The following is a 44,710-nucleotide window of genomic DNA, read 5'->3' as shown; positions in this document are numbered from 1 at the left end:
ACTCAATCCTGATTTACTCCGTTATTAAGTCTCTCATGGATGAAAATCTTATCTTGTTTTTAGGTTTGCTAATTACTCCAAATGGCTTGTTCTCTCCCACAAGGTCATTGGATAAAAAACTACTTAATTATCTTTTTTTGGAAAATAAAATTCTTAAGTACAAACCAATTTATGATCTTGTTTGTCATGATGAATCAGAGCTGTTCCAATATGCTGGATCTGTAAATATCTCATTACCATATGAAGTAGAAAGCTATAGCGAGTACGCTATTTTGCTTAGTCATAAAATATCTTCATTCAATCTTAAAAATAACAGTGGCTCCTTACTAAATATATTGGTAGATATTTCGGTGCATGAATGTTTACGATATTTGGAGTTGTCTTCTGATAAATATAATATAGATATTTATACTGGTAAAAAGACTGAGCTCATTATAAAAGAAGCATTTTTGTATTATAATACAGGGCAAGTGATCAGCCTTCTTTGGTCAAGTATTAAAATCATATTGGCACGTATAAGAGTTGGCAATTATAAAGGAAGAGTTTATCGTAACGCGGTCATTGAATGTTTTGAGCATCTTCTATTTAGTGCGAAGAGTGAAGGCTGGACTGTTGCACGATACAAAAGGTCATTTAATATCCCGCAATGCAGAATAAGCCGGGTACTTTTTGAAGATGTCTTGAATGTAGACGACGATGGGTACGGGTTCTCGTTGGGCTGGTATGAGCAGCAAATTTGTGAAAAATCTCTAAAAGTGTGAAATTATGGAAATATCAATTGAATCAATCAATTACAATTTTTCACAATTTGGTACTTGTAATAGTAATGAAGAAGGCCAGCTGCTGGTGGATGAGGTGATCGACTTTCTCAAGGTGTCGGCCACCAAGCGGGCGCAGGTGCAGCGTTGTCTGATTTCGGACCTGAACCCCGAGGCGGTAAAGCGCGCAATCGCACGCTTGAGGCCCAATCAGGAGTTTGTACCCCTGTCGGTATCCGCACTGGCACACTCCCGCGCCGACTGGCTGTTCGGTATCAACATGACCCGGGCGCTGACCATCAAGGGGCGCAACGCGGGGTATGATGGCGTCCTTTCGGTAGGACGGGTGCAGACCCCGATTCTGGGGCTGGTGGTACAGCGCGATGCCGAGATTGCCGCCTTTGTGCCCAAGCCCTATTACGAAGTGGATGCCCATCTACTCACGGAGCGGGGCGAACGCTTCACCGCCCGCTGGCAGCCGAGCGAAGCCTGTGCCCGTTTTCAGGACGAGGAGGGGCGGGTGTTGTCGAAACCGCTGGCCGAGAACGTGGTGCAGCGGATCAGCGGCCAGCCGGGTGTGGTTACCAAAGACGAGCGCAAGACCGGCCAGCAGGCAGTGCCGCTGCCCTATAACCTGTCATCGCTGCAGATCGACTGCGCCAAGCGCTTCGGGTTGAATGCCCAGCAGGTGCTGGATACGGCTCAGGCGCTGTATGAAAAGCACCAGTTGATCACCTATCCGCGTTCCGATTGTCGCTACCTGCCTGCCGAACATTTTTCCGAGGCGGCCCGCGTCACTCAGGCGGTCGCGCGTACCCAGCCGGAGCTTGCGGGTGCGGTACAGAAGGCCGATTTGAGCCTCAAGTCCAAGGCCTGGAACGACAAAAAGGTGGAGGCGCACCATGCGATCATCCCCACCAGCAAGGCGGCTCCGGGCCGTTTGAGCCGCACCGAGCTGCAGGTGTACAGCCAGATCGCTCGTCAGTATCTGATACAGTTTTACCCGCCCTGTCGTTATGCCGATCGGCGTGTTGAGGTGGAGATTGCCGGTGGCCTGTTTGTGGCCAAGGTGCGCCAGATCATCGATCCGGGCTGGAAGGCGCTGATGGGCAAGGAAGCGCAGGAGGAGGATGAGGGCCAGTTGCCGCCATTGACAGTGGGGGAGCAACTGCAGTGCGAGCGCGGTGAGCTGCTGGAAAAGATGACCCAGCCACCCAAGGCGTTCACCGATGCCAGCCTGCTGGCAGCCATGACCGGCATTGCTCGTTTTGTGCAGGATGCCGAGCTGCGCAAGGTGTTGCGTGACACGGACGGTCTGGGTACGGAAGCCACCCGCGCCGGGATTATTGAGCTATTGTTCAAACGTGGTTTTCTGCAGCGTCAGGGCAGGCAGATTCACGCCACCGAGGCGGGCAAGGCGCTGATCGCGGCACTTCCGGATGAACTGAGCCGCCCGGATATGACCGCACACTGGGAATCGCAGCTGGATGCGATCAGCCGAAAGGCATTCAGCTATCAGGGGTTCATGCAGCCGCTGGAGCAGGCGTTGCCGCAGCTGATCGAGCAGATCCGGCCCCAGGCAATGAATGGCATCAAGGCACCGGCTGGACGAAAGGGTGGTGCAAGCCGAGGCAAACGAAGCGGCAGCACGCGCAGGAAAGGATCACCCACCGCTCGGCGCAAGATGGCAAAAGCCGGTTGAGATTGAGTGGCCAGACCGTGATTTTGTGTGCGTGAGCCGCTACCCTTAACAGATTAAGTATCAGTCACGTGATAACAAGAGAGACACAGAACATGCTGGAAAAACGCGATTTCTATATCAACGGCCAGTGGGTGGCGCCGACTCAGGCCAATGATCTTGAAGTGATTGATCCCTCCACTGAAAACGTCTGTGCCATCATCTCCCTGGGCAGTCAGGTCGATACCGATACCGCTGTCGCCGCGGCCCGTACCGCATTTGAAAGCTGGAGTCAGACCACCAAAGAGGAGCGACTGGCGCTGCTGGAAAAGCTGTACAGCCGCTATAAGGCACGCTCTCAGGAGATGGCAGAGGCGATCTCGCTGGAGATGGGTGCCCCCATTGCGCTGGCGCAGAGTGCTCAGTGGGGCGCGGGTGCCGGTCATCTGAAAAATTTCATTCGTGTGCTGCGCGAGTATGAGTTTGAAACCCCGTTGGGCGAGCATGCACCGGGCAACCAGATTCTGCGTGAGCCGATCGGCGTGTGTGGCCTGATTACGCCCTGGAACTGGCCGATGAACCAGGTCACGCTGAAAGTGGCAGCGGCACTGGCAGCGGGTTGTACCATGGTGCTCAAGCCGTCCGAGATTGCGCCGCTTTCGGCCATGCTGTTTGCCGAGATGATCGACGAAGCAGGCTTCCCGGCCGGTGTGTTCAATCTGGTGAACGGCGATGGTGTAGGTGTAGGCACCCAGCTGTCCGGTCACCCCGATATCGATATGATCTCGTTCACCGGCTCTACCCGTGCCGGTATCGCCATCTCCAAAAATGCGGCTGACACGGTCAAGCGAGTCAGTCTGGAGCTGGGTGGCAAGGGGGCCAACATTGTCTTTGCCGATGCGGACGAGAAAGCGGTGGTGCGCGGCGTTCGCCACTGCTTCATGAACTCCGGCCAGTCCTGTAATGCGCCGACACGGATGCTGGTGGAGCGCCCCCTCTATGAACAGGCCATACAGACTGCGATCGAGGTGGCAGCCAAAACCGAGGTCAATCAGGCATCACTGGAAGGCAAGCATATCGGACCGGTGGTCTCCAAAGCCCAGTTCGACAAGATTCAGGGACTGATTCAGCAGGGTATCGATGAGGGTGCACGGCTGGTGGCGGGAGGCACCGGCAAGCCTGACGGGATAAGTGAGGGCTACTTTGTGCGCCCAACCGTATTTGCCGATGTGACCAACGAGATGACCATCGCCCGTGAGGAGATCTTTGGCCCGGTGCTGTCGATCATCCCGTTCGACAGCGAGGAAGAGGCGCTGCGCATCGCCAATGACAGCCCTTACGGCTTGACCCACTATGTGCAAACGCAGGACGCCGACACGGCCCGACGGGTGGCGCGCAAGCTGCGTTCGGGCATGGTACAGATGAACGGCGAGGCGCTCGGTGGTGGTGCGCCCTTTGGTGGCTACAAGCAGTCGGGGAATGGCCGCGAGGGTGGCCCCTGGGGGCTGGAGGAATACCTGGAGGTTAAAGTGGTAACCGGCTGGAGCTGATCCCGTCCGGTGCTGTTTTGCAGACAGCAGCCCCGCGCCGGCATCGCCGTGCGGGGCTGTGTATGTCAGCCGTCCAGATGGACCAGTCGGTTCTGTACCCAGGGGTGATCACGCAAACGCTCTGACATGTGGTCGAGAAAGGCGCGTACCCGGGGGTTCAGGTTGCGGCGGCTGGCATAGAGGGCATTGATTTCCAGCGGGTCCAGGGTGAACTCCTCCAGAACCCGTACAATGCGACCTGTCTTGACCAGCTCGCCACAGAACACTTCCGGCAGACGCCCGACCCCCATGCCCTGCAGAATCATTTCCCGTACGAAACTCATGCTGTTGGTGCGCAGGCGGCCCCCCATGGTGACCGGCTCACTGTCGTTCCAGTTACTGAAACGCAGGTGGTCAAAGGGCTTCAGCAGGCTGATGCACTGGTGATGTGCCAGGTCGTCCGGTGTTTTCGGCATACCGTGCTGTTCAAGGTATTCAGGTGTCGCGAACAGACCCCGGTGCAGCCCTGCGATGTGGCGCGCAATCAGGCTTGAGTTGGGCAGGGGGCCCAGCCGCAGCGCCAAATCGACCCCTTCCTCGATCAGGTCCACGGTACGCGTGCTCAGCTCCACATCGACCTCCAGCCTTGGGTAGGTCTGCATGAAACTGGTGATCACCTCGTTCATCATGAACACGCCGATCTCGGTGGGCATGGTCAGACGCAGGCGGCCACGCAGCTCGGTGCGTGACGCGCTGATATCATCCTGCACCGCTTCAAGATCATCCACCAGTGGCTGAGCGCGACTGAACAGCTCTTCACCTTCCGGAGTGAGTTTGAGTTTGCGGGTGGTACGCTGGATCAGCCTGATGCCCAGCGTGTCTTCCAGCTGCGCAATACGGCGGCTGATGGTGGACTTCTGTACGTTGAGGCTTTCGGCAGCTGCAGTGAAACTGCCGGTCTCGACAACACGGATAAACAGGCTGAGGTCATTCAGATTCATCAAACACTCCAGAACAGAAACAGGGGTTCGGATCTAGCTGCGCGGGTCGCGAGCAAAGGCCTCGATGGCCCGGATAATGGCCATTACCCCGTTACCCTTGGACGGGCTAAGGTGGCGGCGGATATCCAGTTGATCCAGAACAGCGCCGAGGTCGGTACTCAGCAGCTCGGCCGGTGTAAGACCGTTGATATGATTGAGCAGCAGTGCCAGCAGGGCTCGCAGTATGCGGGCATCGGCGTCGGCCTGACAGGCCAGACGACCGGTGTCATCCAGCGCCGGTACCAGCCATACGCGCGATTCGCAGCCATGCAGACGGTAGCAGTCCTGCTTGAAGGCATCGGGCAGGCCGGGAAGGCTCTGGCCGAGCTGCATCAGGGCCTGATAGCGCGTGCTCCAGTCTGTTGCAGAGTATACCGCTTCCAAGCGTTTTTGGGAGCTGTTTTGTTCGATAAATGCAACATTGGCCGAGGTGTTCTGGCTCTGAATCAACCGATCCAGGCAGCTGGCGAGCTGTTCGGCTTCATCCAGTCGGTTGTAAAAGGCAAAGGATGCGCGCAGTGAGCCTGGCAGTCCCAGCGACTGCATCAGCGGCATGGCGCAGTGGTGACCGGCACGGACGGCAATACCGTGACGATCAAGCCAGTGGGCCACATCCTGTTGGTGGAAACCTTCAAGTTCAAACGACAGCAGACTGACTCGATCACTGCCAAAAGGCAGCTCACGGAAGCCTTTAAGTTGCGAGCAGCAGTCTCGTGCGTGCTGTAGAAGTGTCTGTTCATGCCGTTCCATAGCCGTACGATCCTGCTGCTGCAGATATTCAATTGCGGCGGCCAGCCCTATGGCGCCCTCGATATTGGGCGTACCGGCTTCAAGGCAAAACGGCAGGTCGGCATAGCTTGTTCCGCTGAAGCTTACTTCATGAATCATTTCGCCGCCACCTTGCCAGGGTGGCATGTCCTCGAGCAACTCACGTCGCCCCCAGAGTGCACCGATGCCGCTGGGACCAAACAGCTTGTGGCCCGAGAACGCATAGAAATCACAGCCGAGCCTGCTCAGGTTGACATCAAAATGGGGCAGCGCCTGAGCGCCGTCCACCAGTGTGGTTGCGCCGGCCTCTCGGCCCAGACGACACAGCTGCTCAATCGGATAGCGGGTGCCCAGTGCGTTGGAAACATGACTCAGGGCGATCAGTTTGGGCTGTTTCTGCAGCAACAGCCGGTAGGCGTCAAGATCGAGATCACCGTCGGGCTGCAGTGGAATCACCTCGATACGGGCACCCGCCGCTTCAGCCAGCATCTGCCAGGGTACGATATTGGCGTGATGGGCGCTCTGCATCAGCAGGATCAGATCACCTGCACGCAGCCGGCTACGGCCCCAGCTCTGCGCGACCAGGTTGATCGCTTCAGTGGTGCCGCGGGTCCAGATCAGGCAGGCGGGATCGCTGACACCCAGCCAGTGTGCCAGCGTGCTGCGGGCATCTTCAAATGCGGTTGTGGCCTGCGCCGACAGCGCATGACTGCCGCGATGTACATTGGCGTTGGCCGTCTTGTAAAAGCGACTGATGGCATCGATGACGACACGAGGCTTTTGGGTCGTGGCCGCATTATCGAGGTAGATCAGTGGCTGGCCATGCACTCGCTGCGACAGCAACGGGAAATCCCGCCGCCAGCGCACAGGGTCGGAATGGCTGGAGTTGCTCAAGCCGTTGCCTCGGCTGCCTGAAAGCGGTCAAGCTGACTGCGCCAGCGCGCATACAGCATGGCAGCGTTAAACAGTGTCACCAGCAGTACGCAGTCGATGATGCCGAGCCAGCGCGTGGGTGGCACCAGTGCGGCAATCACGGCTTCAAGGAAGTAAAGCAGCAGCACAAAGCAGAGCCAGGCATGACCGCGTGGCTTGCCGGTGATGACAACCGGAGCAAAGGCTGCAAGCGGCAGGACGTGTACCAGCCAGATCACCCAGGGATTGTCACCCTGTGAAGGTGATAGCCAGAGGTACCAGAGAGTAAACAGCAGCAGCAGGCCAGAGTAGCTCAAGAGAACCAGGGTGCGACTGATGCGGGTTTTAAGTTCCAGAGTGCTCATCAGATCTCCCGATGCAGTTTGAGGGCCAGCTGAGCCAGGCGTCGGCCCTGCTTGATCGCCAGCGCTTTTTCATGTTCATCCAGTTCAGAGCGGTCGCCCTGACCACTGACGTGGGTTGCCCCGTAGGGTGTGCCGCCGGTCTGAGTTTCCAGCAGTTCGGTTGCACTGTAGGGCAGTCCCGCCAGCACCATGCCATGATGCAGCAGGGGCAGCATCATGCTCAGAAGGGTGGTTTCCTGGCCGCCGTGAAGGCTGGCGCTGGAGCTGAACACACAGGCGGGCTTGTCGATCAGAGCGCCAGACAGCCAGAGGCTGCTGGTGGAGTCGATAAAGTATTTCAGCGGGGCTGCCATATTGCCAAAGCGGGTAGGGCTGCCAAGTGCCAGACCGGTGCACTGGGCCAGGTCGGACTCGGTACAGTAGATGTCACCACTGTCGGGTACTTCAGGCTGGACCGCTTCGCACACCGCCGATACCGGAGGGACGGTGCGAAGCCGTGCCTCTAACCCCTCGGCCTCGACCCCGCGCGCAATCTGGTGCGCCAGTGCGCGGGTGGCACCGGTACGGCTGTAGTACAGCACCAGTACATAGGGCTGGCTCACGCGATAATCTCCAGTACCGCTTCCGGCGGGCGACCGATGCGGGCGCGATCGCCGTTGATGACGATCGGGCGCTCAATCAGCTTGGGATACTGGGTCATCGCCTTGATAATGGCGGCATCATCCAGCTCCGGGTTGTCCAGACCGGCTTCCTTGTACTCGACTTCTTTTACGCGCAGCAGCTCGCGCGGGCTTATGTTCAATGCTGCCAGCACTTGCTTCAATTCGTCAGCCGTTGGGACATCCTTCAAATATTCGCGCACCTCAGGCTCGATACCCTGTTCCTGCAGGAGTTGAAGGGTCTGGCGTGACTTGGAACAGCGTGGATTGTGATAGATGCTAATCGACATAAGGGCTCCGTTTCGGGCTTTCAATACAGTCTCTGGGGCCCTATTGTATAGGGCAGAACCTTGTTTAGTTAAGAGAGAGTGTATGCAGAAGGGATCCCTGCCGGCCGTAATGGTGTTTATTCGTTCACTGGCGCGTCAGTTTCAGGCCAATCAGGGCATACTGAATGCGGCGGCACTGACCTATACCACGCTGTTTGCCGTTGTGCCCTTGATGACGGTGTCCTACTCGATGCTGGCCGCAGTGCCAAACTTCAAGGGTGTGGGTGAGCAGGTGCAAGTCTGGATATTCCAGAACTTTGTGCCTGCTACCGGTGAGGTGGTTCGGGACTATCTGGGTACATTTGCCTCTCAGGCACAAAGCCTGACGGTAATCGGTATCGTGTTCCTGGTCATCACCTCGATCATGATGATGAAAAACATCGAGGCGGCCTTCAATCGAATCTGGCGTGTGGCTGAGCCACGCAAGGGGCTGTCCAGTTTTCTGCTCTACTGGGCCGTGCTGAGCCTTGGACCCATCCTGATTGGTCTGGGGTTGCTGCTGACTTCGTATATTGCCAGCCTGTCGTTCATCACCAGTGCCACCGAAATGGTGGGGCGTGCCCGACTGTTGTCAGTGTTGCCGCCGTTCTTTTCGGCGCTGGCCTTTATGCTTCTGTATGCCGCGGTGCCAAACTGCCGGGTGCCGCTGCGAAATGCCGCTATTGGTGGTCTTTTCGCAGCGATCCTGTTTGAAATCGCCAAGCGTGGTTTTGTTCAGTTTGTCACGCTGTCGCCGTCCTACCAGCTTATTTATGGCGCCTTTGCGGCAGTGCCCCTGTTTCTGGTCTGGATCTATATCAGTTGGGGAATCATTCTGCTGGGGGCTGAGTTGACACGCTTGCTGACGGTGAGTCAGGTCAGCAAGTACCGAACAAATGAACCTCACCTGTATACTGTTTTGGCAGTGCTGCAGCGCCTCTGGCGGGCACAGCAGGAGGGAGAGCCCGTACCTGACCGGGTGTTGCTGAAAGAGATTCCCGGGCTTGATCAGGGGCGCTGGGATGACTATGTACAGCTGCTCAGTGGTGCTGGACTGATTCGGCGTACAGAAGGTGGGCAGTATCTGCTCAGTCGTGACCTGAGCAGCTATACCCTGTTGCAGTTGCAGCAGGAGCTGCCCTGGCCACTGCCGGACCCGTTACCTGAAGAGGATGAGCACTGGCAGCGAGAACTTCAGGTAAGATTGCGTCAGTTGCAGGCGCAGCGAGGCGAAGCCCTTAATCTTAGCCTGCAGTCACTGTTCCGTGACGATGATACGCAACACAAAGTGGAAGCACAGGAGTAACAATGGCAAAAATCTGTGTGCATGCCCGGGTAACCGGCCGGGTACAGGGTGTCTGGTTTCGTCATTTTACCCGCGAACAGGCGGAGGCAAACGGTCTGACCGGTTGGGTCCGCAATTTGCCGGACGGATGTGTCGAAGCGCTGTTGTGTGGTGAAGAGAAGGCTGTACGCCATGTAGAGGCCTGGCTCAGTACAGGGCCAGAATTGGCCAACGTGGCGGATGTCAGCTCTGATGATCAGCCTTTCGATGACAGCCTGCAGGGGTTTGACATTATCGACTGAGCGCTGTCTTGAGCCATTGTGCCAGCTGGAGAGCCCGTGGCGATGCGGTCTCGCCCGGTAGCCACAGACTGAGCCTGGCATCGGTCTCAAGAAACCCCCATGGGGCTGCCAGCCGGCCGGTACGCAGATCCTCTTCCACCAGATATTCCGGCGCAATCGCAACGCCCAGCCCCACCAGTGCCGCTTCCAGCATGTAATTGAGATGCTCGAATGACTGTCCTATGGTCAACTCAGTTATGGCCAGATTCTGCGCACTGCACCAGAGCGGCCACGCCTGTGGGCGCGACAGGGTTTGCAACAGCGGCAGCTGCAGCAGGGCGGCCGGGTCCGGCTCCGGGACCGGTGGTACCAGTTTGGGGTGCATCACCGGGCCGATCCGCTCCGGAGCCAGATCAATCACCAACTGATCGGACGGCCAGGGCGGGCTGGCGAATCTCAGTGCGGCATCCACCCCGGGCCTCATGGCCTGCTCTTCTTCACTGGCGGTCAGGTGCAGCTCAAGCTCAGGGCAATCCTGTTTCAGCTGATCAAGGCGTGGGATGAACCAGCGGGCGAGAAAACTCCCGCTGCAGCTGAGTACCAGTGGAGCGCCGGCCGCCTCGCGTTGCAGGGCGTTGCAGGTGCGTTCAAGCTGTGAAAATGACTCCTGTGTTGTACGGTAGAGGCGGCGTCCGCTGTCGGTCAGTTCAATGCCGCGGCCAACACGCCGAAACAGCTGTACACCGAGTTGCTCTTCAAGTTGCCGGATTTGACGGCTGACCGCACCATGGGTGACGTGCAGGCACTCAGCGGCGCGTGTGATGCTCAACTCGCGCGCAGCCGCATCGAAGGCACGCAAGGCGTTGAGCGAAGGCAGGGAATGCAGGGCTCGTGTCATTTAATCTGTTACTTTTTCTCACAAATATGTGTGATCTTATCGTTTTTTAATCGTCATTGCATGTACTAGACTTGCCGTCAAATCCAGGCTTTTCGGAGTAACACACATGAGCACAGACAACACTCTCAGACAGGGTCCCGACGCCAGCGGTTTTTTTGGCCGTTTCGGTGGTCGTTTTGTAGCCGAAACCCTGATGCCGCTGATACTCGAATTGCAGGCGGAGTATGAACGTGCCAAGCAGGATCCGGCTTTCCATGCCGAGCTGGAGAATCTTCAGAAGGATTATGTCGGTCGCGAAAGCCCGCTCTACCTGGCCGAGCGCCTGACCGAAGCGCTGGGTGGCGCCAAGATCTACCTCAAGCGTGAAGACCTGAACCATACCGGTGCGCACAAGATCAACAACTGCCTGGGGCAGATTCTGCTCGCCCGCCGCATGGGCAAGAAGCGCATCATCGCCGAGACCGGTGCCGGCATGCATGGTGTGGCCACCGCAACCGTCGCGGCACGTTTCGGTATGGAATGTGTGATCTATATGGGCAGCACCGACATTCATCGTCAGCAGCCCAACGTGCAGCGCATGAAGTTGCTGGGTGCCAAGGTGATCCCGGTGACCAGTGGTACCGGCACGCTGAAGGATGCCATGAACGAGGCGCTGCGTGACTGGGTCACCAATGTCGATAGCACCTTTTACATCATCGGCACCGTGGCCGGCCCGCACCCTTACCCTGCCATGGTGCGTGACTTCCAGGCTGTCATCGGTGAAGAAACCCGGCGTCAGGTCATGGAAAAGGAAGGGCGCCTGCCGGATATCCTGATCGCCTGTATCGGTGGCGGCTCCAACGCCATGGGACTGTTTCACCCATTCCTGGATGACAAGTCGGTCAAGATGATTGGCGTGGAAGCTGGTGGTGAAGGGCTGGACAAGCGTCATGCGGCCAGCCTGAAGGGCGGTGAGCCGGGTGTGTTGCACGGCAACCGTACTTTCCTGCTGCAGTCCGAAGACGGTCAGATTCAGGATGCACACTCAATCTCGGCCGGTCTGGATTACCCGGGCATCGGTCCCGAGCACGCCTGGTTGCATGACATCAAGCGGGTTGAATATGTGGCGATTACCGACCAGGAAGCGCTGGAAGGGTTCAAGGCACTGTGCAAGTACGAGGGCATCATCCCGGCGCTGGAGTCATCCCATGCCATCGCCTATGTCACCAAACTGGCACCAACGCTGCCGAAGGACCATATCATCGTTATCAATCTCAGTGGCCGTGGTGACAAGGACATGGCAACCGTAACCGAACATCTGGCAGCCGAGCTGGCGCAGTAAGGGGTACAGAATGACAGCAAGCAATACCGCCAGTCGCATGGAGCGCCGCTTTGCCGCGCTGAAACAGGAAAACCGTGCTGCACTGGTCACCTTTGTTACCGGTGGTGACCCGGACTATGACAACAGCCTCAAAACGTTGCTGGGGCTGCCACATGCTGGCGCTGATGTGATCGAGCTGGGGATGCCGTTCACGGACCCGATGGCCGATGGTGCCGCCATTCAGCTGGGCAGTCAGCGAGCACTGTCCAACGGCCAGAATATGGTCAAGACGCTGCAGATGGTCCGCGAACTGCGCAAGCAGGATCAGGATACGCCGGTGGTGCTGATGGGCTACTACAACCCGGTCTACCGCTACGGTGTGGAAAAATTCCTGCAGGAGGCGGCTGAAGCCGGTGTGGATGGACTGATCGTGGTCGATCTGCCGCCGGAGCATGACGACGAGCTTTGTCTGCCTGCGCGTGAAGTGGGTATCCATTTCATTCGTCTGGCAACGCCAACCACCGATGCCAAGCGGCTGCCGGGTGTGCTGAACAATACCTCCGGCTTCCTGTACTACGTTTCCAGTACCGGCGTGACCGGTGCAGCGGCACCCACCCCGGATAAGGTGCAGAAGGAAGTTGACGCGATCAAGGCACACACCGAAATTCCGGTAGCCGTGGGCTTCGGTATCCGTACCCCTGAGCAGGCTGCGCGGATTGCGGGCTTTGCTGATGGCGTAGTGGTGGGGTCGGCACTGGTTGACTGCATCGCGCAGGCCGAAACGCCGGAAGCCGGCACAGCGGCGGTGCTGAAGCTTACCTCCGAGCTGGCACAGGCGGTGCGTGTGGCGCGTCACTAGACCGACCGGTTGCTGTATACATAAAAAAGGCGGAGCGCCATGAACGCTCCGCCTTTTTTATTGCGCTGGAAATGCTCAGCTCATCTGGCCGAGCAGGAATTCCAGTGCGGTTTCGGCGGCAATATCCTGCGATTCGGCGTCACGGCGACCCTTGTACTCAAGCGTTCCGTTTTTCAGGCCGCGATCTGAAATGACGAGGCGGTGCGGCAAGCCCATCAGTTCCATGTCGGCAAATTTCACCCCGGGGCGCTCTTTACGGTCATCCAGCAGAACCTCAACCCCCGCCTTGCGCAGGGCATCGTAGAGTTCGTCCGACTTGGCACGCACCTCTTCGGATTTGTCATAGTTTAACGGAACCAATGCGACGCTGAACGGCGCCAAGGCCTCTGGCCAGATAATGCCGTTGTCATCATGGTTCTGTTCGATGGCGGCGGCAACCACACGGGTTACACCGATGCCGTAGCAGCCCATGTCCATCACCGTGGCCTTGCCGTTTTCATCCAGTACGGTCGCGCTCATCGCTTCAGAATACTTGCGACCCAGCTGGAAGATGTGGCCCACTTCGATACCGCGCCGGATCTGGATGCGGCCCTGGCCACAGGGACTGGGGTCACCTTCGACCACGTTGCGGATGTCAGCCACCTGCGGGGTGGGCAGGTCACGTTCCCAGTTGATGCCGAAATAGTGCTTGTCATCAACGTTGGCACCGGCACCAAAGTCAGACAGGGTCTCGACGCTGCGGTCGATGATGCAGGGGATCGGCAGATTGATCGGGCCAAGTGAGCCGGGCCCGGCGCCAATGACGCCACGTATCTCGTCATCTGTGGCGAAACGCAGGGGGGCTTCAACGCCGTGCAGTTTCTCGGCTTTCACTTCGTTCAGCTCGTGATCGCCTCGTACCAGCAGCGCGACAAAGTCGGCATCGATCTCATCGCTTGCCGCTACGATCAGTGTCTTGACCGTTTTCTCAATCGGCAGATTGAACTGTTCCACCAGCTGGGCAATGGTTTTGGCGTTGGGTGTGTCGACCAGCTGCATCTCTTGCGCCGGGGTCTGACGTTCGCCCAGTGCCAGTGCTTCAGCCATCTCGATGTTGGCGGCATAATCACTGCTGTCGGAGAAGGCGATGTCGTCTTCGCCTGACTGTGCAAGAACGTGGAACTCATGTGAAGAGTTGCCGCCGATGGAACCGTTGTCGGCCAGCACAGGGCGGAAGTCCAGGCCCAGACGAGTAAAGATGTTGGTGTAGGCCTGATGCATGCGCTCATAGGTCGCCTGCAGTGACTCGGCGCTGGAATGGAAGGAATACGCGTCCTTCATGATGAACTCACGCGAGCGCATAACACCGAAGCGAGGGCGGATTTCATCACGGAATTTGGTCTGGATCTGATAGAAGTTGGCCGGCAGCTGTTTGTAGCTCTTGATTTCGCGGCGAATCAGGTCGGTAATTACCTCTTCGTGTGTCGGGCCGACACAGAACTCGCGGTCATGACGGTCACGCAGACGCAGCAGCTCGGGACCATACTGCTCCCAGCGGCCTGATTCCTGCCACAACTCGGCGGGCTGAATGGCGGGCATCAGCACTTCCTGAGCACCGGCAGCATCCATCTCTTCACGCACAATGCGTTCCACCTTGCGCAGGGTACGCAGGCCCAGCGGCAGCCAGCTGTAAAGGCCAGAGGCGACCTTGCGAATCAGCCCGGCGCGCAGCATCAGCTGGTGGCTGATCACCTCGGCGTCAGAGGGAGTCTCTTTCAGGGTTGCAATCAGGTATTGGCTAGCTCGCATCGATATGCAGTCCGTTTCAGAATGAAAATGGCCCCCATTTTAGGGGGCCGGACGCAGGCTAACAAGTGTTCCGGTGTCAGGCTGCCTGACAGTGTTGTTCGACAAACTGGATAAGTGCGTCAAGCTGGTGTTCGTTAAACACCGGCAAGCCGTTGCGAATCAGCTCATCGGCCGCCACACCGGGGGCGTTTGTGAGCGTGCCCGTGAAGCTGCCATCGTAAATTTCCTGGTTGCCGCAGGACGGACTGCGGGCTTTCATCAAGGCGCAGCAGCAGTCATATTTGTGTGCCAGCTCAAGGGTTTTCTCGGCCCCGTTGAGGAACTCGGGGGTGACATCGTCCCCGGTGCTGGTTGTAATCAGGATGGGAAAGCGGGTCTGGGTTTCAGCCGGAGGCCGGGGAGTGGGCAGACCGCCAAGGGTTTCAGGGCAGACGGTCACCAGTTTTCCCTGCTGCTGCCAGCGTTTGATGACCGGGTGGTCGAGCAGATTGTCGCGGCCGTCATAGCGCACCTTGGCCCCGAGCAGGCAGGCGCTGATCAAAACTTTACTCATAAATACTCTGCGAAATCATGTTTATTGTTATTTTATCGCGCGTATTTTACCGCTCTGTTGCAGTCAGGGCCAATACCACCAAAGTCAGGACTGCATGATGCAGTCCACCAGGTAGCGCTGACGTTCCGCAAGCCTGACCGCATCATTGTTCAGTTTCAGTGTGAGAGCTGCGTCAGCCACCGTGCGCTGAGCGCCTTCACTAATAAGCTCGATCTGCTGGCTGACCTCGCGCACAACACTGCTTTGCTCCTCACTGGCGCCGGCGATACGAGTGGCCATGTCGCTGATCAACTCTATCGCCCCAAGAATTTTTGCCAATACAGCACCGGCCCCCTCGATCTGTTCAACGCTCTGCTCCGACAGTGCGCGCTTTGTGTCCATAGCGGAAACAATGGCACCTGTCTGTTGCTGCAGGGCGCCAATCATTTTCTGAATTTCGCCAGTCGCCTGCTGAGTGCGTTGTGCCAGCTGACGAACTTCATCGGCCACGACGGCAAAGCCACGGCCGTTTTCACCGGCGCGTGCGGCCTCAATTGCGGCGTTGAGAGCCAGCAGATTGGTCTGTTCGGCAATATCACGAATCACATTGATGATAGAGCCGATCCCCTGGCTCTGTTGCTGCAGTGCCGCTACAGAATGGGTTGTGTCCGCAATCGAGTCAGCCAGGCTGCGGATGCCGGAGACCGCTGCATCCACAACCTGCTGTCCCTGGCGGGCGCTGGACTGTGCTGCCTGGGTCTGGTCGGCGGTGTTGGCGGTGCTGGTGGTCATCTCCTGAATCGTGGAGCTGATCTGATTCATGGCGGTCGCCAGTTGAATCAGTGAAGATTGCTGTTCTTCGATTTCACTGCAGGTGCGGCTCATCACATCAATGCTTTGATGCGCTCCGCTGAGAACCTCACCCGACGCGTTCTGCATCCGCATCAATACCGAGTCCAGCTGAGACTGCAGCATCTGCAGGCTCAGGCCCAGCTGACCAATATCGTCATGGGTACCGGTATAGATCAGCTGCTTGATGGGGTGGTTGACCAGTGAACGGCTTTCTTGAACCAGGGCACGCAGGGGTCTGCATAACCAGGTTGTGCTGATAAAGAGCAACAGCAGGGTAGCAACGACAGCAGCCCAGTAAAGAGGATCAGACATGAAATGCCAAGCTCCGACCAGCAGCATGGGCAACAGGCAGAGGCTTTGTGCAATCCAAAGCCGCCCGCGCAGATCCGGCATGGGCCAGCGCAGTGGAAGTGGCATTTTGCCCTGGCGGCGCAGGCGATAGATGGTGGCAGCCCGTTCGGTCGCGATTCTGGGCGGAATACGGAAAATGCATTGGCACTCGATAATGCGCCCCTGCTCGATGACCGGGATGACATAGGCGTCGAGCCAGAGAGGGGAACCATCACGGCGGGCCAGTTGCAGCATCCCCATCCAGGGCTTGCCTTTGCCAACGGTACTCCAGAGGTCCTTGATCGGTCCCTCGGGCATTTCACTGTGGCGCAGGGATTGCAGCATCTGCCCTGTTAATGACGGGCGCTCATAGCCACTGTATTCGATAAAGGCGTGGCTGGCTTCACGAATTTCACCCTCGGGGCCGGTGACGAGAATCAGGTTGCTGTCCTGGGGCTGGGTCTTATTATTCTGTTCCATGTTGATCCGCTGTTGACTGGTCGGTTGGGGTACGGACCCTGCAAATTACAGGCCACCCTAAAGATCGATTTTGACCCTCGATCACAACGAAAAATAGCCATTCAGTGCAGCATTTGGTCACTTCATGCAATTGCACAGTGATGATTTGATCAATTTGGTCAGGAAGGTTTACGTCAACGACAAGCAGTTATATATTCGGGATATCCCTTAAGGGAAACTGCTGCTTCCCGGCTCCGATAATAAAGATAAAAAGAGGGGAATACCCATGAGTAACCAGGCTTACAAGCCATTCTATGACCAGTTTGATGCCCAACAGCTGGCCGCCCGGGTTCTTCAGGGCGACCTGAGCCAGGGGATCAATGTCTGTGTCGAAATCTGCGACAAATGGGCGTCTGATCCCGACCGTATTGCACTTAACTACCAGGGTGTAGAGCGCCCGCCTGAAAGCTGGAGCTTTGCCCGACTGAAGGCGGAGTCGGCCCGTTTTGCCAACCTGTTGTCGCAACAGGGCGTTGGCAAGGGCGATCGAGTTGCTGCGCTGTTGCCGCGTACGCCGGAACTGCTGGTGGTGATTCTGGGCACGCTCAAGGCAGGAGCGGTGTATCAGCCGCTGTTTACAGCTTTTGGCCCCGGCGCCATCGAATACCGTCTGGACAAGGCCTCAACCCGTCTGGTTGTGACCGATGACCAGAACCGCTTCAAGCTGGATGACGTCAAAAACTGTCCGCCCATTGTTCGCGTAACAACCGCCGGTCCTGACAGTCATCAGGATATCGACTATCACACCAGCCTGGTGGCTCAGTCTGAGCGGTTTGAGCCCGTGCTGGTGGGCGCTGACGAACCGATGCTGCAGATGTTTACTTCCGGTACGGTTGGCAAGTCCAAGGGGGTTGCCGTGCCGGCGCGAGCACTGCTGTCATTTCATGTCTACATGACCTGGGCGATTGATCTGAAGCCTGAAGATCATTACTGGAACGTGGCCGATCCGGGCTGGGCCTATGGACTTTACTACGCGGTAATCGGCCCGCTGCTGCTGGGTGCGACCACGCACTTCAATGAAAATGGCTTCACCCCCGAAACGACCTATCGCATGATCCGTGAGTACGGCATCACCAACCTGGCGGCTGCCCCGACCGCCTACCGCATGCTGATGGCGAACGATCATGTACTGGCCGAAGGTGAGCAGCTGGGGCTCAGGGTGGCCAGCAGTGCGGGCGAGCCACTTAACCCCGAAGTGATCAGCTGGGTGGGGCGGCGCCTGGGCTGTCCTGTGATGGACCACTATGGTCAGACCGAAACCGGTATGACCTGCTGCAACCATCATGCACTGGAGCACCCGGTGCGGGTGGGGTCCATGGGCTATTCATTGGCCGGCCATCGCGTGGTTGCACTCAACGGTGAGTATGAAGAGGTGGGGCAGGATGAAACCGGTCAGCTGGCCGTTGATGTTGAGAACTCCCCGCTGTTTTTCTTCCAGGGCTACACCTGGGGCGAGAAGGACCCTTTCCATGGTCGTTACTATCTGACCGGTGATGTGGTGATCAGCCACGGCGATGGCAGTTACTCCTTTACCGGGCGTGACGATGACATCATTACCACGGCGGGCTACCGTGTGGGGCCGGCGGATGTGGAGAGTACCTTGCTGGAACACCCGGCGGTCGCTGAGTCCGGCGTGGTTGGCAAGCCAGACAGTTCTCGCGGGTCTGTGATCAAGGCCTATGTGGTGATCAAGCCGCAGTACGACCCCGATGAAACACTGGCGGATGAGCTCAAGGAGCTGGTGCGTAACCGGCTTTCGACCCATGCCTTTCCGCGCGAGATAGAGTTTGTGCAGGAGCTGCCGAAAACGCCCAGTGGCAAAATACAGCGCTTTATCCTGCGCAATCAGGCGCGGGAAGAGGCTGATCAATAAGAGTATGACAAGGAGTGACCCTATGCAGGTCATGGGTTTTGATGAGATGCAGCTGTTCCTGCGTGACCATTTTCCGCAGGGGGAACAGTATGGTCAGCTGGATTCTCTGGGCGATGGCTGGGCCGAAATGAGGCTGGCGGTGGGCGATGATCATTTGCGACCCGGCGGCACGGTTTCAGGCCCGACCATGATGGGGCTGGCGGATGTGGCGCTGTATGCGGCACTGCTCAGCCGAATTGGCCCGGTCGCGCTGGCGGTGACCATTAATCTCAATATCAATTTTCTGCGCAAGCCCAAAGCCAATGTGGATCTGTTGGCCCGTGCCGAGATGCTCAAGGTTGGCAAGCGGCTGGGGGTGGGGGAGGTGTATATCCGTTCCGCCGGTGAAGATGACCCGGTGGCCCACGCGACCATCACCTACTCGATACCGGAGGGGCCATGAGTTCAATTCAATGGCACGATGAACAGGTCGAGCTGAGTGAAGGGGTGAAGCTGCAGCTGCGCTGGGGACGCCAGCCATCAGGCAAGGGGCGACCGGTGCTTGTGCTGCTGCATGAGGCGCTGGGCTGTATCGACATGTGGAAGCGGTTTCCACAGCAGCTGGCTGAAGCGACCGGGCTGGATCTGTTGCTGTTTGAGCGCCGGGGGTATGGCCGCTCGACACCCATTACATTACCGCGCCCAGATGATTACCTGCTGCAGGAAGGGCAGATATGGCTGCCGCAGTTGCTGGACCGGCTCGGGCTTGATGAGGTGGTGCTGTTTGGTCACAGTGATGGCGGCTCCATTGCCATGATCGGTGCGGCCAGCTGTCCTGAGCAGGTAAAGGCAGTGGTCACGCTGGCGGCTCATATCTATGTGGATCACCTGACGCTGGCCGGAATAGAAGAAGCGGTGAAGCGTTACCACGGCACCGATCTGCCGGAGCGTCTGGCTCGTTATCACGGTGATCGGACAGACCTTATCTTCCGCGCATGGTGCGAAACCTGGCAACGCCCGTCCTGTTATCAGGCCCTGAATTTGCGACCGCAGCTGGCCGAAATTCGTTGCCCGTCACTGATCATGCAGGGGGACCGGGATGAATATGGTGTGCCGGCGCAGGTTACCGACAGCTGTGCCGCCATTGGCCCGCAGGCGCAGGCTGCATTCATTGCCGACTGCGGCCATGTGCCACACCTGGAGCACCCTCAGGCGGTGATCGATCGCACACGGGCATTTCTGGCTGAAGCTGGACTGATCTGAGCCCTAGAGCTCCAGTCGGCTGTGCATCTGCACCAGCTGTGCCAGACTTTCTGCCCGCATCTTGCTCATTACGCGGGAACGGTGAACCTCCACCGTTTTCGGGCTGATCCCGAGGGTTTCGGCAATCTCACGGTTGGAGTTGCCGGTCACCACCAGCTGCATCACCTCACGCTCGCGCCGGCTCAGCGTCTCATACAGCTCCTGCAATTCTCTCTGCTCGTTCTGTTCGCTGAAACGCTTGCCGGCTTCGGCCATCGCCTTGTCGACCAGACGCAGCAGCACTTCGTCATCAAATGGCTTCTCAAGAAAGTCGAGGGCGCCGTTTTTCATGGCATTGACTGCCATCGGAACATCGCCGTGGCCGGTTATGATGATGACCGGCAGGCGAATGTCACGTTCCAGCATCAGTTGCTGCAATGCCAGCCCGTTGATTTCCGGCATACGGACATCCAACAGCATACAGCCGGAGCGGCCGTCGTACTGGTCAAGAAAGAGTTGTGCCGACGCGAAGTTCTCGACGTTGTATGGGGTGGACTCCAACAGCCACTGCATGGAATCTCTGAAGTCCGCATCATCATCGATGATAAAAACGGTTGCCTGTGAATTGGTCATGCCTGCCCCTTGAGCGGGAGTTGAAAGTGAAACCGGGTGCCGCTTTGACCATCGCTCTCAACCCAGAGCCGGCCACAGTGGCTTTCGATAATGGTATGTGAAATGGACAGCCCCATGCCAAGCCCGTTTTCCTTCGAGGTGATAAACGGCTCAAACAGGTTGTCCAGCTGCGCCGGGTCGATGCCTGGCCCCTGGTCGATGACACTGACCAGAATCCGTTTGCCTTCAACCCGGGTTCGAATGGTAACCGGCTTGGGACTGATGTCAGAGTCGCTGTAGGCTTCGATCGCGTTGCGCACCAGATTGAGCAAAACCTGCTCGATCTGCAGGCGGTCGGCTTCAAGTATGGGGTTGTCAGGGTCAAGGTCGAAGTCGAAGCGGATGCTGTTGTCGATCGCTTCCTGATTGAGGAAGAGGGTCACCTCGATACAGGTCTCATTGACCGGGAAACTGACACGCTGAAACTCGGTTCGGCGGACAAAACGGCGCATGCGCTTGATGATCTCGGAAGCGCGTCTGGCCTGAGCCGAAATCAGCTCCATGGAGCGCGTCACCTGAGACAGCTCGGTGATCTGACCTTCTTCAAGACGGCGGAAGGTGCCGTTGCAGTAATTGATAATGGTGGCCAGTGGCTGATTGATTTCGTGGGCCAGCTCAGTGGCCATTTCGCCCACCGACAACAGGCGTGACATGTGCGCCATTTCCAGTTGCTGGCGTTTGGCCTTTTCTTCTGCCTTGCGCTTGAGCGTGATATCCCGCGCAATGATGGAATAGTACTCCACCTGCATGTTTTCGGCGCGGTTGCGATGGGCGATGATTTCACGAATCTCGGCGATGCGACCGGGGTTGCCCGCCGGATAAAGCGGGATGCTGCCGTACCAGGTCCCGTACAGAGCGGCATGTTGCAGCGCAGGCTCTACCAGTGTGTGCAACACATCCTGCGGGAACAGCTGGTTAAGGTAGAACACGGCCAGATTTTCGCGTTCGGCGCCGAAGGTACGGTAGGCCGTTTCATTCATGTAGGTGAGCTGCAGGGTGCGGTGGTTGCAGAACAGGATCATGTCCGATGATGCTTCCACGACCCGCGCCAGTCGTCGGGTGGCCTGCTGTGCCAGCTCGCGTTCGGTGACATCGCGGGACACGCAGATGATCTCCACCGGCTGACCCGCATCGTCACGAATGGTGCGGCTGGTGGTTTCCAGCCAGATATAGTGCCCATCCCGGTGCTGAAAGCGGTACACATTGGTATACATGCCGCGGCGATAGCGAACGGAATCGGCTCGTTTCTTCAGGTTGTCGGCATCGTCCGGGTGGAACAGGTCATAACCCGAGGTGCCGATGATTTCGTCTGCACGGTAACCCAGCATGCGCTCAATGGCCGGATTGACATCGATGAAGGTCCACTCGGGCGTGGGCGTATGGCGCGAAATCATGTCGGTAGACTGTTCGGCCAGCAGACGATAACGGTCCGCTTCCTGCAGGCAGCGCTGCAGTTCCTGCTCCAGTGGTTGCATGCATTTTCCTTATCATTTTGCGCATCTTGGCCGGCACAATCTTATGATTTTAGGTCCTATTGTGTAATAAGGGAAAATACGTATCATGAAGTGACTGGATGGAATCAAATCAACCGAGGATGGCTCCCCAACGCACTGGTGGAGAGGAACCAATAATGACAATGAATAACCATAATCCTTACGCGCTGGGACTGGATCAGAACCCGGCCAACTACGCCACACTCAGCCCGTTGAGTTTCATTGCACGCACCGCTGCGGTGTACCCGAACCGAACCGCTGTGGTGCATCATCAGGTGCGCCGCAGCTGGGCCGAGACCTACAGCCGCTGTCGCCGCCTTGCCAGCGCTCTGAGTCGGCGCGGTATCGACAAGGGCGATACGGTTGCCGTGATGGCCCCCAACCTGCCGGAAGTGTTCGAAGCTCACTTCGGGGTACCTATGTGCGGCGCGGTGCTGAACGCACTGAATGTGCGCCTTGATGCTGAAGCGATCGCGTTCATTCTGCAGCACGGTGAAGCCAAGGTGATCATCGTGGACCGTGAGTTTTCGGATGTCATTGCCAAAGCGATCAAAATCGCGCGCATCAATCCGATCCTGATCGATATCGATGATCCCTCCTATGAGGGTGGTGAGCTGATCGGCGAGTGTGATTATGAGGCCTTCATTGACACCGGTGACGCCGACTATGAATGGCAACTGCCCGCCAATGAGTGGGATGCCGTTACCCTCAACTATACCTCCGGTACCACCGGCGACCCCAAGGGTGTGGTCTATCACCACCGTGGCGCCTACCTCAATGCGATCAGCAATGTGGTGTCATGGAACATGGGGGATCAGCCGATCTACCTCTGGACTCTGCCGATGTTCCACTGCAACGGCTGGTGCTTCCCCTGGTCCATTGCCGCTGCTGCCGGTGTCAGCGTCTGTCTGCGTCATGTACGGGCAGATGATATCTACCACCTTCTCAAGACAGAAAAGGTGGACCACTTCTGCGGTGCGCCGATCATATTGAACATGCTGAACAATGCCCCGGATGAACTCAAGTCCGGTATTGAGCATCAGGTGAAGGTGATGACGGCAGGTGCGGCACCTCCGGCCTCGGTGATCGAGGGGATGGAAACCATGGGATTCAGTGTGACTCATGTGTACGGCCTTACCGAAACCTATGGCCCCTGTGTGGTGTGTGCCTGGCATGATGAGTGGGATGAGAAAACGTCCACCGAGCGTGCGCGGCTGAAGTCGCGTCAGGGGGTCAAGGCACCGATGCTGGAAGGGCTGATGGTGGCGAATCCCGACACGCTTGAACCGGTGCCGCAGGATGGCGAAACCATCGGCGAAATTTTCATGCGCGGTAACCTGGTGATGAAGGGCTACCTGAAAAATCCGACGACCACCGATAAGGCGTTCGAGGGTGGCTGGTTCCACTCCGGCGACCTTGCTGTCTGGCATGCCGATGGTTACGTCGAGATCAAGGATCGTTCCAAGGACATTATCATCTCGGGCGGGGAAAATATCTCCAGTATCGAGATCGAGGATGTACTCTACCGTCATCCTGCTGTGATGGAGGCGGCCGTAGTAGCGCAGCAAGACGAGAAATGGGGCGAAATTCCCTGTGCCTTCGTCACTCTTAAAATAAATGCTGGTGAGCTTTCTGAAGCGGAACTCATTCAGTTTTGCCGTGACAATATGGCGCACTTCAAGGCACCGAAGCGAGTGGTGTTCTGCGAGCTGCCCAAAACCTCAACCGGCAAGATTCAAAAATTTGTTCTTCGCTCACAAGCAAATCAGAAATAGTGAGCAGGATCAAAAATCTGTTGCAGATTGGAGCCGCCTTTTGGCGGCTTTTCTGATAGTGTTGGCTGTTCCCTGAACCAGCCGCACAGGGTAAAGTCCAATGCGGTGATCAGAAAAGGGATCTTTGGAGAGCCAGATGCAGGACAGAACCCGAGCCAAGGTAGCTGCAATCGTTGCAGCGGCCAGTCTCAAAACCCAGGTGGTGAAAGTGACCGACCTGGATGCAGGTCATGTCTATCGCATACGGGTAATGCTGCGCAACAATCGTGTGGATGGCTTTGATTACCACAGCGAGCACCATTTCAAAGGCATGAGTGACCAAAGCCTGAATTTCTATGACTATGGCACCCAGGGGCACGTACACCTGCAACTGAGCGGACGCAAGATTCTCGGCTACGACCTTCAAACCGAAACCGCATTCAACGGTCAGGTGCATGGTCGCCTGATCAGTCTGTATGACTATGAGACCGAGCAAACCTACCGTTTCACGGTCTGATACGGGCGTCTGACTGAAATCAGACACCCGCCTCTTCTCAGCTTTCCCGGCGATCGACCATGAAAGTACCTTCGCCCGTGGCAACCAATGTTTCACCCACATGTACGTCCGTTCTGCACTTGACGCGGCGACGGCGCTCGTCAATTTCGGTTACGGTCAGGCTGGCCCGTGCCGTGTCACCGATATGGACTGGAGCCTTGAACTTCAATTGCTGATCCACGTAGATCGCACCTGGCCCTGGTAGTCGTGTACCTGCTACGGTCGAGATGAGTGCCGCACTGAACATGCCGTGTACGATACGCTGCTTGAACGGTGTGGTCTGAGCGTATTCATCATTGATGTGAATCGGGTTGTTATCACCGGAGATACCGGCAAACAGAATCACATCCGCATCGGTGATGGTCTTGGCATAAGAAGCGCTCATGCCTACTTCGAGGTCTTCCAGATAGTAACCGTGCAATTCCTGCATCTCTTGATTCTCTTGTTGGCTTTTGGAGTGGGGCTGATTGTAAACCCGGGTTGACAGTATAAAAGGGCCAGATGAAAGTTTTCCTGCTTATCAAACCCGTGCTACATGCTAGAATAAGTGTATTCCCTTATAAGGACCGGTGCCACTGCCTGCGAGGCACAAACCGGTATGGCTGCTTCAAACGAGTAACGAGAAGGTATCCCATGGCTGATTACAACGCACCACTGAAAGATATGAAGCTGACGCTTGACCATGTTGCACGCATGCCTGAGCTGGCGCAGAAACCGGGTTTTGAAGATGCATCAGCCGACATGGTTGACGCCATTCTGGATGAGGCCGCTCGTGTGGCACGGGATGTTGTGGCTCCCACTAACTGGGAAGGAGACCAGCAGGGCGTGCAGCTGAAGGATGGGAGTGTCGTCTGCCCGGAATCCTTCAAGGAAGCCTATCAGCAATATGCCGAGGGGGGGTGGGGATCACTCCAGTTCGATCCGGAATATGGCGGTCAGGGTTTGCCGTTTCTGTTGTCCATTCCCGTGATGGAGATGTGGCACTCCGCCAACATGGCATGGGGCCTGTGTCCGATGCTGAGTCAGGGGGCCGTTGAGTGTCTGGACCTGAACGGCAGTGATGAACTCAAGGCAAAGTACCTGCCCAAGCTGGTTAGCGGCGAGTGGACCGGCACCATGAACCTGACCGAGTCCAATGCGGGTTCTGATCTGTCGGTTGTGCGCGCCAAGGCGGAACCCGAGGGTGATCACTACCGTGTCAGCGGGGAGAAAATTTTTATCACCTGGGGTGATCATCAGATGGCCGAAAACATCATCCATCTGGTGCTGGCGCGGCTGCCGGATGCCCCTGCGGGCGTGCGTGGTATTTCCCTGTTTCTGGTGCCCAAGTATCTGGTCAACGAAGATGGGTCTTTGGGGGAACTCAATACGGCCGGTCCTCTGTCTCTCGAACACAAGCTGGGCATTCATGCCTCGCCGACTTGTGTCATGGGGTTTGATAATGCCGTTGGCTATCTGGTCGGCGAGCCAAACCGCGGTTTGGCCTGCATGTTCACCATGATGAACAATGCGCGCCTGAGTGTGGGCTTGCAGGGGGTTTCCATCTCGGAACGTGCCTATCAGCAGGCAGTGCAGTATGCGTTTGAACGCATTCAGGGGCCCGCCGTCGGGACGCGAGAGCCTGGCCCGATCATTCGACATGCGGATGTGCGTCGTATGCTCCTGACCATGAAAACCCTGACCGAAGCCGGTCGGGCCATTGCCTATGACGCCTGTGGCAGTCTTGATTTCGCGCTCAAGGCGGACACCGAGGAGCAGAAGGCGACTGAAAAGGCTCGCGCCGCTCTGCTCACGCCCATCGTCAAGGGCTGGTGTACCGAAGTGGCTCAGGAGGTAACCTCGCTGGGTGTACAGGTACATGGTGGTATGGGGTATGTGGAAGAGACCGGCGCCGCACAGCATTTCCGCGATGCCCGTATCCTGCCGATCTATGAGGGTACCAACGGTATCCAGGCACTGGATCTGGTGGGTCGAAAGACCTTGATGGACAAGGGTGAGGCACTGTCAGCGCTGATACAGGAGATGCGCAATAGCGTGGCCGCATGTGATCCGTCACTGACAGCGCAGGCAAAGCAGCTTGAAGAAGCGGTGACTGGGCTTGACCGAGCCCGTGAACAACTGCTCAAGGGCGCGGTGGATGACGAGCAGTGGGCTGGCGCGGTGGCGTACAACTTCATGATGCTGGCAGGCTACATCTGTGGCGGCTGGCAGCTTTTGCGTCAGGGGAACGCTGTGGTGCGTCTGATGGCTGAGGGCGAGGACGATCCCTATCTGCAGGCAAAGCTGGAGAGTGTTCGTTTCTACATGGCGCAGGTGCTGCCGCGCTGGAAAGGACATGCCGAAATGGTGACTGACGGCAGTCGATCCATCATGGCACTGCCTGAGGAGCTGTTCACCAGCGCTTGGGAATAAATTTGATCCTGCAGGCAGATCCAGCTGGATCTGCCTCTTGCTGCAGGGCACAATCTGACACTTGTGGATATAACGATAAGGAACCACGATGTCGCATCAGGCCCAACGTCTGAAGGTTCTGTTTGCCGGAATCTTCAGCCAGATTCTCTGTATCGGGATCGCCCGATTTTCCTATACCCCACTGTTGCCCGTGATGCAGGAGCAGACCTGGATCGGTGATGCCGAGGGTGGCTTGATGGCTGCCATCAACTACGCAGGCTACATGTGCGGCGCCTTGCTTGCGGCTTCATTGAGCGACCTTCAGCTCAAGGACAAACTCTACCGCATTGGCCTTGTCATGGCCGTTATGACTACGGCGGCAATGGCGCTGACCGAAAATATGCTGCTCTGGTCTTTGCTGCGCTTTCTTTCCGGTCTCAGCAGTGCCGGCTCCATGCTGATCGCATCCGGCCTGATTCTGAACTGGCTGATTCGCAACAACCATCGCAGTGAGCTGGGGATCCACTTTGCCGGTATTGGTCTGGGCATCATGTTCGCGGCCATTGTGGTGGAGATCATGCTCAGGCTGTCGCTGGGCTGGGATGAGCAGTGGCTCTGGTTTGCCGTTCTTGGTGTGTTGCTGGCTGTTCCGGCCTGGCGCTGGATGCCAAGGCCGGAACCCGTCAATCTGACCGGCAGTGGTAAAACAATGCTGGACCAGCCACCGGGCAAGCGTTTCATGTGGTTGATGATGGCGGCCTACTTTTGTGCCGGTTACGGTTATGTGATCAGTGCGACCTTTATCGTCACCATTGTTGAGCGTGAGCCAGCCCTTGCAGGCATGGGACAGTTGGTGTTTCTGATGGTGGGGCTGGCCGCAGCCCCTGCCGTGATGGTGTGGGACCTGATTGCGCGCCGAATGGGCTATCTGGGAGCACTGTTGCTGGCCTATCTGATCCAGGTTGTGGGCATTGTCATACCGGCCTTGAGTGAGAGTCTGGCTGCCATTTTGCTGAGCGCCGTGCTCTATGGAGGGACCTTCATTGGTTGTGTCAGCCTGGTACTGACAATGGCGGGCCGGTTATACCCGTCGAAGCCGGCCAAGTTGATGGGCAAGATGACCCTGTCCTACGGCGCAGCCCAGATTATCGCTCCGGCGCTGACAGGGATGCTGGCAGCCCAGAGCGGACACTACAACACGGGGCTGTGGCTGGCGGGAGGATTCGTAACACTGGGCGCCGTGCTGATACTGCTCCTGCGCCTGACCGATCGTACTGCCGCTGAACTGGATCAGAGCAACCGTCTGGTCAGTGGCTGAGTCAGGACTCAGTGCAGGCGCTGGTTAGCTGTCGTGGCAGCAGCCAGCGGCTGAGCAAAAAGCCGCTGGCGGCTCCGGCAAACATGATGCAGACCATGGGAAGGGGAGTGCCATCACCCAGCAACCCGGTCAGAATCCCGCCAACTGCTCCGGTTGCGAAGCCACAGGCACCGATCAGGGCGGTGGCGGTTGCTGCCGTTTTCGGAAAGAATTCGCTTGTTCCCGCCATTGCGTTGGACATTACAAAGCCCTGCATGCCGATAAACAGCATCACCAGCAACAACACCATCCACACGGGGGCGGGGGTCAGCAGATACCCCAGCAACAGGGTTGTTGCCGCCAGCAGCTGAACCTTTTGGGCTCCTTGCAACAGCTGCTGCGGGGTGAAGCGGTGCAGCAAGCGGATGTTGATCCGGTTGCACAGCAGCAGGGCAATGATGTTGGCACCAAACAGAACCGGATAGATGCTGGGTGACATGCCGTAATAGCCGATATAGACGCCAGGGGAGGCCGTAATAAAAGCAAACATGCCGGCATAGCTGGCCGCAACCGAACACAGATATCCTCGTGCGCTGCGGTTCTGCAGCACGCTTAAATAGTTGCGCAGCGGGTTGGGCAGCGGGCCTTCGCGGGGTGCCAGTGTTTCTGGCAGACGCAGGAACAGGGCCACGGACAGAATCAACCCATAAGCAAACAGAAACATGAAGATGCTGCGCCAGTCACTGATCTTGAGAATCAGCGCCCCGATCACGGGTGCGAGTAAAGGGGCCGCCATGATGATGCTGGCCATTCGACTCATCGCCTGTGCGCTTTCTCGGCCAGAGTGGCGATCCCGAATGATCGCCATTGAGTTGACCACGCTGATGCCACCACCAAAACCCTGCAGAATTCTGGCCAGCCAAAGGGCATGCGCGGAATCAGCCAACATGGCCCAAAGTGCGCCCATCAGAAAAATACACAGCCCGGTAAAGACCGCTGTGCGTCTGCCGAAGCGGTCCGAGTAGGGGCCGCCGAATAACTGCCCAAAGGCAAAGCCTGCCAGAAAGAGGCCGACAGTCAGCTCAATATCGTGAATACTGACGCCAAGGTCGGTCGCAATCGCCGGTATGGCAGGCAGGTAGGCATCCGTTGACAGCGGGGCGAGCGCGGTCAGTCCAGCCAGCATCAATATCAATCCCGGAATATGGGTTGTCTTGGGTGTCATTGAAGGTCCTCATAACTGCAATTGCGGCGCGTTCGCACAAATAGGAGTTGTAACGAGACAGGAAAGCGTGCAAGCGGAGCGGGCAGCGTGTATCCAAAAGTGTAGTGTAATATACATTACATAATAATGAACTGTCCATTGCGCTCGGTCGTGCTGACAGGGCAGCAGGCCTGATATAATGGCCCCACATTCAGACGCAGAATTTGGCATGAACAAAATGCAGCAGGATGAAAAAGCAACGGCGTGCGGGCTAACCCCAAAAGGGCTGGAGCGACAGAAACGCATTCTTGATGCCGCTCGGGAAGTGTTTCTGGAGCAGGGCTACGACAATGCCAGCATCAACGACATCATGTGCCGAGCCGGTGGTTCACTGAGTACACTCTACAGGCTGTTTGGCAGCAAACTGGGGCTGTTTGAAGCGATGATGGAGCAGACCTCAAATCAGGTATTTGCTGCCTTTCAGGCATTTGAATGCTCAATCAAACGGCAGGAAACTCCCGAGCAGGCACTCAAGCGTTATGCGCGTCTGTTGCTTGAGCGAGTACTTTCACCTGAGGCTGTCGGTCTCTATCGTCTGATCACCACTGACTGCAGCAGCGAGCGTGAGCAGATACAGCAGCTTTTCTATGCCCAGGGTCCCAGGCGTATCAACGAGAAGCTCGCCGGCTACCTGCGTGTTCAGGTTGAACAGGGTGCGCTGCAGATTAACAATCCGGAACTGGCGGCCTTTCAGTTCGTGGACATGGTGAAGGGCCAGTTCCAGCTGCGCGCGATGCTGGGCATGACAATAACCGATGATGAACTCGATGCAGCGGTAGAGCAGGCCGTGGATATATTTCTGCGCGGAACCTATCCGCGCTGATATGCACTGACAGGCCCGCGCTGGCGCTGTTGCGAAAACCTCGAATAGGGTATCTTAGGCGCAATTTGTACCCGAACACAGATGGACACTGAATCCGCATATGATTATCAAACCGAAAATCCGTGGCTTTATCTGCACTACTACCCATCCTGTCGGCTGTGAGGCCAATGTGCGTGAACAGATCGCATACACTCAGGCACAGGGCAAGATCGAGAGCGGCCCCAAGCGTGCGCTGATCATCGGCTCTTCCAGTGGCTACGGCCTGTCATCTCGCATCGCAGCGGCCTTTGGCAGTGACGCCGCGACCATCGGGGTGTTTTTTGAAAAGCCGGGCAGCGAACGCAAGACCGGCACGGCGGGGTGGTACAACGCAGCCGCTTTCGACAAGCTGGCCAAGGAAGCCGGACTCTATGCCAAGAGTCTCAACGGCGATGCCTTCTCACACGAAGCCAAACAGAAGGTAATCGACCTGATCAAGCAGGATCTGGGGCAGATCGATCTCGTGGTGTACTCGCTGGCGTCTCCGGTGCGCAAATTGCCGGATACCGGTGAGGTGATTCGCTCTGCGCTGAAGCCGATCGGTGAGCCCTACCGCTCTACCGCCATCGACACCAACAAGGACGTGATTACCGAGGCCGAGATTGAGCCGGCTACCCAGGAAGAAGTCGACAACACCGTCAAGGTGATGGGTGGCGAAGACTGGGAGCTCTGGATTAACGCGCTGGAAGAGGCTGGTGTGCTGGCCGAAGGCTGCAAGACCGTTGCCTACAGTTACATCGGCACCGATATTACCTGGCCGATTTACTGGCACGGCGCCCTTGGCAAGGCCAAGCAGGATCTGGACCGCGCCGCTACCGAGCTGAACGGCCAGCTTTCTTCGGCGCATCAGGGCCAGGCTAATGTGGCTGTGTTGAAATCGGTGGTTACTCAGGCCAGCTCTGCAATCCCGGTAATGCCGCTCTATCTCTCCATGGTGTTCAAGGTGATGCGTGAGCAGGGTGTGCATGAAGGCTGCATGGAACAGGTACACCGCCTGTTCAAGACCGGCCTGTACGGTGACACTGCCCAAATTGATGAAGGCAACCGTTTCCGCATGGATGATTGGGAGCTGCGTGAAGACGTACAGCAGGCGTGCCGTGATCTTTGGCCGCAGGTCACCTCCGAGAACCTGTTTGATGTGACCGACTACCAGCTGTACAAGGATGAGTTCCTCAAGCTGTTTGGTTTCGGTATTGATGGCATAGACTACGATGCGGATGTAAACCCGGACGTACAGTTCGACGTGGACGATATCTGATTTCAATACCCTGTGCCGGTGACAGACTTGGCAAGCCCCGCTGTGAGTAATCGCAGCGGGGCTTTTCGTTTTTGCGCTCTGCAATGTTGGGCGTACATGGAGGAACAGGCCGGTAACGGCTACCTTGAATCAGGCAATCGTGTGTAAACCCTATATTCAATGCAGCTGTTATAGGCGCCTGCTATGGTGAACATAAAGATAATCAACCGTACAGAGTCGGTTTGGGCTGCTAAGTTGTAAGGCAGACAAGATCAAGGTAACACTCAACATCAAATCGAAAGGGAAGACTGATATGAGCCAGAATAATAATTCCACCGGCAAATGCCCGGTGATGCATGGTGCCAACACGGGAGCGTCTGACAGCGTCATGGAGTGGTGGCCCAAGTCACTCAACCTCGACATTCTTCATCAGCACGACAGTAAAACCAACCCGCTCGGCGAGCAGTTTGACTATGCCGAGGCGTTCAAGAAGCTCGACCTTGAAGCGGTGAAGAACGACCTGAAGGCACTGATGACCGACAGTCAGGACTGGTGGCCGGCTGACTGGGGACACTACGGCGGCTTGATGATCCGCATGGCCTGGCACTCAGCCGGTACCTACCGTATTGCCGATGGCCGTGGCGGTGCCGGCACCGGCAATCAGCGCTTTGCCCCGATCAACTCATGGCCTGACAACGGCAACCTGGATAAGGCACGCCGTCTGCTGTGGCCAATCAAGAAAAAATACGGCAACAAGCTTTCCTGGGCGGATTTGATGATCCTGGCCGGTAACATGGCCTATGAGTCCATGGGCTTCAAGACCTTCGGCTTTGCCGGTGGTCGTGAGGACATCTGGCATCCTGAGAAGGATACCTATTGGGGGTCTGAGAAAGAGTGGCTGGCGCCGTCCGGCAGCGAAGGCAGTCGTTATTCCGGTCAGCGTGACCTGGAGAACCCGCTTGCCGCGGTAATGATGGGTCTGATCTACGTCAACCCGGAAGGGGTGGATGGCAAGCCCGACCCGTTGAAAACCGCTGAGGATGTGCGTGTCACCTTCGAGCGCATGGCGATGAACGATGAAGAAACCGTTGCCCTGACCGCCGGTGGTCACACCGTGGGTAAGGCGCACGGCAATGGTGATGCGGAAAAGCTGGGGCCTGAGCCAGAGGCCGCACCCATTGAAGAGCAGGGCTTTGGCTGGATGAATCACACGGCCCGAGGCATCGGCCGCGACTCCGTAACCAGTGGTATTGAAGGCGCCTGGACCAGCGAGCCGACCAAATGGGATTACGGCTATTTCGACATGCTGCTCAACCATGAGTGGGAGCTGACCAAGAGCCCGGCGGGTGCATGGCAGTGGAAGCCGGTGGACATCAAGGAAGAGGACATGCCGGTGGATGTGGAAGACCCCTCCATCCGCTGCATGCCGATGATGACCGATGCCGACATGGCGATGAAGATGGACCCGGAATATCGCAAGATCATGGAACGCTTCCAGAAGGACCCTGAGTACTTCGATGAAGTCTTTGCCCGTGCCTGGTTCAAGCTGACCCACCGTGATCTGGGTCCGAAAAGCCGCTACCTGGGGCCGGATGTGCCGGCAGAGGATTTGATCTGGCAGGATCCTGTACCGAGCGTCGATTACACCCTGGATGATGCCGAAGTTGCCGATCTCAAGGCGAAGATTCTGGCCAGTGGTCTGAGCGTGTCCGAGCTGGTTGCCACCGCGTGGGACAGCGCACGTACCTTCCGTGGCTCCGACTATCGCGGTGGTGCCAATGGTGCACGCATTCGTCTGGCACCGCAAAAGGACTGGGAGGGCAATGAGCCGGAGCGGCTGCAGAAGGTGCTCAAGGTTCTGGAAGGTATTCAGTCAGGTCTTGGCAAGCCGGTCAGCATGGCTGACCTGATTGTTCTTGGCGGTACCGCAGCGGTTGAAAAGGCAGCCCGGGATGCCGGTGTGAATGTAACAGTGCCGTTCGCGCCGGGCCGTGGTGACGCCACTCAGGAAATGACAGACGTTGATGCGTTTGACGTGCTTGAGCCCCTGCATGATGCCTATCGCAACTGGCTGAAGAAGGATTATGTGGTTTCTCCTGAGGAGATGATGCTGGACCGTACCCAGTTGATGGGGCTCACCGCTCCTGAGATGACCGTACTGGTCGGTGGCATGCGTGTACTGGGTACCAACCACGGTGGCAGCAAGCATGGTGTGTTCACGGATCGTGAGGGTGTACTGACGAACGATTTCTTCGTCAACCTGACCGACATGAGCTACAGCTGGAAGCCGACCGGCAAGAACAGCTACGACATCGTGGATCGCAAATCCGGCCAGACCAAATGGACCGCGACCCGAGTGGATCTGGTGTTTGGTTCCAACTCCATCCTGCGTTCCTACGCCGAGGTGTACGCCCAGGATGACAACAAGGAGAAGTTCGTCAAGGACTTCGTCAACGCCTGGACGAAGGTGATGAACGCGGATCGCTTTGATCTGAAGTAAATACCAGGCTCGAAGGGGCCGTCTCAATGCAAAAAAGCCACGTGCAGTGATTGCTGCCCGTGGCTTTTTTATCTTTATCGGCATACGTTCAGTTGCGAGTTGCGACCACTTCCACCACGCGAATGGCGCGGCTCTCAAGGTTCAGTACCAGGTTTTTGCCCATCGTCGCGAAACGGGGCCCCAGTACCATAGTGGGTGACAGGAGGGCACGGATGGCGCCACCGGACTGCTCCTTGTCAAGCTGGCGCTTGCGCCAGGCAAGGGCTTCATCGCTCCAGTCATCAATCCTGACTTCGCTGAAGCCGCTCTGTTGCAGCTGTTGCAGCAGAGTCTGTTGCCGGGTGAGGTGTGAGTGTGCAGCATCCTGCGCCCATGGGACAGGGTAGCGCATCTGCTCAGGATGCTCACCGCACACCACTTCATGCATCAGCAGCGAACCACCGGGCATGAGTACGCGGCAACACTCATCGAGCACCCTCCGGTTGTCCGGCATGTTGAGGAAACTGTGCTGGAACAGGATAAGGTCGATACTCTCATCGACAAAAGGAAGATGGTGGGCATCAGCCGTGATGATGGGGTTACTGACCTGACTGCTAAGGCACCGGTTGAGGCCAAGGTTCAATCGGTTGAAGGCGTGAGTAATATCCAGCCCGATCATGCTGAACCCCAGGGCGGATGCCTGTCGCATCAACCCACCTGCGCCGGAGCCGATATCCAGAATCCGGTTGTGTCGGCCCGGATCGAGATGACGCAGTAGACGTTCGGATGCCTTGATACCGCCGATATGAAGCTGGTCCAGTGGTGCCAGCTGAAACAGGTTGGCGCCTTCTGGATAGGCACTGTGTACCTGCTCAAGTATCCATTCAGGCTGCAGTGACTGGTCGTAGTGCTTGTCGATGCTCATAACTGAAAACGCCGGCCAGAGGCCGGCGTTGGGTCTCCTTCAGGCGGCTGAATCAGTCATCCAGACCCAGCTCGGCAATGGACATTTCGCGCATTTTGAACTTCTGAATCTTGCCGGTTACCGTCATCGGGAAGGCATCGACAAACTTGAAGTAACGCGGAATCTTGAAGTGAGTGATCTTGCCCTTGCAGAACTCGCGCAGCTCCTCAGCCGTAACCTCATCGCCATGCGGGTGAAGCTTGACCCATGCGATCAGCTCTTCACCGTACTTCTTGTCCGGTACGCCCGTGACCTGTACTTCGGATACGGCCGGGTGGGTGTAGAGGAACTCTTCGATCTCTTTCGGGTAGACGTTCTCACCGCCGCGAATCACCATGTCCTTGATGCGGCCGACGATCTGGATATAGCCCTCGTCATCCATGGTGGCCAGGTCACCGGTGTGCATCCAGCCGGCTTCATCAATGGCTTCGGCCGTGGCCTTTTCGTTGTTCCAGTATTTCAGCATCACGCTGTAGCCACGGGTGCACAGTTCACCGATTTCGCCGCGGGGCACAATCTGTCCGTTGCCCGGGTCGACAATCTTGCTTTCCAGATGCGGCTGAGTCCGCCCTACGGTGGAGACGCGCTTTTCGATGCTGTCGTTGGCACCGGTCTGGGTCGAAACCGGGCTGGTTTCGGTCATGCCGTAGGCGATCTGAACCTCTTTCATGTTCATTTTGTTGATCACCTGCTTCATCACCTCGGTGGGGCAGATGGAGCCGGCCATGATCCCGGTACGCAGGGTGGAGAGGTCAAAGCTGGCGAAGTCAGGATGATCCAGTTCAGAGATGAACATGGTGGGTACCCCATAGAGGGCGGTAGCCTTCTGTGATGACACAGCCTCGAGCACAGAGGTCGGATCAAAACCCTCATCCGGATAGATCATGGTTGCACCGTGGGTAATACAGCCTAGGTTACCCATCACCATGCCAAAACAGTGGTACAGCGGCACCGGAATCACCAGTCGGTCTTCGCTGGTGAAGCCCATGCTCTCGGCAACGAAAAAGCCGTTGTTCAGAATATTGTGGTGCGACAGGGTTGCGCCCTTGGGAAAGCCAGTGGTGCCGGAGGTATACTGAATGTTGATGGGATCATCAAACTGCAGCGTGGCCTGCAGGTCAGCCAGTTCCTGTTCGCTGACATGTTCAGCCAGCTCCAGCATGTCAGCCCAGCGCCACATGCCGGCGTGCTTCTCGTCGGAGAGGTTGATGATGCACTCAAGGTCAGGCAGCTTTTGCGACTTCAGCTTGCCATCGGCGCAGGCCTTCAGCTCAGGTGCCAGTTCGTACAGCATACCGCGATAGTCGGAAGTCTTGAAACTGTCGGCGGTGATCAGGAAGCGAGCGCCTGACTGGTTCAGAGCATATTCCAGCTCATGGGTACGGTAGGCCGGGTTGACGTTAACGAGGATCGCACCGATCTTGGCCGTGGCGATCTGGCTGACAGTCCATTCAGAGCAGTTCGGCGACCAGACACCGACCCGGTCACCCTTGCGCACGCCCATGGACAGGAGGGCGCGAGCGCACTGGTTGGCGTGCTGCTGCAGTTCACGATAGCTCCAGTGTACATTCTGGTGCAGCACAATCAGTGCGTCATTGTCGGGGTAGGTGTTGGCAATCTCATCGAACTTGTCACCGATGGTCATGCCGATCAGCGGTTTTTCAGCGGTGCTGCTGGTGTAGCTTGGTAGTGGTTTGCTCATCGCTATGACTCCGATTTTTGTTGTTATCCGGACAGATGAAAAGATGTAGGCCGCTTAGCGGAACCGTCCGTGGTATTCAGGGTTTGGCTGCATGTCCACCGCGCTGGCAACACGGTTGGTCATATTGTAAAAGCCGGCAACGTTGGCGATGTCCCAAATGCCACGCTCACTGAAACCGGCATCGCGCAAAATTTGACGATCAGCTTCGGCGATTTCGGCCGGCGCAACGGTCAGTTTATGGGCAAAATCCAGCATGGCGCGCTGACGTGGCTCAAGTTCCGCCACACGGTAGTTCATCACCATCAGCTCACCGAGGGCCGGGTCGCCCGAGTACTCGCGTACGGCGGCGCCATGTGCGGTGAGGCAGTAGTAGCAGTTGTTGTTTGAAGAGACGACCACGGCGATCATTTCGCGCTCCAGCGGCGTCAGCTCGCTTTCACCGAACATCAACTCGTTATAGAAGCGGGTGAAGACTTCAAACTGGGCCATGTTCTGGCTGTAGGCCTTAAGCACATTGGGCACCATGCCCAGTTTTTCATCGCATTTACCAAAGTATTTCTGCACATCCTCCGGCAACTGGTGGCGTTCGGGGATCGGCAGATCCAGTGCAGTAACATGATCGGGCTGAGACATCCTGTTTATCCTCTCGTTATCGTTATTCTGCGGTCTGTGTGCAGCGTTCACCCATGGCCTGTGCAACCTTTGAACCGTTGTGGCGACCGAGTTGAGCGGTGATCCAATGGCCGGTATCGACCACGGCCTGCAAATCAACACCGGTTTCAATGCCAAGACCCTGCAGCAGGTAGAGCACATCTTCGGTGGCCACATTGCCGGATGCGCCCCTGGCATAGGGGCATCCCCCCAGGCCTGCCGTGGAACTGTCGATGACGGCAATGCCTTCTTCCAGTACCGCATACAGATTGGCCAGTGCCTGACCGTAGGTGTCGTGGAAGTGGGCGGCCAACTGACTGACCGGCACCTCTTTGGCCACCGCTTCGAGCATGCGTTTGGCCTTGAGGGGCGTGCCCACACCGATGGTGTCTCCGAGTGAGATCTCGTAGCAGCCCATGTCAATCAGGTCGCGGCTGACGCGTGCAACCTGTGCCGGGTCGATATCACCCTGATAGGGACAACCCAGAACCGTCGAGACATAACCGCGCACGCGGATGCCTTCGGCACGGGCCCGCTCGATCAACGGGAGAAAGCGCTCAAGGCTTTCGGCAATGGAACAGTTGATGTTTTTCTGTGTAAACGCCTCTGAAGCGGCGCTGAACACGGCAACCTCTTCAACCCCGGACGCGATTGCACCCTCCAGCCCCTTCAGGTTGGGGGTCAGGGCTGAATAGATCACCCCGGGCTTGCGCTCAATACCCGCCATGACCGCAGTTGCATCACCCATCTGGGGTACCCACTTGGGTGATACAAAGCTGGCGGCTTCAATATGACTCAGACCGGTGGCACTGAGGCGGTTGATCAGCTTGACCTTGATTTCCGTGGCAATGACCGATCCCGGCTCATTCTGCAGGCCGTCCCGTGGTGCCATCTCGACGATGCGGACCTGTTGCGGGAACGCCATCAGGCTGCCTCCTCTGAGTCGAGTTCAAGTGCGATCAGTTCGGCGCCTTCCGACACCAGATCGCCTTCGGCAAAGAACACTTCACTGACGCTGCCATCGGCCGGCGCCTTGATCGCGTGTTCCATCTTCATCGCTTCCATGATCACCAGTGTCTGGCCCGATTTGACGCGATCACCGGCCTTCACCATCACTGCAACCACCGAGCCGTTCATGGGTGCCTGAAGTCCGCCTTCACTGACTTGATCTTCCAGGCCGAACTGCTCACGATGCAGCGCACAGTGGAAGGTTTCTCCTTCATGGAACAGTACCAGCTGATCCTGATGCATCTCGCCATGCAGGCTCATGCGGTGCCCATTCAGTGTGGCCTGCAGGCGATCATCCTGCAGCGACGCCTGCACGTCATAGCGGCTGTCGCCAATACGGATCTCATAGCCCTGATCGCGTTCCAGTACTTTCAGTTCATGCATCACATCGTCACTGAGCAGTGTCATCGGCCGGGCGTACTCCGAGTTCAGGCGCCAGCTGTTTTGGCGAGCGAACGGGGAGAAGGGGTCGGATGGCAGGGTCTGTTCCGCCTTGCTGCGCAGCAGGAAGAAACAGGCGCTCAGTACCAGGGCACGATGTTCATCCAGGTGAGGAGCCGGGAACAGCAGGGCTTCGTGCTTGACGATAAAACCGGTGTCCAGCTCTTCATTGCGGAACGGTGCCGAATCGGCCAGTGCATGCAGGAAGCGGGTGTTGGTTTTGACACCACTGATACGGTATTCCTCCAGCGCCTGTACCATCCGGTTGATGGCGGCCTCGCGGGTGTTATCCCATACGACCAGCTTGGCGATCATCGGGTCGTAGTGGATGCTGACCTCATCGCCCTCAACGACACCGGTATCCACGCGGACATGGGCATTTTCATCCGGGGTGCGCAGGTAGCGCAGGGTGCCGGTGGCCGGCAGGAAGTCATGATCCGGGTCTTCTGCGTAGATACGGGCTTCCAGTGCGTGCCCGCGCAGCTGGATCTGTTCCTGTTGCAGCGGCAGAGGCTCGCCATCGGCAACACGCAGCTGCCACTCGACCAGATCCTGACCGGTGATCATCTCAGTGACGGGGTGCTCGACCTGAAGGCGGGTATTCATCTCCATAAAGTAGAAGGAACCATCCACGTCATACAGGAATTCGACCGTACCGGCACCGACATAGTCGATCGCCTGGGCTGCGCGTACGGCGGCTTCACCCATCGCCTTGCGAGTCTCGGGGCTGAGTCCCGGTGCAGGTGCTTCTTCCAGCACCTTCTGGTGACGGCGCTGAACCGAGCAGTCACGTTCGGCCAGATACACCCCCTTGCCATGGCTGTCGCAGAACACCTGAATCTCGACGTGGCGGGGCTGGGTCAGGTATTTTTCGATCAACATGTCCGGGTTGCCGAACGCGTTTTTCGCTTCGCGCTGGGCAGCGGCCAGGGCATCGTCGAATTCGCTCATCGCCTCAACCACGCGCATGCCCTTGCCGCCACCACCTGCGACCGCCTTCAACAGCAGCGGGAAGCCACATTTCTCGGCTTCGGCACGCAGCAGATCCGGAGACTGATCATCGCCATGATAACCGGGTACCAGCGGCACGCCGGCATCCTGCATGATCGCCTTGGCGGCGGACTTGGAGCCCATGGCCGCAATGGCTGAGGCGGGCGGACCGATAAAGACGATATCGTTGGCTTCACAGGCCCTGGCAAAGTCGGTGTTCTCGGACAGGAAGCCGTAGCCTGGGTGAATGGCCTGGGCACCGCTGGATTTGGCGATCTCGATGATCTTGTCCGCACGCAGATAGCTTTCACTGCTCGGGGCCGGGCCCAGCAGGAAGGCTTCATCGGCCATGGCAACATGACGTGCATGACGATCCGCTTCCGAATAGACGGCAACACAACGGATGCCGAGGCGGTGGGCGGTCTGAATCACTCGACAGGCGATTTCGCCACGGTTTGCGATCAGTATTTTATTGAACATGTGAGGCCTCCGTGTCGAGATCGCCTGCATGTGCTGCGCACATCGCCATGCGATTTGGCTTCGCCGCCAGTTGCGTGTGCAACTGGTCACCACTGTTAGCAATCAAAATTTTGTTAAACATGGCAAATTATTCCTCGATCCAGTTCGGTTTGCGTTTGTCGAGGAAGGCGCTGAGCCCTTCCTGACCTTCTGCGCTGACACGGATATCGGCAATGCGGCGGGCCGTGTCATCAATGACCGACTGGTCAATGGTTTTCTGGCTGACGGCAAAGATCAATTCTTTCGCGGCATGCATCGCCTGAGGGCTGTTGCGGCGCAGCTGGGCAATGAAGCGGTTGCAGGCTTCATCCAGCAGGTCGGCATGGGGCACAACCTGGTGCACCAGTCCGGCGTCAGCCGCGATTTTGGCGCTGAAGGGCTCAGCGGTGAGGAAGTAACGACGTGACAGTCGTTCGCCCAAAGCCCGCACCACATAGGGGCTGATCACCGCGGGAATCAGGCCGATCTTCACTTCACTGAGGCAGAACGAGCTCTGCTCAGTGGCGATGACGATGTCGCAACAGGCGGCAAGTCCTACGGCACCGCCGTAAGCGGCACCCTGTACCAGCCCGATGGTGGGTTTGCTGTGGTTGTTCAGCACTTCCATCAGGCGGGCCAGCTGACCGGCATCCTCAAGGTTTTCCTGATGGCTGTTCTGGGCCATGCGTTTCATCCAGCCCAGGTCAGCTCCGGCGGAAAAGTTGCGGCCGTTGGAGCGCAGCACCAGTACTCGCACCTCGGGGTTGCGATCGGTGGTCTCCAGTGCTTCGATCAGGGCGGCAATGATACTGTCGTCGAAGGCGTTGTGTACCTCAGGCCGGTTCAGCGTCAGGGTTGCCACCCCCTGGTCGGAGATCTGCAGCAATACGGCGTTATTGTTATTGTCCATAGCGCTTTCCTTATTATGTCTCGACCGATTACATGCGGAATACGCCGAAGCGGGTCTCTTCAATCGGCCTGTTCAAGGCTGCCGAAAGCCCCATGCCGATCACATCACGGGTCTGGGCCGGGTCGATGACGCCGTCATCCCAGAGGCGGGCACTGGCGTAATAGGGATGGCCCTGATGCTCGTAGGTGTCGATAATCGGTTTCTTGAACGCCTTCTCTTCATCGGTCGACCACTGCTCACCGCTGCGCTCCATGCCATCGCGCTTGACGGTTGCCAGCACCCCAGCAGCCTGTTCGCCACCCATGACCGAGATGCGCGCGTTGGGCCACATCCAGAGGAAGTTGGGGCTGTAGGCACGGCCGCACATGCCGTAGTTGCCGGCACCGAAGCTGCCGCCGATCAGAACGGTCAACTTGGGCACGTTGGCACAGGCAACTGCGGTTACCATTTTCGCACCGTGCTTGGCGATACCGTCTGACTCGGCCTTCTGGCCCACCATGAAGCCGGTAATGTTCTGCAGGAAGAGCAATGGAATCTTGCGCTGGCAGCACAGTTCGATGAAGTGGGCACCTTTTTGGGCTGAGTCACCGAACAGAATGCCGTTGTTGGCGATGATGCCGACCGGGTAGCCGTGAATATGGGCGAAGCCGGTTACAAGGGTGGTACCGTAGTACTTCTTGAACTCGTCAAACTCCGAGCCGTCCACGATACGGGCAATGACTTCACGCACATCGTAGGGCTTGCGCAGATCCGTGCCGACCACGCCATAGAGTTCATCGGCCGAGTAGAGTGGGGCGACAGGTTTGCGCAGGTTGAGATCATTCAACTGCTTGCGGTGGTTAAGGTTCTTGACGCAATCACGAGCGATCTGCAGCGCGTGTTGATCGTTTTCGGCGTAATGGTCGGCGACACCGGAGACCTTGCAGTGCACATCGGCTCCGCCCAGATCCTCGGCGCTGACCACCTCACCGGTAGCCGCTTTCACCAGCGGTGGGCCGGCCAGGAAGATGGTGCCCTGATTGCGCACGATGATCGATTCATCCGCCATGGCCGGTACATAGGCACCGCCGGCGGTACACAGGCCCATCACCACGGCGATCTGTGGAATGCCCATGGAAGACATGCGCGCCTGATTAAAGAAGATGCGACCGAAGTGATCGCGATCAGGGAATACCTCATCCTGACGCGGCAGGTTGGCACCACCGGAGTCCACCAGATAGATGCAGGGCAGGTGATTCTGCTCGGCAATTTCCTGAGCGCGAAGGTGTTTCTTAACCGTAACCGGGTAGTAGGTGCCGCCCTTTACGGTGGCATCGTTGGCGATGATCATGCACTCCACGCCGCTGACACGGCCGATGCCGGTGATGATGCCGGCGGCTGCGACCTCTTCATCGTAGACGTTGTATCCGGCCAGCTGGGACAGCTCAAGGAAGGGTGAGCCTTCATCGATCAAGGTGTTGATGCGCTCGCGAGGCAGCAGTTTACCGCGGGACAGGTGGCGCTCCTGATTTTTAGGGCCGCCGCCCTGCTCGATCATGGATACCTTATCGCGCAGGTCGGCGACGGCCGCCGCCATGGAGTCGTGATTGGCACGAAACTCGTCCGAGCGCGGGTTAACTTTACTGTGCAATTGGGTCATCAAAATGCTCCCCGTTCTGCCGGGCAGACGGGCTGCCCGGGCGGTGTCGATTGTTCTTGTTGGTTGAGGAAAGCTTATTTGTTGAGGAACAGCTCGCGGCCGATCAGCATGCGGCGAATCTCGGACGTGCCGGCACCTATCTCGTACAGCTTGGCATCACGCAGCAGGCGTCCAGTCGGGAATTCATTGATATAGCCGTTGCCGCCGAGCAGCTGGATCGCATCAAGTGCGACCTTGGTAGCCATTTCAGCGGAGTAGAGGATGGCACCGGCAGCATCCTTGCGGGTTGTTTCGCCACGGTCGGCGGACATCGCGACCATATAAACGTAGGACTTTGCGGCATTCATCTGGGTATACATGTCGGCCACCTTGCCCTGCACCAGCTCGAATTCGCCGATGGCCTGACCGAACTGCTTGCGGTCACGGATATAGGGTACAACGATATCCATGGCCGCCTGCATGATACCCAGGGGGCCGCCAGACAGTACCAGACGCTCGTAGTCCAGGCCGCTCATCAGCACCTTCACACCGCCATTCAGTTGGCCGAGGATGTTTTCCTTCGGGACCTTGGCATCCTGGAACACCAGCTCACAGGTGTTGGAACCGCGCATGCCCAGCTTGTCCAGCTTCTGTGCCTGGGTGAAACCTTCAGTATCGCGTTCAACGATAAAGGCGGTGATGCCTTTCGGGCCGGCGGCAGGATCGGTCTTGGCATAGATGACATAAACATGAGCGTCGGGGCCGTTGGTGATCCACATCTTGTTGCCGTTTAGCACATAGTGATCACCGGCATCGCGAGCGGTCAGCTTCATGGACACTACATCGGAGCCGGCATTGGGCTCGGACATGGCAAGGGCACCGATATGCTCGCCGCTGAGCAGTTTAGGTAAATACTTGGCGCGCTGTTCATCGTTACCGTTACGGTGAATCTGATTGACACAGAGGTTGGAGTGAGCGCCGTAGGACAGCCCGACCGAAGCGGACGCGCGACTGATCTCTTCCATCGCGATGACGTGGGCCAGATAACCCATTTCAACACCACCCCATTCTTCCTTAACAGTGATGCCGAGCAGACCCATATCGCCAAACTTGCGCCAGAGATCGTTCGGGAACAGGTTGTCGTGATCGATCGCTTCGGCGCGGGGGGCAATTTCCTGAGCGGCGAAACTGTTGATCTGTTCGCGCAGCATGTCGATGGTTTCGCCCAGTCCAAAGTTCAGTTCAGAATATGCAGAGATCATTATGTCCACCTTTGATTGTGATGCCGTGATCCAGTCACTCGGCCGTCATCTTTTTTTGTTGTAATTCGGTTAGTGCTTCGCGGCAGCGGGTTTCTGCGCTGTCCAGCTCAAGCTGGACCATTGCAATGTCATTCAACTGCTGCTCCAGTTCCGCACGTTTGGTCGTGATTGTCTTGAGCATCAGGTTGAGCTGTTTTTCACTGCCACTGAGCGTTTCATCCCAGAGGTCAAACAGTTCCTTGGTCTCGGCCAGAGAGAACCCAAGGCGCTTGCCGCGCAGAATCAGTTTCAGTCTTACCCGATCCTTGCTGCTGTAAATGCGCGTCTGACCACGACGTGTTGGGTGCAGCAATCCCTGGTCTTCATAGAAGCGGATGCTGCGGGTTGTTACATCAAACTCGCTGGCCAGTTCGCTGATGGAGTAGGTTCTACTCATGTGGCTCTGAATCCTGTTGCTTATCGTGTATATGCAGGCTAAATGAAGTTTACGTTAACGTAAAGTGTCGAAAAATTAATTTTCATTGATGATGCGGGCGGGTGTTTTTATTTAACGTATTGTAATTAAAGGAATATATGGGTGATTGGTCTGTATTTTTCTTTCTTTGTTAGACTAAAGTAGTAATTGTATTCCCCTAAGGTAAATTGCTAGTTTGCGTCCATACCTTACGTTCAGGTAAGAATCCGACGCCAAGTGCGAAAAGCCAGCATAAAAACAACAAAGAGGCTTGGTTTACACATGAGTGCAGACTACGTTCTCGAAACCCGTAATCTTGTAAAAGAGTTTAAGGGTTTCACCGCGGTAGATGACGTCAACCTTCAGGTGACACGCGGAAACATACACGCCCTTATCGGCCCCAACGGAGCCGGTAAGACCACAGTTTTCAACCTGCTGACCAAGTTTTTGAT

General features: G+C 57.2%; 41 protein-coding genes (1 of these 41 cut by a window edge). 18 read left to right on the top strand and 23 right to left on the bottom strand.

Features of this window, described 5'->3' with window-relative positions; genetic code table 11:
• The 3 genes from ABIE60_RS04885 to ABIE60_RS04875 form a co-directional block, all read left to right on the top strand.
• The coding region (locus ABIE60_RS04885) for a hypothetical protein (protein WP_354468202.1) at positions 1 to 761 on the top strand (761 nt) is incomplete at its 5' end.
• Between the two features lie 4 nt (positions 762 to 765).
• A complete protein-coding gene (locus tag ABIE60_RS04880) occupies positions 766 to 2,460 on the top strand; it encodes a DNA topoisomerase III (protein ID WP_354468200.1) in 1,695 nt (564 codons plus the stop codon).
• Between the two features lie 92 nt (positions 2,461 to 2,552).
• Entirely contained in the window at positions 2,553 to 3,986 is a 1,434-nt protein-coding gene (locus ABIE60_RS04875; RefSeq protein WP_354468198.1) for an aldehyde dehydrogenase family protein, read from the top strand.
• 65 nt (positions 3,987 to 4,051) lie between these two features.
• Here ABIE60_RS04875 and ABIE60_RS04870 read toward each other — a convergent pair whose 3' ends face one another.
• From ABIE60_RS04870 to arsC, 5 genes are read right to left on the bottom strand one after another with little or no spacing between them, the layout of a single operon-like run.
• Complete coding sequence (locus ABIE60_RS04870) at positions 4,052 to 4,966, bottom strand: LysR family transcriptional regulator (RefSeq protein ID WP_354468197.1); 915 nt, start codon at positions 4,964 to 4,966, stop codon at positions 4,052 to 4,054.
• Positions 4,967 to 4,999: 33 nt separating this feature from the next.
• Positions 5,000 to 6,667 carry a SufS family cysteine desulfurase gene (locus ABIE60_RS04865; RefSeq protein ID WP_354468196.1) on the bottom strand — a complete coding sequence of 556 codons (1,668 nt, stop codon included), beginning with the start codon at positions 6,665 to 6,667 and terminating at the stop codon, positions 5,000 to 5,002.
• The gene (locus tag ABIE60_RS04860) at positions 6,664 to 7,050 is read right to left on the bottom strand and encodes a DUF2069 domain-containing protein (RefSeq protein WP_354468195.1); all 387 of its coding nucleotides are present in this window, start codon (positions 7,048 to 7,050) and stop codon (positions 6,664 to 6,666) included. Before ABIE60_RS04860 ends, ABIE60_RS04865 begins: the two co-directional genes overlap by 4 nt.
• Positions 7,050 to 7,652 (bottom strand): NAD(P)H:quinone oxidoreductase, encoded by a 603-nt coding sequence (gene wrbA / locus ABIE60_RS04855; protein ID WP_354468193.1) that lies wholly within the window; start codon positions 7,650 to 7,652, stop codon positions 7,050 to 7,052. The genes ABIE60_RS04860 and wrbA overlap by 1 nt, the downstream gene beginning before the upstream one ends.
• A complete protein-coding gene (gene arsC, locus ABIE60_RS04850) occupies positions 7,649 to 7,999 on the bottom strand; it encodes an arsenate reductase (glutaredoxin) (RefSeq protein WP_354468191.1) in 351 nt (116 codons plus the stop codon). Before arsC ends, wrbA begins: the two co-directional genes overlap by 4 nt.
• Before the next feature lie 82 nt (positions 8,000 to 8,081).
• Here arsC and ABIE60_RS04845 point away from each other — a divergent pair, with 82 nt between their 5' ends.
• Both ABIE60_RS04845 and ABIE60_RS04840 read left to right on the top strand, forming a co-directional pair.
• Complete coding sequence (locus ABIE60_RS04845; protein WP_354468190.1) at positions 8,082 to 9,323, top strand: YihY family inner membrane protein; 1,242 nt, start codon at positions 8,082 to 8,084, stop codon at positions 9,321 to 9,323.
• Between the two features lie 2 nt (positions 9,324 to 9,325).
• Positions 9,326 to 9,604, top strand: coding sequence for an acylphosphatase (locus ABIE60_RS04840; protein WP_354468188.1), 279 nt, complete (start codon positions 9,326 to 9,328; stop codon positions 9,602 to 9,604).
• Here the strand turns inward: ABIE60_RS04840 and ABIE60_RS04835 are convergent.
• A complete protein-coding gene (locus ABIE60_RS04835; protein WP_354468187.1) occupies positions 9,594 to 10,481 on the bottom strand; it encodes a LysR family transcriptional regulator in 888 nt (295 codons plus the stop codon). The two genes, ABIE60_RS04840 and ABIE60_RS04835, sit on opposite strands and share 11 nt — an antisense overlap.
• A 106-nt stretch (positions 10,482 to 10,587) precedes the next feature.
• Here ABIE60_RS04835 and trpB point away from each other — a divergent pair, with 106 nt between their 5' ends.
• Both trpB and trpA read left to right on the top strand, forming a co-directional pair.
• Positions 10,588 to 11,802: a tryptophan synthase subunit beta gene (trpB, locus tag ABIE60_RS04830; protein WP_354468186.1), complete on the top strand. Its 1,215-nt coding sequence runs from the start codon at positions 10,588 to 10,590 to the stop codon at positions 11,800 to 11,802.
• 10 nt (positions 11,803 to 11,812) lie between these two features.
• A complete protein-coding gene (trpA, locus tag ABIE60_RS04825; RefSeq protein WP_354468185.1) occupies positions 11,813 to 12,640 on the top strand; it encodes a tryptophan synthase subunit alpha in 828 nt (275 codons plus the stop codon).
• 75 nt (positions 12,641 to 12,715) lie between these two features.
• On the opposite strand, the gene ABIE60_RS04820 is transcribed toward trpA, so the two are convergent.
• From ABIE60_RS04820 to ABIE60_RS04810, 3 genes are all read right to left on the bottom strand, one after another.
• Positions 12,716 to 14,428: a proline--tRNA ligase gene (locus ABIE60_RS04820; RefSeq protein WP_354468183.1), complete on the bottom strand. Its 1,713-nt coding sequence runs from the start codon at positions 14,426 to 14,428 to the stop codon at positions 12,716 to 12,718.
• 76 nt (positions 14,429 to 14,504) lie between these two features.
• Positions 14,505 to 14,981, bottom strand: a complete 477-nt coding sequence (locus ABIE60_RS04815) for a 2-thiouracil desulfurase family protein (RefSeq protein WP_354468181.1) — start codon at positions 14,979 to 14,981, stop codon at positions 14,505 to 14,507.
• An 84-nt stretch (positions 14,982 to 15,065) separates the two neighbouring features.
• Entirely contained in the window at positions 15,066 to 16,622 is a 1,557-nt protein-coding gene (locus tag ABIE60_RS04810; RefSeq protein WP_354468179.1) for a methyl-accepting chemotaxis protein, read from the bottom strand.
• A gap of 265 nt (positions 16,623 to 16,887) precedes the next feature.
• Between ABIE60_RS04810 and ABIE60_RS04805 the strand changes: the two genes are divergently transcribed.
• The 3 genes from ABIE60_RS04805 to ABIE60_RS04795 are packed head-to-tail and all read left to right on the top strand — an operon-like array spanning position 16,888 to position 19,776.
• Positions 16,888 to 18,534 (top strand): AMP-binding protein, encoded by a 1,647-nt coding sequence (locus tag ABIE60_RS04805; protein ID WP_354468178.1) that lies wholly within the window; start codon positions 16,888 to 16,890, stop codon positions 18,532 to 18,534.
• 22 nt (positions 18,535 to 18,556) lie between these two features.
• Positions 18,557 to 18,976, top strand: a complete 420-nt coding sequence (locus ABIE60_RS04800) for a PaaI family thioesterase (RefSeq protein ID WP_354468176.1) — start codon at positions 18,557 to 18,559, stop codon at positions 18,974 to 18,976.
• Positions 18,973 to 19,776 carry an alpha/beta fold hydrolase gene (locus ABIE60_RS04795; RefSeq protein ID WP_354468174.1) on the top strand — a complete coding sequence of 268 codons (804 nt, stop codon included), beginning with the start codon at positions 18,973 to 18,975 and terminating at the stop codon, positions 19,774 to 19,776. The genes ABIE60_RS04800 and ABIE60_RS04795 overlap by 4 nt, the downstream gene beginning before the upstream one ends.
• 3 nt (positions 19,777 to 19,779) lie before the next feature.
• Here ABIE60_RS04795 and ABIE60_RS04790 read toward each other — a convergent pair whose 3' ends face one another.
• Together ABIE60_RS04790 and ABIE60_RS04785 are read right to left on the bottom strand one after the other, a co-directional pair.
• The gene (locus ABIE60_RS04790) at positions 19,780 to 20,388 is read right to left on the bottom strand and encodes a response regulator transcription factor (protein ID WP_354468173.1); all 609 of its coding nucleotides are present in this window, start codon (positions 20,386 to 20,388) and stop codon (positions 19,780 to 19,782) included.
• A complete protein-coding gene (locus tag ABIE60_RS04785) occupies positions 20,385 to 21,902 on the bottom strand; it encodes a PAS domain-containing sensor histidine kinase (RefSeq protein WP_354468171.1) in 1,518 nt (505 codons plus the stop codon). The genes ABIE60_RS04790 and ABIE60_RS04785 overlap by 4 nt, the downstream gene beginning before the upstream one ends.
• A gap of 155 nt (positions 21,903 to 22,057) precedes the next feature.
• On the opposite strand from ABIE60_RS04785, the gene ABIE60_RS04780 reads away from it, so the two are divergent.
• Positions 22,058 to 23,695 (top strand): acyl-CoA synthetase, encoded by a 1,638-nt coding sequence (locus tag ABIE60_RS04780; RefSeq protein WP_354468169.1) that lies wholly within the window; start codon positions 22,058 to 22,060, stop codon positions 23,693 to 23,695.
• 136 nt (positions 23,696 to 23,831) lie between these two features.
• Complete coding sequence (locus ABIE60_RS04775) at positions 23,832 to 24,191, top strand: hypothetical protein (RefSeq protein WP_354468167.1); 360 nt, start codon at positions 23,832 to 23,834, stop codon at positions 24,189 to 24,191.
• A gap of 37 nt (positions 24,192 to 24,228) precedes the next feature.
• Here the strand turns inward: ABIE60_RS04775 and ABIE60_RS04770 are convergent, their stop codons facing one another.
• Positions 24,229 to 24,660 (bottom strand): MaoC family dehydratase, encoded by a 432-nt coding sequence (locus ABIE60_RS04770; protein WP_354468166.1) that lies wholly within the window; start codon positions 24,658 to 24,660, stop codon positions 24,229 to 24,231.
• 203 nt (positions 24,661 to 24,863) lie between these two features.
• Between ABIE60_RS04770 and ABIE60_RS04765 the strand changes: the two genes are divergently transcribed.
• Together ABIE60_RS04765 and ABIE60_RS04760 are read left to right on the top strand one after the other, a co-directional pair.
• Complete coding sequence (locus ABIE60_RS04765) at positions 24,864 to 26,642, top strand: acyl-CoA dehydrogenase C-terminal domain-containing protein (RefSeq protein ID WP_354468164.1); 1,779 nt, start codon at positions 24,864 to 24,866, stop codon at positions 26,640 to 26,642.
• An 88-nt stretch (positions 26,643 to 26,730) separates the two neighbouring features.
• The gene (locus tag ABIE60_RS04760; protein ID WP_354468162.1) at positions 26,731 to 27,939 is read left to right on the top strand and encodes a YbfB/YjiJ family MFS transporter; all 1,209 of its coding nucleotides are present in this window, start codon (positions 26,731 to 26,733) and stop codon (positions 27,937 to 27,939) included.
• 1 nt (position 27,940) lies between these two features.
• Here ABIE60_RS04760 and ABIE60_RS04755 read toward each other — a convergent pair whose 3' ends face one another.
• Positions 27,941 to 29,143, bottom strand: coding sequence for a multidrug effflux MFS transporter (locus ABIE60_RS04755; RefSeq protein WP_354468161.1), 1,203 nt, complete (start codon positions 29,141 to 29,143; stop codon positions 27,941 to 27,943).
• Between the two features lie 208 nt (positions 29,144 to 29,351).
• Here ABIE60_RS04755 and ABIE60_RS04750 point away from each other — a divergent pair, with 208 nt between their 5' ends.
• From ABIE60_RS04750 to katG, 3 genes are all read left to right on the top strand, one after another.
• Positions 29,352 to 30,005, top strand: coding sequence for a TetR/AcrR family transcriptional regulator (locus tag ABIE60_RS04750; RefSeq protein ID WP_354468159.1), 654 nt, complete (start codon positions 29,352 to 29,354; stop codon positions 30,003 to 30,005).
• 100 nt (positions 30,006 to 30,105) lie between these two features.
• Positions 30,106 to 31,302 carry an enoyl-ACP reductase FabV gene (gene fabV, locus ABIE60_RS04745; protein WP_354468158.1) on the top strand — a complete coding sequence of 399 codons (1,197 nt, stop codon included), beginning with the start codon at positions 30,106 to 30,108 and terminating at the stop codon, positions 31,300 to 31,302.
• A 292-nt stretch (positions 31,303 to 31,594) separates the two neighbouring features.
• A complete protein-coding gene (gene katG, locus ABIE60_RS04740) occupies positions 31,595 to 33,781 on the top strand; it encodes a catalase/peroxidase HPI (protein ID WP_354468156.1) in 2,187 nt (728 codons plus the stop codon).
• Positions 33,782 to 33,869: 88 nt separating this feature from the next.
• Here katG and ABIE60_RS04735 read toward each other — a convergent pair whose 3' ends face one another.
• From ABIE60_RS04735 to ABIE60_RS04690, 10 genes are all read right to left on the bottom strand, one after another.
• Positions 33,870 to 34,685 (bottom strand): class I SAM-dependent methyltransferase, encoded by an 816-nt coding sequence (locus ABIE60_RS04735; RefSeq protein ID WP_354468154.1) that lies wholly within the window; start codon positions 34,683 to 34,685, stop codon positions 33,870 to 33,872.
• A 52-nt stretch (positions 34,686 to 34,737) separates the two neighbouring features.
• Positions 34,738 to 36,426 (bottom strand): AMP-binding protein, encoded by a 1,689-nt coding sequence (locus tag ABIE60_RS04730; protein WP_354468152.1) that lies wholly within the window; start codon positions 36,424 to 36,426, stop codon positions 34,738 to 34,740.
• 54 nt (positions 36,427 to 36,480) lie between these two features.
• A complete protein-coding gene (locus tag ABIE60_RS04725; RefSeq protein ID WP_354468151.1) occupies positions 36,481 to 37,059 on the bottom strand; it encodes a peroxidase-related enzyme in 579 nt (192 codons plus the stop codon).
• Between the two features lie 22 nt (positions 37,060 to 37,081).
• Positions 37,082 to 38,002, bottom strand: coding sequence for a hydroxymethylglutaryl-CoA lyase (locus ABIE60_RS04720; protein ID WP_354468150.1), 921 nt, complete (start codon positions 38,000 to 38,002; stop codon positions 37,082 to 37,084).
• Entirely contained in the window at positions 38,002 to 39,996 is a 1,995-nt protein-coding gene (locus ABIE60_RS04715; protein WP_354468148.1) for an acetyl/propionyl/methylcrotonyl-CoA carboxylase subunit alpha, read from the bottom strand. The genes ABIE60_RS04720 and ABIE60_RS04715 overlap by 1 nt, the downstream gene beginning before the upstream one ends.
• Positions 39,986 to 40,117, bottom strand: a complete 132-nt coding sequence (locus ABIE60_RS04710; RefSeq protein WP_354468146.1) for a hypothetical protein — start codon at positions 40,115 to 40,117, stop codon at positions 39,986 to 39,988. The genes ABIE60_RS04715 and ABIE60_RS04710 overlap by 11 nt, the downstream gene beginning before the upstream one ends.
• A 6-nt stretch (positions 40,118 to 40,123) precedes the next feature.
• Positions 40,124 to 40,924, bottom strand: coding sequence for an enoyl-CoA hydratase/isomerase family protein (locus tag ABIE60_RS04705; RefSeq protein WP_354468145.1), 801 nt, complete (start codon positions 40,922 to 40,924; stop codon positions 40,124 to 40,126).
• 28 nt (positions 40,925 to 40,952) lie between these two features.
• Positions 40,953 to 42,563 carry a carboxyl transferase domain-containing protein gene (locus tag ABIE60_RS04700; RefSeq protein ID WP_354468143.1) on the bottom strand — a complete coding sequence of 537 codons (1,611 nt, stop codon included), beginning with the start codon at positions 42,561 to 42,563 and terminating at the stop codon, positions 40,953 to 40,955.
• A 74-nt stretch (positions 42,564 to 42,637) separates the two neighbouring features.
• Positions 42,638 to 43,804 (bottom strand): isovaleryl-CoA dehydrogenase, encoded by a 1,167-nt coding sequence (locus ABIE60_RS04695; RefSeq protein ID WP_354468142.1) that lies wholly within the window; start codon positions 43,802 to 43,804, stop codon positions 42,638 to 42,640.
• Positions 43,805 to 43,838: 34 nt separating this feature from the next.
• Positions 43,839 to 44,240 (bottom strand): MerR family transcriptional regulator, encoded by a 402-nt coding sequence (locus ABIE60_RS04690; protein WP_354468140.1) that lies wholly within the window; start codon positions 44,238 to 44,240, stop codon positions 43,839 to 43,841.
• 300 nt (positions 44,241 to 44,540) lie between these two features.
• Between ABIE60_RS04690 and ABIE60_RS04685 the strand changes: the two genes are divergently transcribed.
• On the top strand, positions 44,541 to 44,710 hold the start of the coding sequence (locus tag ABIE60_RS04685) for an ABC transporter ATP-binding protein (RefSeq protein ID WP_354468139.1). Its footprint extends 652 nt past the window's final position; only the first 170 of its 822 coding nucleotides appear in the window; it begins with the start codon at positions 44,541 to 44,543; the stop codon falls past the right edge of the window.

Source organism: Marinobacterium sp. MBR-109 (assembly GCF_040547565.1).
In the GTDB taxonomy this organism is placed as follows: Bacteria; Pseudomonadota; Gammaproteobacteria; order Pseudomonadales; family Balneatricaceae; genus Marinobacterium.
This window is presented reverse-complemented; position numbering and strand designations above follow the sequence as displayed.

Excerpts from the sequence above, each read along its gene's own strand:
- ABIE60_RS04880 (WP_354468200.1), top strand. The coding sequence starts at position 766 with ATGGAAATATCAATTGAATCAATCAATTACAATTTTTCACAATTTGGT.
- ABIE60_RS04875 (WP_354468198.1), top strand. The coding sequence starts at position 2,553 with ATGCTGGAAAAACGCGATTTCTATATCAACGGCCAGTGGGTGGCGCCG.
- ABIE60_RS04870 (WP_354468197.1), bottom strand. The coding sequence starts at position 4,966 with ATGAATCTGAATGACCTCAGCCTGTTTATCCGTGTTGTCGAGACCGGC.
- ABIE60_RS04860 (WP_354468195.1), bottom strand. The coding sequence starts at position 7,050 with ATGAGCACTCTGGAACTTAAAACCCGCATCAGTCGCACCCTGGTTCTC.
- arsC (WP_354468191.1), bottom strand. The coding sequence starts at position 7,999 with ATGTCGATTAGCATCTATCACAATCCACGCTGTTCCAAGTCACGCCAG.
- ABIE60_RS04845 (WP_354468190.1), top strand. The coding sequence starts at position 8,082 with ATGCAGAAGGGATCCCTGCCGGCCGTAATGGTGTTTATTCGTTCACTG.
- ABIE60_RS04840 (WP_354468188.1), top strand. The coding sequence starts at position 9,326 with ATGGCAAAAATCTGTGTGCATGCCCGGGTAACCGGCCGGGTACAGGGT.
- ABIE60_RS04835 (WP_354468187.1), bottom strand. The coding sequence starts at position 10,481 with ATGACACGAGCCCTGCATTCCCTGCCTTCGCTCAACGCCTTGCGTGCC.
- trpB (WP_354468186.1), top strand. The coding sequence starts at position 10,588 with ATGAGCACAGACAACACTCTCAGACAGGGTCCCGACGCCAGCGGTTTT.
- trpA (WP_354468185.1), top strand. The coding sequence starts at position 11,813 with ATGACAGCAAGCAATACCGCCAGTCGCATGGAGCGCCGCTTTGCCGCG.
- ABIE60_RS04820 (WP_354468183.1), bottom strand. The coding sequence starts at position 14,428 with ATGCGAGCTAGCCAATACCTGATTGCAACCCTGAAAGAGACTCCCTCT.
- ABIE60_RS04815 (WP_354468181.1), bottom strand. The coding sequence starts at position 14,981 with ATGAGTAAAGTTTTGATCAGCGCCTGCCTGCTCGGGGCCAAGGTGCGC.
- ABIE60_RS04810 (WP_354468179.1), bottom strand. The coding sequence starts at position 16,622 with ATGGAACAGAATAATAAGACCCAGCCCCAGGACAGCAACCTGATTCTC.
- ABIE60_RS04805 (WP_354468178.1), top strand. The coding sequence starts at position 16,888 with ATGAGTAACCAGGCTTACAAGCCATTCTATGACCAGTTTGATGCCCAA.
- ABIE60_RS04800 (WP_354468176.1), top strand. The coding sequence starts at position 18,557 with ATGCAGGTCATGGGTTTTGATGAGATGCAGCTGTTCCTGCGTGACCAT.
- ABIE60_RS04795 (WP_354468174.1), top strand. The coding sequence starts at position 18,973 with ATGAGTTCAATTCAATGGCACGATGAACAGGTCGAGCTGAGTGAAGGG.
- ABIE60_RS04790 (WP_354468173.1), bottom strand. The coding sequence starts at position 20,388 with ATGACCAATTCACAGGCAACCGTTTTTATCATCGATGATGATGCGGAC.
- ABIE60_RS04785 (WP_354468171.1), bottom strand. The coding sequence starts at position 21,902 with ATGCAACCACTGGAGCAGGAACTGCAGCGCTGCCTGCAGGAAGCGGAC.
- ABIE60_RS04780 (WP_354468169.1), top strand. The coding sequence starts at position 22,058 with ATGACAATGAATAACCATAATCCTTACGCGCTGGGACTGGATCAGAAC.
- ABIE60_RS04775 (WP_354468167.1), top strand. The coding sequence starts at position 23,832 with ATGCAGGACAGAACCCGAGCCAAGGTAGCTGCAATCGTTGCAGCGGCC.
- ABIE60_RS04770 (WP_354468166.1), bottom strand. The coding sequence starts at position 24,660 with ATGCAGGAATTGCACGGTTACTATCTGGAAGACCTCGAAGTAGGCATG.
- ABIE60_RS04765 (WP_354468164.1), top strand. The coding sequence starts at position 24,864 with ATGGCTGATTACAACGCACCACTGAAAGATATGAAGCTGACGCTTGAC.
- ABIE60_RS04760 (WP_354468162.1), top strand. The coding sequence starts at position 26,731 with ATGTCGCATCAGGCCCAACGTCTGAAGGTTCTGTTTGCCGGAATCTTC.
- ABIE60_RS04755 (WP_354468161.1), bottom strand. The coding sequence starts at position 29,143 with ATGACACCCAAGACAACCCATATTCCGGGATTGATATTGATGCTGGCT.
- ABIE60_RS04750 (WP_354468159.1), top strand. The coding sequence starts at position 29,352 with ATGAACAAAATGCAGCAGGATGAAAAAGCAACGGCGTGCGGGCTAACC.
- fabV (WP_354468158.1), top strand. The coding sequence starts at position 30,106 with ATGATTATCAAACCGAAAATCCGTGGCTTTATCTGCACTACTACCCAT.
- katG (WP_354468156.1), top strand. The coding sequence starts at position 31,595 with ATGAGCCAGAATAATAATTCCACCGGCAAATGCCCGGTGATGCATGGT.
- ABIE60_RS04735 (WP_354468154.1), bottom strand. The coding sequence starts at position 34,685 with ATGAGCATCGACAAGCACTACGACCAGTCACTGCAGCCTGAATGGATA.
- ABIE60_RS04730 (WP_354468152.1), bottom strand. The coding sequence starts at position 36,426 with ATGAGCAAACCACTACCAAGCTACACCAGCAGCACCGCTGAAAAACCG.
- ABIE60_RS04725 (WP_354468151.1), bottom strand. The coding sequence starts at position 37,059 with ATGTCTCAGCCCGATCATGTTACTGCACTGGATCTGCCGATCCCCGAA.
- ABIE60_RS04720 (WP_354468150.1), bottom strand. The coding sequence starts at position 38,002 with ATGGCGTTCCCGCAACAGGTCCGCATCGTCGAGATGGCACCACGGGAC.
- ABIE60_RS04715 (WP_354468148.1), bottom strand. The coding sequence starts at position 39,996 with ATGTTCAATAAAATACTGATCGCAAACCGTGGCGAAATCGCCTGTCGA.
- ABIE60_RS04710 (WP_354468146.1), bottom strand. The coding sequence starts at position 40,117 with ATGTTTAACAAAATTTTGATTGCTAACAGTGGTGACCAGTTGCACACG.
- ABIE60_RS04705 (WP_354468145.1), bottom strand. The coding sequence starts at position 40,924 with ATGGACAATAACAATAACGCCGTATTGCTGCAGATCTCCGACCAGGGG.
- ABIE60_RS04700 (WP_354468143.1), bottom strand. The coding sequence starts at position 42,563 with ATGACCCAATTGCACAGTAAAGTTAACCCGCGCTCGGACGAGTTTCGT.
- ABIE60_RS04695 (WP_354468142.1), bottom strand. The coding sequence starts at position 43,804 with ATGATCTCTGCATATTCTGAACTGAACTTTGGACTGGGCGAAACCATC.
- ABIE60_RS04690 (WP_354468140.1), bottom strand. The coding sequence starts at position 44,240 with ATGAGTAGAACCTACTCCATCAGCGAACTGGCCAGCGAGTTTGATGTA.